Origin of the sequence: Rheinheimera lutimaris (genome assembly GCF_013283795.1) — a bacterium.
GTDB lineage: Bacteria > Pseudomonadota > Gammaproteobacteria > Enterobacterales > Alteromonadaceae > Alishewanella > Alishewanella lutimaris.
The window spans coordinates 1-56855 of sequence record NZ_JABSOD010000019.1 but is presented as its reverse complement, the minus strand read 5'-3'; the positions used below and the strand labels follow the sequence as shown (position 1 = coordinate 56855).

Annotated in this window: 58 protein-coding genes and 1 riboswitch (1 of these 59 running past the window's edge); of the genes, 39 read left to right on the top strand and 19 right to left on the bottom strand. The window is 49.9% G+C overall.

Annotated elements, in window-relative coordinates:
• The 3 genes from lon to HRH59_RS15480 all read left to right on the top strand — a co-directional run.
• Positions 1-1357, top strand: partial view of an endopeptidase La gene (lon, locus tag HRH59_RS15490; RefSeq protein ID WP_173502184.1) — the 3' portion only. Its footprint begins 1040 nt before the window's first position; 1357 of the gene's 2397 nt are visible here — the last part of the coding sequence; its start codon lies off the left edge, out of view; it ends in the stop codon at positions 1355-1357.
• A 210-nt stretch (positions 1358-1567) separates the two neighbouring features.
• Positions 1568-1840 (top strand): nucleoid-associated protein HU-beta, encoded by a 273-nt coding sequence (gene hupB / locus HRH59_RS15485; protein WP_008220336.1) that lies wholly within the window; start codon positions 1568-1570, stop codon positions 1838-1840.
• Between the two features lie 226 nt (positions 1841-2066).
• Positions 2067-3977, top strand: a complete 1911-nt coding sequence (locus HRH59_RS15480; protein WP_173502183.1) for a SurA N-terminal domain-containing protein — start codon at positions 2067-2069, stop codon at positions 3975-3977.
• Between the two features lie 49 nt (positions 3978-4026).
• Here the strand turns inward: HRH59_RS15480 and HRH59_RS15475 are convergent, their stop codons facing one another.
• The 6 genes from HRH59_RS15475 to pspF are packed head-to-tail and all read right to left on the bottom strand — an operon-like array spanning position 4027 to position 10431.
• On the bottom strand, positions 4027-4794 hold the full coding sequence (locus HRH59_RS15475) for an ATP-binding cassette domain-containing protein (protein WP_173502182.1): 768 nt from the start codon (positions 4792-4794) through the stop codon (positions 4027-4029).
• Positions 4791-5786: a peptide ABC transporter ATP-binding protein gene (locus tag HRH59_RS15470; RefSeq protein WP_173502181.1), complete on the bottom strand. Its 996-nt coding sequence runs from the start codon at positions 5784-5786 to the stop codon at positions 4791-4793. Before HRH59_RS15470 ends, HRH59_RS15475 begins: the two co-directional genes overlap by 4 nt.
• Positions 5786-6682, bottom strand: coding sequence for an ABC transporter permease subunit (locus HRH59_RS15465; protein ID WP_173502180.1), 897 nt, complete (start codon positions 6680-6682; stop codon positions 5786-5788). Before HRH59_RS15465 ends, HRH59_RS15470 begins: the two co-directional genes overlap by 1 nt.
• A 1-nt stretch (position 6683) precedes the next feature.
• On the bottom strand, positions 6684-7700 hold the full coding sequence (locus HRH59_RS15460) for an ABC transporter permease (protein ID WP_173502179.1): 1017 nt from the start codon (positions 7698-7700) through the stop codon (positions 6684-6686).
• Positions 7697-9346: an ABC transporter substrate-binding protein SapA gene (gene sapA, locus HRH59_RS15455; protein WP_173502178.1), complete on the bottom strand. Its 1650-nt coding sequence runs from the start codon at positions 9344-9346 to the stop codon at positions 7697-7699. The genes HRH59_RS15460 and sapA overlap by 4 nt, the downstream gene beginning before the upstream one ends.
• Complete coding sequence (gene pspF, locus HRH59_RS15450; protein ID WP_173502177.1) at positions 9343-10431, bottom strand: phage shock protein operon transcriptional activator; 1089 nt, start codon at positions 10429-10431, stop codon at positions 9343-9345. Before pspF ends, sapA begins: the two co-directional genes overlap by 4 nt.
• Positions 10432-10613: 182 nt before the next feature.
• On the opposite strand from pspF, the gene pspA reads away from it, so the two are divergent.
• The 15 genes from pspA to HRH59_RS15375 all read left to right on the top strand — a co-directional run bounded on the left by pspA (position 10614) and on the right by HRH59_RS15375 (position 24499).
• Positions 10614-11285 (top strand): phage shock protein PspA, encoded by a 672-nt coding sequence (gene pspA, locus HRH59_RS15445; protein WP_173502176.1) that lies wholly within the window; start codon positions 10614-10616, stop codon positions 11283-11285.
• 23 nt (positions 11286-11308) lie between these two features.
• Complete coding sequence (gene pspB / locus HRH59_RS15440; protein ID WP_173502175.1) at positions 11309-11545, top strand: envelope stress response membrane protein PspB; 237 nt, start codon at positions 11309-11311, stop codon at positions 11543-11545.
• Positions 11538-11954: an envelope stress response membrane protein PspC gene (pspC, locus tag HRH59_RS15435; RefSeq protein WP_173502174.1), complete on the top strand. Its 417-nt coding sequence runs from the start codon at positions 11538-11540 to the stop codon at positions 11952-11954. The genes pspB and pspC overlap by 8 nt, the downstream gene beginning before the upstream one ends.
• A gap of 16 nt (positions 11955-11970) precedes the next feature.
• Positions 11971-13350 carry a YcjX family GTP-binding protein gene (locus HRH59_RS15430; RefSeq protein ID WP_173502173.1) on the top strand — a complete coding sequence of 460 codons (1380 nt, stop codon included), beginning with the start codon at positions 11971-11973 and terminating at the stop codon, positions 13348-13350.
• Positions 13347-14369 carry a TIGR01620 family protein gene (locus HRH59_RS15425; protein ID WP_173502172.1) on the top strand — a complete coding sequence of 341 codons (1023 nt, stop codon included), beginning with the start codon at positions 13347-13349 and terminating at the stop codon, positions 14367-14369. Before HRH59_RS15430 ends, HRH59_RS15425 begins: the two co-directional genes overlap by 4 nt.
• A gap of 109 nt (positions 14370-14478) precedes the next feature.
• The gene (locus HRH59_RS15420; protein ID WP_173502171.1) at positions 14479-15675 is read left to right on the top strand and encodes a trans-sulfuration enzyme family protein; all 1197 of its coding nucleotides are present in this window, start codon (positions 14479-14481) and stop codon (positions 15673-15675) included.
• 185 nt (positions 15676-15860) lie between these two features.
• A complete protein-coding gene (gene phhA, locus HRH59_RS15415; protein WP_173502170.1) occupies positions 15861-16661 on the top strand; it encodes a phenylalanine 4-monooxygenase in 801 nt (266 codons plus the stop codon).
• Between the two features lie 9 nt (positions 16662-16670).
• On the top strand, positions 16671-17012 hold the full coding sequence (locus HRH59_RS15410) for a 4a-hydroxytetrahydrobiopterin dehydratase (RefSeq protein ID WP_173502169.1): 342 nt from the start codon (positions 16671-16673) through the stop codon (positions 17010-17012).
• 198 nt (positions 17013-17210) lie between these two features.
• Positions 17211-18773 carry a transcriptional regulator TyrR gene (gene tyrR, locus HRH59_RS15405; RefSeq protein WP_173502168.1) on the top strand — a complete coding sequence of 521 codons (1563 nt, stop codon included), beginning with the start codon at positions 17211-17213 and terminating at the stop codon, positions 18771-18773.
• A gap of 212 nt (positions 18774-18985) precedes the next feature.
• Positions 18986-20059, top strand: a complete 1074-nt coding sequence (hppD, locus tag HRH59_RS15400) for a 4-hydroxyphenylpyruvate dioxygenase (protein WP_173502167.1) — start codon at positions 18986-18988, stop codon at positions 20057-20059.
• Positions 20052-21200, top strand: a complete 1149-nt coding sequence (locus tag HRH59_RS15395; protein ID WP_173502166.1) for a homogentisate 1,2-dioxygenase — start codon at positions 20052-20054, stop codon at positions 21198-21200. Before hppD ends, HRH59_RS15395 begins: the two co-directional genes overlap by 8 nt.
• A 2-nt stretch (positions 21201-21202) precedes the next feature.
• On the top strand, positions 21203-22219 hold the full coding sequence (locus tag HRH59_RS15390) for a fumarylacetoacetate hydrolase family protein (RefSeq protein WP_173502165.1): 1017 nt from the start codon (positions 21203-21205) through the stop codon (positions 22217-22219).
• 216 nt (positions 22220-22435) lie between these two features.
• A complete protein-coding gene (maiA, locus tag HRH59_RS15385) occupies positions 22436-23080 on the top strand; it encodes a maleylacetoacetate isomerase (protein WP_456239050.1) in 645 nt (214 codons plus the stop codon).
• A 204-nt stretch (positions 23081-23284) separates the two neighbouring features.
• Positions 23285-24211, top strand: a complete 927-nt coding sequence (locus tag HRH59_RS15380; RefSeq protein WP_173502164.1) for a chemotaxis protein CheV — start codon at positions 23285-23287, stop codon at positions 24209-24211.
• A 72-nt stretch (positions 24212-24283) separates the two neighbouring features.
• On the top strand, positions 24284-24499 hold the full coding sequence (locus tag HRH59_RS15375) for a hypothetical protein (protein ID WP_173502163.1): 216 nt from the start codon (positions 24284-24286) through the stop codon (positions 24497-24499).
• Positions 24500-24503: 4 nt separating this feature from the next.
• Here the strand turns inward: HRH59_RS15375 and HRH59_RS15370 are convergent, their stop codons facing one another.
• The 3 genes from HRH59_RS15370 to gloB are packed head-to-tail and all read right to left on the bottom strand — an operon-like array spanning position 24504 to position 27459.
• Complete coding sequence (locus HRH59_RS15370; protein WP_231702524.1) at positions 24504-24995, bottom strand: hypothetical protein; 492 nt, start codon at positions 24993-24995, stop codon at positions 24504-24506.
• Between the two features lie 31 nt (positions 24996-25026).
• The gene (locus HRH59_RS15365) at positions 25027-26634 is read right to left on the bottom strand and encodes a lytic transglycosylase (RefSeq protein WP_173502162.1); all 1608 of its coding nucleotides are present in this window, start codon (positions 26632-26634) and stop codon (positions 25027-25029) included.
• A 57-nt stretch (positions 26635-26691) separates the two neighbouring features.
• A complete protein-coding gene (gene gloB, locus HRH59_RS15360; protein ID WP_173502161.1) occupies positions 26692-27459 on the bottom strand; it encodes a hydroxyacylglutathione hydrolase in 768 nt (255 codons plus the stop codon).
• A gap of 39 nt (positions 27460-27498) precedes the next feature.
• On the opposite strand from gloB, the gene HRH59_RS15355 reads away from it, so the two are divergent.
• Entirely contained in the window at positions 27499-28233 is a 735-nt protein-coding gene (locus HRH59_RS15355; protein ID WP_173502160.1) for a class I SAM-dependent methyltransferase, read from the top strand.
• On the opposite strand, the gene HRH59_RS15350 is transcribed toward HRH59_RS15355, so the two are convergent.
• Both HRH59_RS15350 and HRH59_RS15345 read right to left on the bottom strand, forming a co-directional pair.
• A complete protein-coding gene (locus tag HRH59_RS15350) occupies positions 28230-28736 on the bottom strand; it encodes a GNAT family N-acetyltransferase (RefSeq protein ID WP_173502159.1) in 507 nt (168 codons plus the stop codon). The genes HRH59_RS15355 and HRH59_RS15350 overlap by 4 nt on opposite strands.
• 33 nt (positions 28737-28769) lie before the next feature.
• A complete protein-coding gene (locus tag HRH59_RS15345) occupies positions 28770-29303 on the bottom strand; it encodes a DUF2058 domain-containing protein (RefSeq protein WP_173502158.1) in 534 nt (177 codons plus the stop codon).
• Between the two features lie 146 nt (positions 29304-29449).
• Here HRH59_RS15345 and HRH59_RS15340 point away from each other — a divergent pair, with 146 nt between their 5' ends.
• The 3 genes from HRH59_RS15340 to HRH59_RS15330 all read left to right on the top strand — a co-directional run bounded on the left by HRH59_RS15340 (position 29450) and on the right by HRH59_RS15330 (position 31243).
• Positions 29450-30760 carry a DEAD/DEAH box helicase gene (locus HRH59_RS15340; RefSeq protein WP_173502157.1) on the top strand — a complete coding sequence of 437 codons (1311 nt, stop codon included), beginning with the start codon at positions 29450-29452 and terminating at the stop codon, positions 30758-30760.
• An 89-nt stretch (positions 30761-30849) separates the two neighbouring features.
• Positions 30850-30987, top strand: a complete 138-nt coding sequence (locus HRH59_RS15335; RefSeq protein WP_173502156.1) for a hypothetical protein — start codon at positions 30850-30852, stop codon at positions 30985-30987.
• Between the two features lie 43 nt (positions 30988-31030).
• Positions 31031-31243 carry a cold-shock protein gene (locus HRH59_RS15330; RefSeq protein ID WP_068230058.1) on the top strand — a complete coding sequence of 71 codons (213 nt, stop codon included), beginning with the start codon at positions 31031-31033 and terminating at the stop codon, positions 31241-31243.
• A 165-nt stretch (positions 31244-31408) separates the two neighbouring features.
• Here the strand turns inward: HRH59_RS15330 and dinB are convergent, their stop codons facing one another.
• Positions 31409-32473: a DNA polymerase IV gene (gene dinB, locus HRH59_RS15325; protein WP_173502155.1), complete on the bottom strand. Its 1065-nt coding sequence runs from the start codon at positions 32471-32473 to the stop codon at positions 31409-31411.
• 271 nt (positions 32474-32744) lie between these two features.
• Between dinB and glyA the strand changes: the two genes are divergently transcribed.
• The 10 genes from glyA to HRH59_RS15275 all read left to right on the top strand — a co-directional run bounded on the left by glyA (position 32745) and on the right by HRH59_RS15275 (position 43002).
• Positions 32745-33998 carry a serine hydroxymethyltransferase gene (gene glyA / locus HRH59_RS15320; protein ID WP_173502154.1) on the top strand — a complete coding sequence of 418 codons (1254 nt, stop codon included), beginning with the start codon at positions 32745-32747 and terminating at the stop codon, positions 33996-33998.
• 96 nt (positions 33999-34094) lie between these two features.
• Entirely contained in the window at positions 34095-34550 is a 456-nt protein-coding gene (gene nrdR, locus HRH59_RS15315; RefSeq protein WP_068231240.1) for a transcriptional regulator NrdR, read from the top strand.
• Positions 34550-35668, top strand: a complete 1119-nt coding sequence (ribD, locus tag HRH59_RS15310) for a bifunctional diaminohydroxyphosphoribosylaminopyrimidine deaminase/5-amino-6-(5-phosphoribosylamino)uracil reductase RibD (protein ID WP_173502153.1) — start codon at positions 34550-34552, stop codon at positions 35666-35668. The genes nrdR and ribD overlap by 1 nt, the downstream gene beginning before the upstream one ends.
• Before the next feature lie 24 nt (positions 35669-35692).
• Entirely contained in the window at positions 35693-36343 is a 651-nt protein-coding gene (locus HRH59_RS15305) for a riboflavin synthase (protein WP_173502152.1), read from the top strand.
• A 12-nt stretch (positions 36344-36355) separates the two neighbouring features.
• On the top strand, positions 36356-37465 hold the full coding sequence (gene ribBA, locus HRH59_RS15300; protein WP_173502151.1) for a bifunctional 3,4-dihydroxy-2-butanone-4-phosphate synthase/GTP cyclohydrolase II: 1110 nt from the start codon (positions 36356-36358) through the stop codon (positions 37463-37465).
• A gap of 110 nt (positions 37466-37575) precedes the next feature.
• Positions 37576-38040 (top strand): 6,7-dimethyl-8-ribityllumazine synthase, encoded by a 465-nt coding sequence (gene ribH / locus HRH59_RS15295; RefSeq protein WP_173502150.1) that lies wholly within the window; start codon positions 37576-37578, stop codon positions 38038-38040.
• Positions 38041-38057: 17 nt separating this feature from the next.
• A complete protein-coding gene (gene nusB / locus HRH59_RS15290; protein WP_173502149.1) occupies positions 38058-38471 on the top strand; it encodes a transcription antitermination factor NusB in 414 nt (137 codons plus the stop codon).
• Between the two features lie 33 nt (positions 38472-38504).
• The gene (gene thiL / locus HRH59_RS15285; RefSeq protein WP_173502148.1) at positions 38505-39467 is read left to right on the top strand and encodes a thiamine-phosphate kinase; all 963 of its coding nucleotides are present in this window, start codon (positions 38505-38507) and stop codon (positions 39465-39467) included.
• Entirely contained in the window at positions 39464-39943 is a 480-nt protein-coding gene (locus tag HRH59_RS15280; RefSeq protein ID WP_173502147.1) for a phosphatidylglycerophosphatase A family protein, read from the top strand. Before thiL ends, HRH59_RS15280 begins: the two co-directional genes overlap by 4 nt.
• Before the next feature lie 26 nt (positions 39944-39969).
• Positions 39970-43002: a ligand-binding sensor domain-containing protein gene (locus HRH59_RS15275; protein ID WP_173502146.1), complete on the top strand. Its 3033-nt coding sequence runs from the start codon at positions 39970-39972 to the stop codon at positions 43000-43002.
• Between the two features lie 38 nt (positions 43003-43040).
• Here the strand turns inward: HRH59_RS15275 and dxs are convergent, their stop codons facing one another.
• From dxs to xseB, 3 genes are read right to left on the bottom strand one after another with little or no spacing between them, the layout of a single operon-like run.
• Positions 43041-44900, bottom strand: a complete 1860-nt coding sequence (dxs, locus tag HRH59_RS15270; protein WP_173502145.1) for a 1-deoxy-D-xylulose-5-phosphate synthase — start codon at positions 44898-44900, stop codon at positions 43041-43043.
• 14 nt (positions 44901-44914) lie between these two features.
• Positions 44915-45814, bottom strand: a complete 900-nt coding sequence (gene ispA / locus HRH59_RS15265; RefSeq protein ID WP_331460191.1) for a (2E,6E)-farnesyl diphosphate synthase — start codon at positions 45812-45814, stop codon at positions 44915-44917.
• Positions 45807-46052, bottom strand: coding sequence for an exodeoxyribonuclease VII small subunit (gene xseB / locus HRH59_RS15260; protein WP_173502144.1), 246 nt, complete (start codon positions 46050-46052; stop codon positions 45807-45809). Before xseB ends, ispA begins: the two co-directional genes overlap by 8 nt.
• 199 nt (positions 46053-46251) lie before the next feature.
• On the opposite strand from xseB, the gene pomA reads away from it, so the two are divergent.
• From pomA to thiI, 3 genes are all read left to right on the top strand, one after another.
• Positions 46252-47019 (top strand): flagellar motor protein PomA, encoded by a 768-nt coding sequence (gene pomA / locus HRH59_RS15255; RefSeq protein ID WP_173502143.1) that lies wholly within the window; start codon positions 46252-46254, stop codon positions 47017-47019.
• A 3-nt stretch (positions 47020-47022) separates the two neighbouring features.
• Positions 47023-47985 carry a flagellar motor protein MotB gene (locus HRH59_RS15250; protein WP_173502142.1) on the top strand — a complete coding sequence of 321 codons (963 nt, stop codon included), beginning with the start codon at positions 47023-47025 and terminating at the stop codon, positions 47983-47985.
• Positions 47986-48105: 120 nt separating this feature from the next.
• Complete coding sequence (thiI, locus tag HRH59_RS15245) at positions 48106-49563, top strand: tRNA uracil 4-sulfurtransferase ThiI (protein ID WP_173502141.1); 1458 nt, start codon at positions 48106-48108, stop codon at positions 49561-49563.
• Here the strand turns inward: thiI and HRH59_RS15240 are convergent.
• Together HRH59_RS15240 and HRH59_RS15235 are read right to left on the bottom strand one after the other, a co-directional pair.
• Complete coding sequence (locus tag HRH59_RS15240) at positions 49551-50453, bottom strand: ketopantoate reductase family protein (RefSeq protein WP_331460190.1); 903 nt, start codon at positions 50451-50453, stop codon at positions 49551-49553. The two genes, thiI and HRH59_RS15240, sit on opposite strands and share 13 nt — an antisense overlap.
• Entirely contained in the window at positions 50420-50776 is a 357-nt protein-coding gene (locus HRH59_RS15235; protein WP_173502139.1) for a VanZ family protein, read from the bottom strand. Before HRH59_RS15235 ends, HRH59_RS15240 begins: the two co-directional genes overlap by 34 nt.
• Before the next feature lie 94 nt (positions 50777-50870).
• Between HRH59_RS15235 and HRH59_RS15230 the strand changes: the two genes are divergently transcribed.
• Together HRH59_RS15230 and HRH59_RS15225 are read left to right on the top strand one after the other, a co-directional pair.
• On the top strand, positions 50871-51353 hold the full coding sequence (locus tag HRH59_RS15230) for a YajQ family cyclic di-GMP-binding protein (protein ID WP_173502138.1): 483 nt from the start codon (positions 50871-50873) through the stop codon (positions 51351-51353).
• 82 nt (positions 51354-51435) lie between these two features.
• Positions 51436-51621: riboswitch (cobalamin riboswitch) on the top strand.
• 37 nt (positions 51622-51658) lie between these two features.
• Positions 51659-53419 carry a TonB-dependent receptor domain-containing protein gene (locus HRH59_RS15225; protein WP_173502137.1) on the top strand — a complete coding sequence of 587 codons (1761 nt, stop codon included), beginning with the start codon at positions 51659-51661 and terminating at the stop codon, positions 53417-53419.
• Positions 53420-53502: 83 nt separating this feature from the next.
• Here the strand turns inward: HRH59_RS15225 and HRH59_RS15220 are convergent, their stop codons facing one another.
• The gene (locus tag HRH59_RS15220) at positions 53503-54294 is read right to left on the bottom strand and encodes a substrate-binding periplasmic protein (RefSeq protein ID WP_173502136.1); all 792 of its coding nucleotides are present in this window, start codon (positions 54292-54294) and stop codon (positions 53503-53505) included.
• A 49-nt stretch (positions 54295-54343) separates the two neighbouring features.
• On the bottom strand, positions 54344-54895 hold the full coding sequence (gene msrA / locus HRH59_RS15215) for a peptide-methionine (S)-S-oxide reductase MsrA (protein WP_173502135.1): 552 nt from the start codon (positions 54893-54895) through the stop codon (positions 54344-54346).
• 164 nt (positions 54896-55059) lie between these two features.
• On the opposite strand from msrA, the gene HRH59_RS15210 reads away from it, so the two are divergent.
• A complete protein-coding gene (locus HRH59_RS15210; protein ID WP_173502134.1) occupies positions 55060-56055 on the top strand; it encodes an NAD(P)/FAD-dependent oxidoreductase in 996 nt (331 codons plus the stop codon).
• Positions 56052-56780 carry an SDR family NAD(P)-dependent oxidoreductase gene (locus tag HRH59_RS15205; protein WP_173502133.1) on the top strand — a complete coding sequence of 243 codons (729 nt, stop codon included), beginning with the start codon at positions 56052-56054 and terminating at the stop codon, positions 56778-56780. Before HRH59_RS15210 ends, HRH59_RS15205 begins: the two co-directional genes overlap by 4 nt.
• Positions 56781-56855 lie beyond the last annotated feature (75 nt).

Below are 56855 nucleotides of genomic sequence, written 5' to 3'. Positions count from 1 at the left end.
TAAAGGCCCGATTTTATGTTTGGTTGGCCCGCCGGGTGTGGGTAAAACCTCATTAGGGCAGTCGGTTGCTAAAGCGACCGGACGTAAATATGTACGTATGGCGCTGGGCGGCGTGCGCGACGAAGCTGAAATTCGCGGCCATCGTCGTACTTACATCGGCTCTATGCCTGGCAAAATTATCCAGAAAATGGCCAAAGTAGGCGTGCGTAACCCGCTGTTCCTGCTTGATGAAATTGACAAGATGGCATCAGATTTTCGGGGTGATCCGGCGGCAGCTTTATTGGAAGTGTTAGATCCGGAGCAAAACACCGCTTTTAGTGATCACTATCTGGAAGTGGATTACGATTTATCCGATGTGATGTTTTTTGCTACCTCTAACAGCTTGAATATTCCGGCGGCATTGTTAGATCGGATGGAAGTGATCCGTCTGGCCGGCTATACCGAAGATGAAAAGCTGAATATCGCCAGGCAGCATCTTATCACCAAGCAAGTGGGCCGTAACGGCTTAAAAGCCAGTGAAATCGTGATCGAAGACAGTGCCATTATCGGCATTATCCGCTATTACACCCGTGAAGCCGGGGTGCGCAGTTTAGAGCGCGAAATCTCTAAATTATGCCGTAAAGCGGTGAAGCAAATTCTGCTGACGAAAGGCTTAACCCAGGTGGTGATTAACCAGCAAAATCTGGAAGAGTACCTTGGGGTACAGCGCTATGATTACGGCAAAGCCGAAGACAGCAACCGTATTGGCCAGGTTACCGGCTTAGCCTGGACAGAAGTGGGCGGTGATTTACTGACCATTGAAGCTGCCTCTGTGATGGGTAAAGGCAAGCTGACCTTTACCGGCTCGCTGGGTGATGTGATGAAAGAGTCAATTCAGGCCGCGATGACAGTGGTGCGTAGCCGCGCTGCCGGCCTGCGTATTAATGAAGACTTTTACGAGAAGCGTGATATTCACGTGCATGTGCCGGAAGGTGCCACACCAAAAGATGGCCCCAGTGCCGGTATCGGTATGGTAACGGCGTTGGTATCGAGCTTAACCGGTAACCCGGTGCGGGCTGATGTCGCCATGACCGGTGAAATTACCCTACGTGGTGAAGTATTGCCGATTGGCGGCTTAAAAGAAAAGCTGTTGGCAGCACACCGCGGTGGCATTAAGCGGGTACTTATTCCGCACGACAACGTGCGTGATCTAAAAGATATCCCTGATAATGTTAAAGGTGACATCGAAATTTGCGCGGTAAAATGGATAGATGAAGTGCTGGAATTGGCATTACAAGAGCCTTTAGAGCGTGTTTCTGTGGGTGAAACGGTAAAAAATCCAGCAAAAAGCAAAAAAACGGAAAAAAATCCTGCATAGGGGCTTTTCATTCCCGTTGGCTGTGCTAAGTTATGGAAAGTTTCGACCAAGCCCTTGTTATACAAGGGCTGCAGTCAAAGCAAGAATTGTTAGTTTTGTTGCTTCTTTTGCTTGCAAGCCCCAAAAATGCTTGTTATAACGATGAGGCTCACTTACAGGACTAATGAAGTGTAGTTGTTGAAAATAATAACAATTGAAGGGGATGATATTGTGAACAAGTCTCAACTTATCGACAAAATTGCTGCTGGTGCAGACATTTCTAAAGCGGCAGCAGGTCGTGCTTTAGATTCGTTCATTGATGCTGTTACCGAAGCACTGAAAGAAGGCGACTCTGTAGCGTTGGTTGGTTTTGGTACTTACAGCGTACGTGAGCGTGCAGCCCGTACCGGCCGTAACCCACAAACCGGTGCTACTATTCAAATCGCTTCTGCGAAAATTCCTTCTTTCAAGCCTGGTAAAGCGTTAAAAGACGCTTGTAACTAATCTGCCGTTTTGTCTTACGACAAGCGTCAGTTTGGAAGCGTAATGATAAACCGATACCTGAACAGGGTATAGTGTGCATCAGGGTTACGCAAAGTAGTAACCGCAGGCTTCCAAGGCTTCTCTAAAAAAAGCGCATCTGTTAAGATGCGTTTTTTTTTACGGTAACGCCAATGTTGCGTGCGTTGCCTTTTGGCCGCTTAACGTTGAATAGAGAGATAGCACTAAGATGTTAGAAAAAATCAGAGAAGGCTCTCAGGGAGTTGTTGCCAAGTCTATTTTAGGCTTAGTGATCCTGACATTCGCCCTTGCGGGTGTTGGCAGTTATTTAAGTACTCCGGCTGAGACCAACGTAGCTGAAGTTAACGGCGAAAAAATCAGTCGCGCAGATTTTGATCAGGCGTTTCAGAATGAACGTGCCCGCATGCAACAGCAGTTTGGCGAAATGTATGCTGTGATGGCTGCCGATACGACTTATATGAATAATTTTCGCAGTGAAGTGCTGGAGCGCTTGATTGACGAAACCTTACAAAAACAATTTGCGGCAGAGCTTGGCTTGCGCGTTAGCGACGACCAGGTGCGTGACGCTATACGTGAAATGACAGAATTTCAGGTAGACGGCCAATTTAACAATGAGCGTTATATCGCGTTGTTACGTCAGGCCGGTTATCAGCCGGAGCAGTTTCGTGAATATATGCGTGAGCAGATGTCACGTAATCAGCTGTTAATTGGTTTACTGGGAAGCGAGTTTGCTACCGCCAAAGAAATGCAGTTGTTGTTAAAGCTGCAACAGCAACAGCGCGATGTAGCCTTTGTGCGTTTTGCCGCGACAGATTTTGCCGGCAAGGTTGAGCTGACTGAGCAAATGCTACAGGACTACTACACTACCAACCTGGCTGAGTTTGAAACTGAGCAGAAAGTGGCTGTGGAATATATCGAAATTTCAGCTGACAACTTAAGCGCCGCTGTTGATGTTACTGACGCAGAAATAGCGCAGTACTACGAAGCCAATAAAGCCCGTTTTAGTCGCGAAGAGCGCCGCCAGGTTGCGCATATTATGCTGGAGTCTGAACAGGACGACAGCGATGTGAAAGCGCAGGCTGAGGCCTTGTTGGCACAGTTAAAAGCCGGTGCGGATTTCGCTGAGTTAGCGAAGGCTGAGTCTGCAGATACCTTTTCAGCAGAAAACGGCGGTGTGTTGGACTGGCTGGCGGCCGGCGATATGGACGCAGAGTTCGAACGCGTGGCATTTGGTATGACTGAGGTTGGCGCTTTAAGCCCGGTGGTAAAAAGTGCCTATGGCTACCACATTATTAAGCTGGTGGAGTTAGAGCCGGCGCAACAACAGCCGTTAGCTGAAGTGTCGGCAGAGATCGCTCAGCGTATTTCGCAGGAACGAGCCAGCGCTGCGTTTTATGAGTTACAGCAGCGTTTAGCTGAAGTAAGCTTTGAAGTGCCTGACACTCTGGAAGACGCTGCAGCGGCGGTAGATATGAAAGTAGTATCTACACCCTTGTTCAGCCGTTCTGAAGCAACAGAGCCGCTGTCAGAGCCACTGGTAATGAACAAACTGTTTGACGCCGGTTTTATTCAGGAAGGTTTGAACAGTGAGTTGATTGAACTGGGCAGAGAGCGCGCTATTGTGGTTCGGGTAAAAGAGTATCAACCTGCACGCACTCAGACGCTGGAGGAAGTAACAGCACAGGTTGAAATGGCGGTGCGGGCAGAGCAAAGTGCTCTGTTAGCAAAACAGCAGGCACAAGCAATGCTGGCGCAACTTACAGACAGTAGCCTGGCGGAACAAGCTACAGCCTCAGGTGTTGAGCTGCAGCAGGCAATGAATACGCCGCGCTTTGGCGGTACCTTAGATGCTGAAATCCGTGCTAAAGCCTTTGCTATGCCGCGGCCGCAAGATAAACCGGCTGTAGAAATAGTTAGTCTTGCCAACGGTGATGCGGCTTTGGTATCAGTATTGGCGGTAAAAGACACTGACGTAACAGCTGTACCGGAGCCGGCGCAATTAGAGCGTTTGGCAGAGCAGCAAGCCGATCAGGCTTATCGGGCGGTTATTGCAGCGTTAAAAGCTGACGCTAAAATCAGCCGTAACCTGCGTGCGACACAAACTGAAGAACAGCTGTAAGGCTTTCGTCTAAACGACGTTTAAAAAACCGTGGCTTACCACGGTTTTTTTATGTCAGTGCGCTGTTAATCAGTTTGCGGGTGTAATCGTGTGCGGGGTTGGCAAACACGCTGGCGGTTGTGCCATAGTCCAGCGGCTTGCCCTGATGCAGCACCAGCAAGTCGTCGGCAATGTGTTTTACCAGCCGCAGGTGGTTGGTGATTAATAAATACGCCAGCCCGGAGCTTTGTTGCAGTTGCAGTAACAGGTTAACCATTTGTGCCCGCAGTGTCGGATCCAGCGCGGTTAACGCTTCATCCAGGATCAGCAGTTTCGGATCAAGAATAAGGGCGCGGGCTAAAGCAACACGCTGCAGCTGGCCACCGGAAAACATATGCGGATAGTAATCCGCGTGCTCGTCTAACAAGCCCAATTGCTTTAACGTGTGCTTAATTTTCTGTTTGCGCTGCTGTGGGTCCAAAATAGTGCTGAAGTGTAATACATCGTCCAGCATTTGGCCGATTTTCTGGTGTGGGTTAAGCGATTTTGCTGCATCCTGAAAAATAAACCGGATCACGTGATTATATTGGCGGTAATTACTGATCTTCACCGCTGTACCACCCAAAAATATATCGCCCTGGTCCGGCTTTTCGATACCCACCAACAACTTTGCCAGGGTACTTTTACCGGAGCCGGTTTCGCCGACAATGGCGAGCGTTTTTCCTGCCGCCAGGCTAAAACTGATGTTGTCCAATGCGGTGACACTGCGTTGGCGAAACAAGCCGGTTTGCTTACGGTAGGTTTTGCTTAAATGTTTAACTTCAAGCAGCAGGCTCATGATTCTGTTTTTCCGGTTAGTGGGAAATGGCAGCTGAAATAGTGGTTTTGCAAACGCTCCAGCGCAGGGGTTTTTACACATTCTTTGCGCGCATTAGGGCATCGCGGTCCTAACCGGCAACCTATCGGCAGATGTTGCAGCACCGGAATGCTGCCGGGCAGCGCATACAATGGCGTTTTGGCCAACAGATCCGGTTGAAATTCCGGCACGCTTTTGATTAATGCATGGGTATAAGGATGAAATGGCTGCTTCAGAATAGCGGCGGTTTCGCCGGCTTCAACCAACTGGCCGCAATACAGCACACTCAGGCTTTGGGTATAGCGGGCGATGCTTTCCAACTCATGACTGATCAGCAGCACCGACATGCCTTTTAACTGATTGAAACTGGCCAGCAGACGAAATAATTGCGCCTGAGTGGTACTTTCCAGTGCTGTGGTGGGTTCATCTGCAATCAACAGCTTAGGATTCTTGGCAATGGCCATGGCAATCATGATTTTCTGGCAAATACCCTCAGACAGCTGGTAAGGGTAGCTTTGCAATACGGCCTGATGATCACGAATACCTACTTTATGCAGCAGCGCTATGGCTTTACGCCGGCGCAGGTAACTGCGCTTCCACCAGGGGCCGTCCAACAAATTATCCGGTATCGCCTCTTCCAACTGATCGAGGATGGCGGCGGTTGGGTCGAGGCTGCGGCTGGGTTCCTGATAAATCATCGCGATATCGCGGCCGATGATTTTTCGTTGTTGCTCGTACGGCAGGTTCATCAAGTCCTGACCGCGCCAACTGAACCGATCAGCGGTTACCTGCCAGCGTTTATTTAATACGCCGACGATGGCTTTGGCTATCAGGCTTTTGCCGGAGCCTGACTCGCCGACCAGACCGCGCGTTTCGCCTTCGCGCAAGCTCAGGCTCACCCGATCAACGGCACGGATCATGCCATCCGGTGTCTTGAGCTCTATGGTCAGATTTTTAATGTCGAGTAACAGCATTAGTTTTCCCGCCGTTTTTTCACTGCGGTGCGCAGACCATCACCCACCAGGTTTACCGATAACACGGCTAAAAAAATTAACAACCCCGGCAAAGCCACGCCGATGGGGGCGACATAGATCAGGTCCAGTGAATCGGCAATAATCGCGCCCCATTCTGCCGTGGGCGCCTGGGCACCCAGGCCGAGAAAGCCCAGCGCCGCGATATCCAAAATAGCGGTAGATAACGCCATAGTGGCTGTTACGGTAAGCCGCTCCCAGATATTCGGCAGAATAATACGGCGAAATACCTGCAGGTTATTGGCGCCATCCAGCCGGTAGGCAATAACATAATCCTGGTTCAGCTGTTCGGCAATGGCATTACGCACGCCGTGCACAAATTGCGGTAGTAACGCTAACATAATCGCCCAGATGGTGTTTAGCAGGCCCGGGCCAAGGATGGCGACAATAATAATTGCCAGCAGTAACGAAGGAATCGTCAGAGCTAAATCAAGGATATGGTTAAATACACTGGATTTTACGCCTCTACTCATACCGGCAAGCGTACCGAGCAACAAGCCGGCAATCAGTGCGCCCAGTACGGTAATTACGGCTATGCCAAAGGTATAACGCGTACCAACCAGAAACCGCGAAAACATATCACGGCCTAAATCATCGGTACCAAACGGATATTGCACCAGGCCCAGCTCAGACCAGGACGGTGGCAACAGCAGCAGGTTGTCATTTTGCAGATAAGGCGCGTGCGGCGTGAGTAATGGCGCTATGATTGCCAGTACAAAGAAAGCCGAAAACAATGCCAGGCCAGCCACAGCACTGTGCTGTCGGGCAAATTCGCGCCACAACTGCCTGAGTGGCGAGCGGGCCTGATGTTCATCAGCTAATAAACGAAATCGTGCCATTTCAGCGCTTCCTTGCCAACGGGTTAAATAACGTATGCAAGATTTCTGTCAGCATGTTTACACTGATCACCAGGGTGGAAATTACCAGCAGTCCGGCCTGGATAGCCGGATAATTACGCTGATAAATACTGTCGATTAACCAGCGGCCAATGCCGGGCCAGGAGAAAATCACTTCGGTAATCATCGCCAGCGTAATAAGGGTACTGAATTGCAAGCCAATCTGGCGTATCACCGGCAGCAGTGCATTGCGCAAACCATGACGGTACAGCACTTGCAGGCGGTTTAAGCCTTTAGCGCGGGCGGTTTTTATATAACTTTGCTCCCACACCTCCAGCATCGAGTCTTTGGTAAAACGTATCATCACCGTTGTAGGGTAGGTTGCCAGCACCAGGGTCGGCAGCAGCATATGGCGCAGCGCATTAAGCAGGGCATCGTTACGGTGTGCGCTGTCTGACAATAAAATATCCATTAACATAAAACCGGTAACGTGTTTTACCTCGTACAGCACTCCGATTCTGCCGGCGGTTGGCAGCCAACCTAAACCAAGCGAAAACAGCATAATAAGCAACAATGCCCACCAGAATACCGGCATCGAGTAGCCGGTTATTGCCAGCGCAGAAATACCTTTGCTGATCACGCCCTCCGGCTTTACCGCTGCAATAATGCCCAGCGGAATACCGGCAAAAAATGAAATAAGCAGGGCGTATGCAGCCAGTTCCAGTGTGGCCGGCAACAGTAAGCCTATTTCCTGCAATAGTGGCTGTTGGCTGGCAAATGATAAACCCCAATTACCGCTAAGAATACGCTGTAAATAGGCGATGTATTGTGCCAGATAGCCTTGATCCAGCCGGTACTCTGCGGTTAGCACCGCAACTTGCTCCGGAGCGATATAGCGCAACCCGGTCAGGTTTTGCAGCATATCGCCGGGAAACATATAGGCCAGACTGAACGCCAGTAAACTCAGTGCCAGCAACACAAAAGCCAGCAAAAATAAGCGGCGCAGTAAATATAACGTCATTTAATGTCCTTTATCGCACCAGCCAGCGCGATACCGCCATACGGGTTAATCTGCACGCCCTTAATATCACTGTTAATGGCCTGAAAACGTTGCGAGTGGGCAATACTCAATAACGGCATTTGCTCCGCCAAATACTGTTGCGCCGCCATATAGTAACTGCGGCGCTGTTTTTGATCTGCGGTGAGCAAGGCCTGGCTTATCAGACGGTCGAAATTTTCGTCACACCAGTTGGCACGGTTGGTACCGGTTTGCGCCGCGCTGCAGCTTAGCAGCGGGCGGAAAAAGTTATCCGGGTCGGCATTGTCGGCCGACCAACCAATTAACACTGAGTCGTGTTCGTTATCACTTAACTTACGGCGAAAGCTGTTCCACTCGTAGGACACTATACTGGCTCTGACGCCGATTTGGGCTAAATCGGCTTGCATCAGCTCCGCCATTTTCAGGGCGTTAGGGTTGTACAGCCGTTGCACCGGCATAGCCCAAATATCCATGCTAAAGCCATTCGGGTAACCGGCTTCTTGCAACAGGGCTTTGGCAATAGCCGGGTCATATTGCTGCACCGTTAGATCCGGGTTGTAGGCCCAGGAGGTGGGCGGTAACACTGAGTTTGCCGCAGTGGCATGGCCAAAGTATACGGCTTGTAAAATGGCCTCACGGTTTATCGCATAGGCCAGCGCCCGGCGTACTTTGGCGTTGTCAAACGGTGCTTTGCTGGTGTTAAAAGCCCAAAAGCCGACATTCATGCTGGTGCTTTCCTGTACATCGACGTCAGGACGCTGGCTAATCAGCTTTAGCTCGGCTACGCGGGGGAAGGCGACCACATCACATTCATGGGTAAATAATTTCGCCATCCGTCTGGCATTGTTCGGCACTATATCAATTACCAGTTGGTCAGGTTTGGCCGGTTCGCGCCAGTAGTTCTTATGCCGGTAATAACGGATTAGCACATCTTTTTGGTACTCTTTGAAGCGAAAAGGTCCGGTACCTACCGGGTGACTGTCCATGCGCGATAAGGTGTTGGCAGCCAGTAATTGTTCAGCATATTCGGCTGATAAAATAGCAGCAAAATCGGTAGCCAGGTTGGATAAAAATGAACTGTCCGGCCGGCTTAGTTCAAAGCGCACGCTGTCTGTGCTTTCAGCGACAACCTTCTCGACCAGAGAGGCCCAGGCAACGCTCTGAAAAAACGGATAGTTGCCGCCACCCTGATAATGAAAAGGATGACCGGTTTGCATAATACGGTTAAAGGTAAACAGCACATCCTGCGCATTCAGTGGCCGGCTGGGGGTGAAATATTCAGTTTGATGAAACTGCACATCGCTGCGTAACCTGAAGCGGTATGTTTTGCCGTCTTCACTGACTTGCCAGCTTTTTGCCAGGCTGGGGATCAGTTCGCCATTTTCAGGGTTAATATCCAGCAAGCGGTCATACAGTTGCTGGCTGATAGCATCAATAGTGGTGCCGGATGTTACCAATTGCGGATTAAATGACTCGGGCGAGCCTTCCGAGCAATATACCAGGCCACTGCGCACCGTTTCGGGTAAGTTGGGTTGACAGCCTGCCAGAGTTGTAACGCCGGCCAGCAGGAATGTCAAAGTACTGCGGCTATGCCCCGACGGTGACAGCCAACCCCATTGCAGTTTCATGCTTGCTGGCTTTCCAGTAATTGATACTTTTTCATATAGCCACGTAATTGATGATAGGTCAGGTTGAGCAATTCAGCGGTCTTTTTCTGGTTAAACTGGCTGGCAGCCAATGCTTGTTTAATTAAGTTAACTTCAAAATCCTGCGACAGGGTTTTAAAGTCCTGCACCTGGCTAAAATCGACCTGCTGCGCTTTGTTGTCATCATCTGCTATGGCAGCTTTTGCGGCAGGGCTAACGGCTGCTGTGCCGTCGGCAGCGGCATGCTGTTGTGGCCTGGCCGCTTTAATGCGCTGTTTCGGTCGGAACGGCGACTCAAACGGGTCCAGCTGAATATCGTGTACCGGCACATAGGCGTTGTTGGTACGATATACGCTGCGCTCTACCACATTTTTCAGCTCGCGCACGTTGCCCGGCCAATGATAGTCTAATAATGTCCGTTTGGCTTTCTCACTAAAGCCACTGAACAGTTCAAAGCCTAACTCGCGGGCCATATTAATGGCGAAGTGCTCTGCCAGCTGCAAAATATCTTCGCGCCGCTCACGCATCGGCGGCAGGGTAATTACATCAAACGCCAGCCGGTCGAGTAAGTCAGCACGGAACTCGCCCTGATCTGCCAGTAGCGGTAAGTCTTCATTGGTGGCACAAATTAGCCGCACATCGGTTTTAATCGAGCGGCTGCCGCCAACCCGTTCAAATTCGCCATATTCAATTACCCGCAGCAGCTTTTCCTGCACCAGACCCGGCGTATTGGCCAGCTCGTCTAAAAATAAGGTGCCGCCATGAGCCCGTTCAAAGCGGCCTTCGTGCCGTTTTGCCGCACCGGTAAAAGCGCCGGCTTCGTGGCCGAACAGCTCACTTTCCAGCAAGTTTTCATTCAATGAGGCGCAGTTCAGCGTAATGTATTGCTGATCCCAGCGTTGCGACAGAAAATGCAGCCGCGCTGCAATCAGTTCTTTGCCGGTACCGCGTTCGCCGATAATTAATACCGGTTTGTCTAACGGTGCTATTTGTGACACCTGATCCAGCACGTTTAGAAAACTGTTAGACTGGCCCACCAGATTATCTTGTTGGTATTTTCTGCTCATGGCGTACTATTTATTGGTTAATTTGGCTAATTAATAGTGTATTTCATAATGCTGTTTAGCAGAAGCTTTAACGCTAAATAAATAAAATAGCTTATATTCAGCATCTTACGGCATTTAAAAAAGTTGGCAAGGAAACTGAATAGCTTAGAGCGTACTAATACAGTCATTCAGAGGTAAATATTATGGGTATTTTTTCACGCTTCTCCGATATTGTGAATTCAAACATCAACGCCTTACTGGATAAAGCAGAAGATCCGGAAAAAATGGTTCGGCTGATTATTCAGGAAATGGAAGATACCTTAGTTGAGGTGCGGTCATCTTCAGCTAAAACTATTGCAGAGAAGAAAGAGCTGCAACGCGTAGTTAACCGGTTACAGGAAGAAGTGACCGACTGGCAGGCAAAAGCTGAGTTGGCACTGAGTAAGGAGCGCGACGATTTAGCACGTTCGGCGTTAATCGAACGGCAAAAAGCGGCCGAGCAAGCAGAGTCAGTGGCGGCGGATATTGCCAATCTGGATGAGCATATCGGCAAGCTGCAGGACGAAGTAGGTCAGCTGCAGGAAAAACTGGCTGATGCTAAAGCGCGGCAAAAATCGATGTTAATGCGCCAAAAAACGGTAGCGTCACGGCTGGAAGTGAAGAAAACCCTGGACAGCAACCGTATTAACGACGCGATGTATAAATTTGAGCGTTACGAGCAGAAAATTGATACGCTGGAAGCTCAGGTTGAAGCCTATGATTTAGGTAAGAAAACCTTAAAAGACGAATTTGCTGAGCTGGCTGCTCAGGACAAAATTGACAATGAGCTGGCGGCATTAAAAGCTAAAGTAACACAAAAAGATAAAAACGCCTGATTATCAGGCGTTCAGGAGTCGACATGGAAATTTCAGAAGTCATTGGTATCCCGTTTATTTTGTTTATGATTTTTGTGGCGCCAATCTGGGTCATCATGCATTACCGTAGCAAAAATAAAATGGGGCAAGGCTTGTCGGATCAGGAGTTGTTGCAGTTAAACGATCTGGCGCACAGGGCCGAGAAAATGGCCGATCGCATAAAAACGCTGGAAGCGATTTTAGATGCAGAAAGTCCGAAGTGGAGGTCGCAACATGACTAAGCCTAAACGCGAGCTGTTACGTGACGATGCCAATGGCAAGATAGCCGGGGTTTGTGCCGGTATCGCCGATTACTTCGGCTGGGAATTATGGCTGGTGCGTATTATCACCGTATCAGCTTTCTTTCTCGGTGCCGGCGGCCTGGTGTTAGTGTTATATATTGCAGCTTGGGTGGTACTGGAAAAAAAGTCCAAAGCCGCCTTCAAAACTACCGCAACGGCTGATTTAAGCCCGGCGACGGAGAAGGTGGTAGAGGTAAAAACCAGGCTGTGGCAACGTGGCGAAGCGCCAAAAGATGCGCTGCAGCATCTCACCACGCAGTTTAATGGTCTGGAGCTGCGGTTAAGGGAGTTGGAACGCCATGTTACATCGGCGAAATTTCAGTTAAACCGCGAGTTTAACAGCCTGTAGGGTAATTTATAACCTGATGAGTTTATTGCAGAAAATTCAACAACAACGGCACGATCTCACCCATCGTGCCTTTGATCGTCATATCCGCCTCGGCGTTACCGGTCTTAGCGGCTCGGGTAAAACCGCCTTTATTACCTCGCTGGTGCACCAATTAACGCAGGGCGACGAGCCGGCTAATCTGCCATTTTTCGATGTAGTGCGTGAACAGCGCTATCTGGGCGGTAAGCTGGCGGCACAATTGCCGGATATGCCGCGTTTTCCGTTGGAGCAAAATCTGCAGTACCTGCAACAACAGCCGCCACAGTGGCCGCCATCTACCGTTGGCAGCAGCCGGTTGGGATTGCAACTGCGGTATAAAGCTGCCGCAGGGTTACGCGCGCGGCTTCAATCACACAGTGAGCTGGCGCTGGATATTATAGATTACCCCGGTGAGTGGTTACTGGACTTACCGTTGCTGGAAATGAGCTACCGGCAATGGTGTGAGTTTAGCTGGCAATTGTTCAACCGTGAGCACCGTACCACACTGGCGCAGCCTTTTTTACAGCAGTTGCAAGATGTGGATTTAACCAACGACGGCGAGCTGTACGTGCAGCAGCTGACCGACAGTTATAAGCAGTTGTTGCAGCAATATCATGATTTGCCGGGCGCTTATTTAAACCAGCCCGGCCGTTTATTGGTGCCGGGCCAGCTGGCCGGTGCGCCTATGTTGCAGTTGTTTCCGCTGTTGCCGCAGCAGGCAGAGCAAAACACGGCGTTAGTCGCTAAATTAACGCAACACTACGACAGCTACCGCAAACACGTGATTAAGCCGTTTTACCGGCGCTACTTTGCTGCGCTGGACCGTCAGGTGATCTTAGTGGATTGTTTGTCGGCGTTAAATGCCGGCTACGCAGCCACACAAGAGTTGCAGCAGGCGCTGCGGCTGATATTACAGAGCTTTAATTATGGCCCGTCCAGCCTGCTAAGCCGGTTGTTTAAACCGCAAATCAGCAAAGTATTGTTTGCTGCCAGTAAGGCTGATCATGCTACGCCGGAGCAGCACAAAGCCTTAACCTTGTTGCTACAGCAATTATTGCAGCAACCACTGAAGCACAGCCAATATCAGGCTGCCACCACAGAAGCGATGGCCATTGCCGCCATACGTGCCAGTGACAGCGGTTTTGTCCGTGTTGATGGTTTGGCGCAACCCTGCATCAGCGGTACCGGACTGGCGCAGCAAGCGCTGACGTATTTCCCGGGGGAAGTGCCGGCCACAGTGCCTGACCGTGCGCTGTTTGCTGCGCACAAATTTGATTTTATACCGCTGCGGCCATTGCCGTGGCAGGATGGGCAAGCGCTGCGGCATGTGCGGATGGATCATGTATTGCAGTTTTTGCTGGGAGATAAACTACGATGAGCGAATTAAAATCGGCGCAGCATTTTGACCGCCAAAGTCTGGCAGCAGAAGCTCAGCAGGAGCCGGTAAGGTTAAAAGCCGCAGGTTTCTATCATGAAAACGATTTTGTCGCGGTAAATAAAGCGGAGCCGCCGGTAGCGCTGCGCCAGACAAACAACTGGTGGTGGCGCCTGGCAGGCTTCACGTTGCTGACGATAGTTCTGCTATCTGTTTGGCAATGGGTTGTACTGCTGCAACAAAGCTGGCAAAACAGCGTGCTGCACGGTGCTTTGTTAAGTGTGATCAGTGCGGCAGTGGTAGTGCTGCTTACGACAGTATTATGGCGCGAGTTTAAGCTGTGGCGCCGGTTAGCACGTAACCGGCAGTGGCAACAGAGTGCACAGCGTATTCGTCATAGTGTGCAGTTTGGCGAGGCGGAGCCGTTATGCCGTCAGGTCGCTGCCAGTTTGCCGTCAAGCCCTGCCATCAGCGCAGCGCTGCAGCAATGGCAAGATGCACTGCAACCGCAACATAGCGACGAAGAGCAACTGCAACTGTTTGAACATTTTGTGCTGGCAGAGCTGGATAAACAGGCGCAGCAACTGGTGTACCGCGCGGCAACTGATACCAGCCTGGCGGTGGCTATCAGCCCGTTTGCCCTTGCCGATATGTTGCTGGTGCTGTGGCGCAGCAGCCGTTTACTGCGTGAACTGGCGCAGTTGTATGGCGGCGCTATAGGTCAGCTGCGTAGTCTGGTGTTGCTAAAACGTCTGCTGGCGGCGCTGTTGTGGGCCGGCGGCTCAGAGTTGGCGCTGGATATGGCATCGGACGTTATCGGCAGTGAGCTGACAGCAAAACTGTCTGCCCGTGCCGGCCAGGGCGTGATTGCCGGGTTACTGGTCGCCAGGTTGGGTAATTTGGCACAGCAGCAATTGCGGCCATTACCGGCCGGAAAAACAGCAAAAGTGAGTATTAAAGCGCTGAGCAGCGCGTTATTACAGCGTTTTAACGGCGCAGTGCAAACTAAAGCTGACAGTTAAGTGTATTGCTTTGAAGCCACGCCGGACTGCAAGATGTCTGGCGTGCTTCCATTACTATGTGTTTCTGCTATTTGTTACAGCGACTTTAACTTTCAGTAGCAGTAACTTTATGCATGACAATAATAAAAAAACCGAAACCCTGTGTATTCATGCCGGTAAAGAAAAGAATCAACACGGTACTTTAGCCACACCGCTGTACCAAACCTCGACCTTTATCTTCGATAACGCTGAGCAGGGCGCAGCCCGATTTGCCGGTGAAGCTGAGGGCTATATTTACACCAGGTTGGGTAACCCGACCACCCGCGAGCTGGAGCTGAAAATTGCTGCGCTGGAAGGCATGGCCGATGCTGCGGCCACGGCAACCGGCATGGGCGCTGTAGCAGCCAGTACGATGGCATTTTTGCAACAGGGCGATCATCTTATTGCCAGTAAAGCCATTTATGGTTGCAGCTTTGCGCTGTTTAACCATATGTTTGCCCGTTATGGTATCGATGTCAGCTTTGTTGATATGACAAACCATGCGGCGGTGGAGCAGGCTGTTAAACCGAATACCAAAATGCTGTTTGCCGAGACGCCGATCAACCCGAATATGGTAGTGTTGGATCTAACCTTTTTGGCTGATTTTTGCCGCCGGCACCGGCTGATTTCTGTTATCGACAACACCTTTATGACGCCATTGCTGCAAAAGCCGGCAGACTATGGCATCGATATTGTGATCCACAGTGCAACCAAATACCTCAATGGTCATGGCGATGTTGTTGCCGGCCTTATCGTGTCTGATGCGGACACCATAAAAACCATTAAACTCACTACGCTAAAAGATATGGGGGCGACCATTAGCCCGCACGACGCGTGGCTGATTATCCGCGGCTTAAAAACGCTGTCGGTGCGGCTGGAACGCCATTGTAGTAACGCACAGAAAGTGGCGGAGTTTTTAGAAAACCACCCGGCAGTGCGCGAAGTGTATTACCCGGGCTTACCGTCACACCCGGGCTTTAAGTTTATTGGCACTCAGATGAAGGCAGCCGGCGGTGTGTTGGCATTTGAGCTTAACGCCAGCCTGGATGACAGCCGTTATTTTATTAACCAATGTCAGTTACTTAGCCTGGCGGTAAGTCTGGGCGATGCCGAGTCGCTTATTCAGCATCCCGCATCGATGACGCACAGCCCGTACACGGCAGAAGAGCGGCAAATGGCCGGTATCAGTGACGGTTTAATACGGGTATCTGTCGGGCTGGAACATGTCGATGATATTATCGCCGACCTGGCGCAGGCACTGGAGAAAATGCAGCAACGTCAGCGCTGATGTATTGGTTTGTTGTAAGCTAATCTTTACGAAGCGAGTGGCAACTTTAGGCGGCAATGAGATTAACTCTTGCCGTGCTATCGCTTAGTATCGGCATTAACTAATTATCTGCCGCTAAAGCCATAATAACGAAACAGCAGATAAGCGGGATACTCCCGTACCACCAATTTTTCAACAGGTTGTTTATGAGTAAGTCGAGTAAGTATGTATCCCGCCAGTCTGACGAGCACGGCGTTATTGCCTGGTCAGACGAAGAAAACCAAATTTGGCATGAGCTTATTACCCGCCAGCTGAGCGTTATTGAAGGCAAAGCGTGTGATGAATATATGGCGGGGCTGCAGAAGCTGCAGTTACCTACCGACCGTATTCCGCAATTGGAAGAAGTCAGCAAGGTATTGCGTGCCACCACCGGCTGGGAATGCGCTGAAGTACCGGCGTTGATCAGCTTTGATAAGTTCTTTGAACTGCTGGCGAATAAGCGCTTTCCGGTGGCCACCTTTATCCGTAGCCGCGAAGAGTTTGATTATCTGCAGGAGCCGGACGTATTTCATGAGATTTTCGGCCACTGCGCCATGCTCACCAATCCGGCTTTTGCTGAGTTTACCCATACTTACGGCAAGCTGGGCCTGGCAGCCAACAAACAAGATAGGGTGTACCTGGCACGGTTATATTGGTTTACCATCGAATTTGGTTTACTGAATACCGACAACGGCCTGCGTATTTATGGCGGCGGTATTTTATCGTCACCGGGTGAAACGACTTATGCACTGAAGTCTGATGTGCCACAGCGTAAAGTCTTTGATGCGGTAGATGTACTGCGCACGCCTTACCGCATCGATATTATGCAGCCGATTTACTTTATGATAGAGCGCATTGATCAGCTGTTCGATATTGCCCATCTGGATATGATGGCGTTGGTTGAACAAGCCAAAGCGCTGGGGCTGCATGCACCGCAATTTCCGCCGAAAGAAAAACAAGCAAGTTAGGATTACAGAATGTCTGAATTAAAAGCAATGCAATGTGAAGCCTGTCGAGCCGATGCACCTAAAGTGTCTGATGCCGAGTTACCCGAATTAATGCGGCAGATCCCCGATTGGACGCCGGTAGTCCGCGACGGTATTTTGCAACTGGAGCGCGAGTTTAAGTTTAAAAACTTTAAACTGGCGTGGGCATTTCATAATAAAGTTGCAGAATTGGCCGAGGCTGAAGGCCATCACCCGGCATTGCTGCTGGAGTGGGGTAAATTAACCGTTACCTGGTGGTCGCATTCTATTAAAGGCCTGCACAAGAACGATTTTATTTGTGCCGCGAAAACTGATAGCCTGCTGTCTGCGTGATAGTGCTCTGTGAGTAGCGCACCGGCGCTACTCATCGTTTCCCCCGTATCAATTTCTGTAGCCTCATACGCCTTACTGCTTGTCGCATTAATCACGTCAATTGTCTTTTGTTCACATTTCTTTACAAAACTACTGGTCTCTTGCTGAGGTTATACCGTATTATGCGCTTAATTACTTGGGTTTGGGACACGTTGCGGTATGCGTTTAGAAATTCAATGCCAGAACCGGCTGGGGCTGGCGCAGGAAGTATTAAATGTATTGGTAAGTTATCAGCTGGATTTACGCGGCATTGAAGTTGATCCGGGTTTAAGCCGGATGTATGTATCATTTCCAACGGTAAACTTTGAGAAGTTTCAGGAGTTAATGAGCAAAATGCGCCGCATTACCGGTGTAGAGGACGTTAAAACCACCGCCTTTATGCCCTCCGAGCGCGAACATAATGAATTGTCTACTTTGCTGCGTACCTTACCCGATGGCTTAATTGCGATAGATATTAAAGCTAATGTAACCGTGATTAACGACGCTGCGCTTGAAGCCTTAGCCGTTGAGCGCGACGCAGTAGCCGGTCAGTCGTTGCAGGGCATGGTCCGTGGTTTTAATTTTCAGCGCTGGTTAGAAGGCGATGACGTACTGGCGCAGACACGAAGGTTGGAAATACACGGCAAGCGCTTTGTGGCCGACATTTTGCCGGTAATGGTACCGGATGAAACCGGGCATGAAATTCTGGCCGGCGCGGTTATCAACTTAAAATCGGAAAGCCGGCTGGGCCAGCATATGGTGGCATTTAAAAAAGGCGATCAGGAAAGCTTTAATACGCTGCAGGCACACAGCAACCTAATGCGTAAAGTTGTGCGTGAGGCGAAAAAAATGTCACAACTGGATGCGCCTATTTTAATTATGGGCGAAACCGGCACCGGCAAAGAATTACTGGCGCGGGCCTGTCATGCGGCCAGCAGCCGTTCTGGCAAACCTTTTTTAGCCTTAAACTGTGCGTCGTTGCCGGACAATGTGGCCGAGTCTGAACTGTTTGGTTATGGCAGCAATGCCTTTCCCGGCAGCACTGAAGGCAAAAAGGGCATTTTCGAGCAAGCCAATGGCGGCACGGTATTTCTTGATGAAGTCGGGGAGATGTCGCATTCATTGCAAACCAAGTTGATCCGCTTTTTGCAGGACGGCAGTTTTCGCCGTGTCGCCGATGAGAATGAAGTAAAGGTGGATGTGCGGGTGATATGCACCACGCAAAAAGACTTGCCCGGCATGGTGCAGGAAGGCAAATTCCGCGAAGACTTATTCTACCGGCTAAATGTGCTGACGCTGGCGTTGCCGGCGCTGCGCGAGCGCAAGCAGGATGTATTGCCGCTGGCTGAATTTTTTATTGCCCGTTTCGCTGCACGGCTGGGCCGCAAAGCGCCGAAACTGACCGACAACTGTGCGAACTTTTTACAAAATTACCCCTGGCCGGGCAATGTGCGCCAGTTAGAAAATGCACTGTACCGCGCCATTACCTTGCTTGAAGGCTTTGAGCTGGATAAAGAGCATTTGCAATTACCAAGCTACAACAATGATTTCGGTTATTTAGAGCAGGACTTTGACGGCACCCTGGACGAAGCGGTAAAACGCTTTGAAGCTAACCTGTTGCGTAAGTTATTTCCGGCTTACCCCAGCTCGCGTCAGTTGGCGAAAAAACTGGGCTTAAGCCATACCGCTATTGCCAATAAACTGCGTGATTACGGTATTAATCGTAAGAGTGTAAAAATATAACTACACTTTGTGCGTAAATCTTTACTTCTGCAGGGCCGCCAAAGCGATTTGGCGGCCCTTTTTGATCGTATTTGCGCCAAAGCTGATTTTCGTAGCGCCAACTTTACAAAACCAGCTGTTAGCTGTGTCAGCGCCGTAGTATGCCGCCCTCTTCCTTTTTTTTGCCGCTGGCGCATCATAGCGCCATCGAAGACGTAGCAGGGAACAAACAGATGTTAGATAAAATAAACCCACTGGGTACTGATGGTTTTGAATTTGTTGAATATACCGCCGCAGATGCAGAGGGTATTCAGAAATTAAAAGATTTATTTCATTCGCTTGGCTTTACTGAAGTCGCACAGCACCGTTCTAAGCAAGCCTGGTTATATAAACAAGGCGATATCAACTTTATTGTTAACGCTGAGCCAAACTCGCAAGCGGAAGAATTTGCCCGTGAGCACGGCCCCAGCGTATGTGCCATGGCCTTTCGGGTAAAAGATGCTGCCCATGCGTTAAAGCATGCTGTGGCTAACGGCGCTAAAGAATATAAAAACCAGATTGGCCCGATGGAGCTGAATATTCCGGCCGTATACGGTATTGGCAGCAGCTTGCTGTACTTTGTTGACCGTTATGGTGCCAGCAGCGTATATGACATCGATTTTAAATATTATGATAACTGGCAGCTCGACATGGCCAAACACGGTGTTGGCCTGGAAGTGTTAGACCACTTAACCCACAACGTGATGCGCGGCAATATGAATGTTTGGGCCGGCTTCTATGAGAACATCGGTAACTTCCGCGAAATTCGTTATTTTGATATCGAAGGCAAGTTAACCGGGTTGGTGTCTAAGGCGATGACAGCGCCGTGCGGTAAAATCCGTATTCCGATTAATGAATCATCTGATGATAAATCTCAGATTGAAGAATTTATCCGTGAATATAAAGGCGAAGGTATTCAGCATATAGCGCTGACCACAGAAAATATCTATGAAACGGTGCGCACGCTGCGTCAGCGCGGTATGGATTTTATGCCAACACCGGAAACCTACTACAACAAGGTCAACGAGCGGGTAGTGGGTCACGACGAAGACTTAGAGCAACTGCGCGAACTGCGTATTCTGATCGACGGTGCACCGATGAAAGACGGTATCTTGCTGCAAATCTTTACCAAAACAGTAATAGGCCCGGTGTTCTTTGAAATTATCCAGCGTAAAGGCAATGAAGGTTTTGGCGAGGGTAACTTTAAGGCGTTGTTTGAGTCTATTGAAGAAGATCAAATCCAGCGCGGAGTGCTGAGCAATGCGTAAATGGGCATCGTTTCCGTTAAAGGAAGGGGATGTATCAAGACAGGCGCACGCAGATTTTCCTGAGCAGGCGATATATGAGCGCGAGACCGGCCGCAGTGGCTTTTTCGGCCCGGCCACGCACTTTCATCACCGTCATGCGCCAACCGGCTGGACCGACTGGCAGGGGCCGCTTCGGCCGCACCTGTTTAACTTTAATGAGATTGGTGTTGACAACAGTAACTCGCCGTGGGCAGTGCCTGATTTACTGTTTAATGCGCATTGCAAAATGCGCACCTGGCGGCTTAAAGACAATATGAGCAAGTTGGTGCGCAATGCCGACGGCGATGAGCTGTTGTTTATCCATGAAGGCAGCGCTGATTTATATTGCGACTACGGCCATATGACAGTGCGCGATGGCGATTACATCGTGATCCCTCGCTCGACTATGTGGCGCTTAGAGCCAAAAGAGCCGATGTTTATCCTGCTGATAGAAGCCACCAACGACAGCTATCAGCTACCGGAGAAAGGCCTGGTAGGTAACCATGCTATTTTTGACCCGGCTATGCTGGATACGCCAAAAATTGATGCTGCTTTTAAAGCACAATACAGCGAAAGCCAATGGCAGGTCGAAGTAAAACGGCATGGTCAGGTATCGGTGATTACCTATCCGTATAATCCGCTGGATGCCATCGGTTGGCACGGTGATTTAGCGGTAATGCGCATTAACTGGCGAGATATACGGCCGCTGATGAGCCATCGTTATCATTTACCACCCTCGGCGCACACTACTTTTGTCGCGCAGCGTTTTGTGGTGTGTACCTTTGTGCCCAGGCCAATAGAAAGCGATCCGGGTGCATTAAAAGTACCGTTTTATCATAACAATGACGATTATGATGAAGTGCTGTTTTACCATGCCGGTGATTTTTTCAGCCGCGATAATATTGAAAAGGGTATGGTGACCTTCCACCCGGCTGGTTTTACCCATGGCCCGCATCCGAAAGCGTTTGCAGCCGGACGTGAGTACAAAAAGAAATTTACCGATGAAGTAGCGGTAATGCTGGATACCCGCGATGCGCTGGAAATGGGCACGGCGGCACTGGCAACTGAAAACCCGCAATATGTGAATAGCTGGAAAGTAGCACCACAGCAGGCAAAGGAATAACCATGAAGTTAGCAAGTTTAAAAAATGGCAGCCGCGATGGCTTGCTGGTAGTCGTTAGCCGTGATTTAAGCCGCTGTGTAGCCGTACCGGCAATAGCCAGCACTATGCAACAGTTACTGGATAACTGGGCGCAGTTAAGCCCTAAGCTTAATGAAGTGTACCAGGCGCTGAACAGCGGCAACGCAGATGGCGAAATGGCGTTTGAGCAAAGCCAGTGTGAATCACCTCTGCCACGGGCGTATCAATGGGCCGACGGCAGCGCTTATGTGAATCACGTCGAGCTGGTGCGCAAAGCGCGTAACGCCGAAATGCCACCAAGCTTCTGGACCGATCCGCTGATGTATCAGGGCGGCTCAGACGACTTTATCGGTCCGCGTGATAATGTCGAAGTGGTCAGCGAAGACTATGGCATCGACTTTGAAGGTGAAGTCGCGGTAATTACCGATGATGTCGCAATGGCGTGCAGCGCCGACGAAGCGCGCAGCAAAATCCGCTTACTGATGTTGGTAAACGACGTGTCACTGCGCGGCCTTATCCCGAACGAGCTGGCCAAAGGCTTCGGTTTTTTCCAGTCTAAACCGGCATCGGCATTCAGCCCGGTAGCGGTGACACCGGATGAACTGGGCGAGCATTGGCGTGATGGCCGCGTGCATCTGCCGTTGTTATCTACCTATAACGGTAAGCTGTTTGGTAAGCCCAATGCCGGTATCGACATGACGTTTGATTTCGGCCAACTGGTTGCCCATGCGGCTAAAACCCGCAATTTAGGCGCCGGTGCGGTTATCGGCTCCGGTACGGTATCGAATAAGCAGGGCACTGCACACGGTACTGCGGTTGATGAAGGCGGCGTAGGCTACAGCTGTATTGCTGAAATCCGCATGATAGAAACCATTCGGGACGGTAAGCCGTCTACTGCCTTTATGAAGTTTGGCGATACTATCCGGATGGAAATGCTGGACGCACAGGGCAACAGCATCTTTGGTGCCATTGACCAGCAAGTGGTGCAATATAAAGCTTAAGCGATAGTAAGCGGATGCGGATGTACTTTTTTCTGCGACCGTTGAAGGCCCGGATGGCCTGACAAATTCGCCGGGAGCGAATTTGAACAGCGTCGCTGGCCGGAACGGTGAATTTCATGGACGAAATTCATAAACGAGCCCCCAGGGATGGGTTTACGGCGTGTCGCAGAAAAAATGTACGCAGCAGCTGCGAATTCAAAGCAGGGTATCTTAAGGATGACAATGAAACTCTACGGTTACTGGCGCTCATCTGCGGCTTATCGGGTGCGTATAGCGCTGAATTTAAAACAGCTGAGTTTTGAAAATCTGCCGGTGCATCTGATTAAAAACGGCGGCGAACAACACAGCATTAGCTACAAAGCATTGAACCCGGCAGAGCTGGTACCAACATTTACCGATGGCGATATCAGCCTGAATCAATCACTGGCGATTATTGAATATCTGGAAGAGATGTACCCGGAACCGGCGTTACTGCCACAGGACCCGGCTGCCAAAGCCAAAGTACGGGCATTGGCACTGGATATCGCCTGTGATATTCATCCGCTGAACAACCTGCGCGTACTGCAGTACCTTAGCGGTACGCTGGCGCTGACGGATGAGGCAAAAACCGCCTGGATCCAGCATTGGTTGCATACCGGCTTTAACGCGCTGGAACAACGCTTAAGGCGCAGTGCAGGGCAGTATTGCTTTGCTGATACGCTAACCCTGGCCGATATCTGCCTGGTTCCACAGGTATATAATGCGCAGCGCTTCGCATTGGATATGACGGCTTACCCCATCATTTCTGCTATTCACCACCATTGTCAGCAGCTGGCAGCTTTCGCACTGGCAGCACCTGAGCAGCAACCCGATGCACAATAATGTGCTGTAACTGATGCCGGGATACAGCGCCGGTGTCAGCATTTATTGCCCGGCACTAGACGATTAGCTATAGTCGCCTATGATTAACTCTGTAGAGGCATTTCTTAATGCTTCGCGGTGAAAAAGCCGCTGAGTAAAAATAACAGAGACGTTCGTATCTGCTTCGGACATAATAGTCAGCACATTGGCAAGAGGTTGAGAGTAATGAGTAATTTAATGGCATCAGTCAACCAGCGTACCAATCTGGTTGGGCAAAACAGGTTAGAGTTATTGTTGTTTCGCCTGAATGGCTCTCAGCGCTTTGGTATTAACGTGTTTAAAGTTCGTGAAGTGATCCAATGTCCGGACTTAACCGAAATGCCGGGATCACATCCTTGTGTTCGGGGTATAGCTCACTTGCGCGGCGTGCCGGTGATGGTTATTGATATGAGCCAGGCCACCGGCGGTAAACGCCTTGAAGACTTGTCCGCGGCCTATATTCTGGTAACAGAATACAACCGTAATACTCAGGGCTTTTTGGTCGCTGGTGTTGACCGTATTGTTAACCTGAATTGGGAGCAAATAATGTCGCCGCCGCAAGGCTCCGGCAAGGCGCATTATTTAACTGCGGTAACCGAGATCGACAATAAGCTGGTGCAGATACTGGATGTGGAAAAAGTATTTGCTGAAATTTGTCCGATGAACGAAGAGGTCAGCGAAAGCGTTAAGTCCAAGCCATCAGCTGTAGATTTGACGCAAATTACCGTATTGGTAGCAGATGATTCGGCCGTAGCACGTAATCAGGTGAAACGGGCACTGGGCGCTATTGGCGTTAAAGTCGAGTTAGCTAATGATGGTAATGAAGCGCTGCAATGGTTGATGAAAAAAGCAGAAGAGTTAGGTGATAACTTTGTGCGTGAAATACCCTTGCTGATTTCTGATATTGAAATGCCGAAAATGGATGGCTATACCCTGTGCAGCGAGATTAAAGCCAATGAAAACCTGCGTAAAATCCATATTATTTTGCATTCTTCGTTAAGCGGGGTTTTTAACGAAGCTATGGTAACTAAAGTCGGTGCCGATCAGTTTATTGCCAAATTTCACCCTGATGAGTTAACGTCAGCAGTACAAAAGTGGTTAAATGCCGGTTAAGTGTAATTGCCCGGGTGTTGTCTGCACAGCAGATATCCCCGGGCTGGTAAGATACTGTAAGTGTGAGTTGATATGACGCGACAATACAAGTTACCGAAAAGATGGTTTAACAAAGGCCTGGTGTATGCTGGTCTGTTTGGTGTGGTGTTTCAGCTGTGTGCTTTTGTTTTTTCCTGGTGGCACGGTTTTGCTTTGCATGGCGGCTGGTGGCTGATGCTGTTGGCTCCGGGCTTGTGTATCGCCTCAGGTATGCTGCCATCGTTGCAGTTACAACAAGAGCAGGAATAACCCTTTATCGTTTGGGTTTGAACATGCCCTCTACCCGCACCTCTTTGATGCCTTGCTCGTTAAAATAGAAATTAACCTGGCCCGGGCCGCGGCTGAATTGAAAGTTTTCATCATTGAATTGCAGAATAAATACACCCGGCTGATTATCAACAGCAGGTTGTTGGTACAGCTTTAGCTTGTAGTCTTCTATTTGCAGTTCAAAGCCGGTGAGCGGCTCATTGACAAAGTCGGGAACCCAGACGTGTTTATCATCTTGCAGGATCAGCGCCAGCGAGTATTTTTGCGGTACAGTATGGACTGAAACGCTGTGCCGGCCAACGATAAAGCGGTAACTGCCATCCTGACGAAAATAGCTGAAGCCGAAATCGAATTCCTGCTCGCCACCTTTTGCCAACTGCACCTTGCCTTCTCCTGCTATGTCAAATTGCGCATAACAGGGCAGGGTACAGAGCATAGTGCTGGCCAGTAACAAGCTTGACAAGATGCCGGCTTTCATTGCAATGTTCCTTTTAAATGGCCGTGCAGAGTTATACCTGCGTTAAACCTACCACCAATTTTAACTGCTGGCCAGGCTGCAGGTAATTGCCGCTGTTAATATTGTTCCACTTTACTATGTCTGCCACGGTAACACTGAAACGTTGTGCTATGCGGGCCAAAGAATCGCCTTTGCGTACTTTATAGGTAACGGTGCGGGAGATGCCGGCGCTGCGGTTGTCTGATGCTGCTTGCTGCCAGATCACCAGCTGTTGGCCTAACTTTAACGATGCACGTTGTGCTATACCATTCCATTTAGCCAATTGCTCCACCGTAACTTTGTGCTCGCGGCTGATGTCCCATAAGGTATCGCCTTGTTTGACAGTATATGCCAGTTTATTGCCGCTGGCAGATTGTTGCTGTGCTTTGGCAATACGGTTAGGTTGGCTCAGGCTGTAGTCGGCGTTTTCAGCGTTTGCCATCGGGATCAACAGGTGTTGGCCGATACGAATGGTATTGCCGGATAACTTATTAATACGTTGGATGGCGCCAACAGCGGTGCTGTGTTGCTGGGCAATTTTGCCCAGTGTATCGCCTTTAACGACGGTGTAGCGCTGCCAGCGTAGCCAGTTTTGCACCGGAGTTTGTGCCAATTTTTCTGAGAAAGCGATGGTGGTATGTTTAGGTAACACCAGATAATGCGGGCCGTCCGGGTCGGTAGCCCATTGATTAAAGCCCGGGTTAAGTGCCTGAATGTCAGACACGTTTAAGCCGGCCATTTCAGCTGCTATTGCCAGGTCTATCTGGCCGCCTACATCGACGATATCGATTTTTGGTTCGTTAGCAATAAATTTCCAGACAATATCAAAGTCGTCCGGGCGCTTCAAAATATCAACTAACGCCAACAGTTTCGGCACATAGGCTGTAGTTTCTGCCGGTAAATCTAAAGACCAAAAATCTGTGGGCAAGCGCCGTTGCTTGTTACGTTTGATAGCTGCAAGTATGCGGCCTTCTCCGGAATTGTAGGCGGCAATCGCGTTTAACCAGTCACCTTCCAGCCTGTCGTGTAAATACTGCAGATATTCAAGCGCCGCCCGGGTAGAGGCGATAACATCGCGCCGGCCGTCGTACCAGAAGTTTTGTTTCAGGCCAAAGCGTTTGCCGGTAGCCGGCATAAATTGCCACATACCGGATGCGGCGGCATGTGAGTAAGCAAAGGGGTCAAAAGCACTTTCTACAATCGGCAGTAGTGCTAATTCCAGCGGCATATTACGCTTTTCGATTTCCTGCACTATATAGTGTAAAAAGGGTTGCGCACGGTTGGCAATACGGTCGAGGTAAGCCTGATGACCGCTGTAGTAATTACGTTGTTCAATAATCGGCCGGGTTTGCGGTACATTAAATGTCAGTTGAAACTGGATACGTTGCCACAAGTCTTCCAGCTCTGCTGCGTCGGGTGTAACGACCTCCGGTTCTGCAGGTTCGCCTTGATTCCACAAACGGTTGGCAATTTGTTCTGCAGAGGCGACATGTTTATGAAAGTCCGCCGGCTGCACTTGGGGGGCAGTTGTCGCGGCTGTGCTGATCTCGTCGGAGTTGTTGGTACTGACGCATCCTGCGAGTAGAACGGCACTTGCCAGGGCAGAGATTCTTTTAAACATTACTTCATCCCAAAGGTAAAAAATACGAATGTTACCTGTTCGACAGCGTATTGCAAGTCAGGCCTTGAACTGGTCTTTAGCTGCTCTTAGCATAGTAAATAAGGCAAGGGCAGAGTCTTTTTGCCATTTTTTCTGCAACAGTTTGTTATTGCTGCGTAAAAATGGATTAATTTTTTTCTCATTTGCCAGTGTTACCGGTAAGGTTGGCTGATTTTTTAAACGTAAATCACGGCAATGCTGGCTATATTCACTTAACGCAGCATTATCGCTATCGACATGCAGGGCAAACTGTAAGTTCGCCACAGTGTATTCGTGCGTGCAGAAAATTTGTGTGTTGTCCGGTAAAGCCAGCAGCTTTTGCAGAGAGTGCCACATTTGCGCCGCACTGCCTTCAAATAAACGACCACAACCGGCGCTAAATAAAGTATCACCACAAAACAGAACCGGTGCTGAATAAAAAGCAATATGATCAAGGGTATGGCCGGGCAGCGCTATTACATCAAATGTCAGGTTAAATTCGGTCAGCGACACGGCATCGCCCTGTTTAACTTGCTCGGTTAACTGTGGGATACGCTGCTGCCCTGCAGCAGGGCCTATCACCCGCACATCCGGAAACAGTTGCCGCAGTTTGGCAATGCCGCCGGTATGATCTGCGTGGTGGTGGGTGACTAAAATACTGTGTAATTGCTTTTGTTGTTGCGCTAAAAACTGTAGCACCGGTTCTGCATCGCCCGGGTCTACCACCATACAGTGCGAATGCCCGGGCTGACACAGCGCCCAAATATAGTTATCCTCAAAAGCAGGTATAGGTGTAATCTGGCTCATAATGGCAACAACAATAGTTTATCCGGATAGCAATTTAACATGAAACCGGCGTTAAGCGAAAAAGACAGGGCTATTCCTTCACAGTGGCAGCAGCTGCCGCAAGGCGGAGCGCTGGCGGCTGCAATATCAGTAAAGCTGCAACCGTGGTGGCAGCGTATTTTTGGTTACTACCTGTTAAAGGTAGGCGATCTCAGCTGTCAGGTAGATACCAGCGGTTGCAAAATTCTGCAGCATATTACCGTTGGCCGCCACAGCGATAATCTGATGTTGCAGGCTGAGGCTGACGCATTACCGGTAACTGACAGCACTGTTGATGCTGTGCTGCTGAGCCACAGCCTGGAATATACGCCCGATCCGCACCATGTAGTGCGTGAAGCGCATCGTGTGTTGGTAGCTGACGGATATTTGTTACTTACCGGTATTAACCCCTACAGTATGGTTGGTTTACTAAAGTGCTGGCCGGGGTTGGCACAGCAGTACCCGTGGCAAGGGCGGTTTTTCAGTCCGGCACGGATTAAAGACTGGTTGCATCTGGTTGGCTTTGAGGTGCTGGCTGAGCAGCGCTTTTTTTGTTCAGCAATGTTGGCAAAGCAATATGATAACGGACGCTGGCAGCAGTGGCAGGAGCAGTATCTGCATTATTTCGGCGCAAGTTATTTGTTGGTGGCCCGCAAACGTGAGTTGCCGTTAACACCTATCCGGCCAAAGTGGCAGCTAAATCCTGCATTTGCCGGACAGGTTAAAGGCGTCAGTGCCAGACAAGGCAGTAGTTAGCTCTGAGCAAGGTAGTCATTGGCTCTGTTAATCGCGTCCGCAGCGCTTAGTGTCATAAAGTACAAACGCGGGTTTTCCTGCTCCGGTGGCCTGTCGGGAATAAACCCTAAGCTGCTGTAACATTGCACAGCAACCTTATTATGCCGGTGCACATACAAGGATATATCGCGTTGCTGTTGGCTTAAAGCCTGAATAATCAGCTCGAAAATCAGCTGTCTGGCGAGGCCTTTGCCGCGGTGCTGCGGGTGGATCACTAATCTGGCCAGATGATGGCGCTCAAAACGGTCACAAAGTTGGCCAAACCCTAACAATAGACCACTGTCTGTATCTGATAAGCTGTAACTTTGCGTCGCCGGACGACAGAGTAATTCAAGAAAGCGCAGCTCGTTACAGGGATAATCAAAATTATCCCCGCCCCAGCTTTGTTGTTGCTCTGCGGATTGAAACCAGCTTTGTAATTGCACCATCTCAGCAATATTGGCCAGCGCCAGTTGTGTTGGCATATCAGGTTCCCTGTATGGCTGCTTAGCGGATAGTTACCACATTAAATCGTCAGGGATCTTAAAGTCAGCATAAGGGTCGTCTTCATCTACCTGTTGCTGTTTTACATTAAGCACAATAATGCTGTCGCTTTGGCGTTGCTGAATTTTTTCTGCCACTGCTGCCGGCACTAAATAGTATTGCTCATCTTGTTTGGCAATGGCCAGCAAGCCGCGGCTGAGTTCGTCATGCAGTTTGTTATTTACATACAGTCGTTTTACCAGTTTGCCGTCGGTAAAGTTGTAGGCCACCTCGCCTTTTGCCGTTATCGTATTGTTGCTGATCAGCTGTTTTACCTGAGCTGCAATGGCTTTTTGCTGCAACACAGCTTGTTTTTGCTGGTTTAACCGGCGGTCTCGTTCAATTTGTTGCTCACGGCTTTGCTGTGCCAATACACTGGCTTCGTTTACCACCGCTTGCTTTTTACCGGCTTGTACTTTTTGTTGATGTTTCTCTTTTTTCACCGCTTTTAACTTTTTTGCATCGGCCAGGCCGGCTTTTAACAGTTGTTCTTTTAATGCATTACTCATGATAAACCTTGTTTATTACTTACTAAAAGGCACTAAGCTTAATGCGCTTATAGTAGCGCAAAGCATGCGCTTGTAGAAATCAAACTAACTCAATTTGTCAGCTTCGGTTATCATATAGCGGTAATTTAAGGTTGAAGAGGTTCACTTTGCCATTTAATGATTTGTCGCTCGACCCGCGCCTGATGCGCTCGGTACAGCACTTGGGGTTTGTTAAGCCAACTGAAATTCAGCATGAAGCTATTCCGGCTGTCATGGTTGGCCGTGATCTGATTGTGTCATCGCAAACCGGCTCCGGTAAAACGCTGGCCTATTTGCTGCCGATGATGCAGCGTCTGTTAAAAAGCCGGCCATTATCAAAACGTGATGCCAGGGCATTAATTCTGGCGCCGACACGTGAGTTAGCCAAACAGGTTTATGCCCAGCTACGGCTGTTTGTGTCTAACACGCCGCTGACGTCAGCGTTGATTGTTGGCGGAGAGAATTTTAACGATCAGGAAAAGCTGCTGAAACGCCAGCCGAATATTATCGTAGCGACCCCCGGCCGTTTTGTTGATCATCTGGAGCATAAGTCAGTATTTATTAATGGCCTGGAAATGTTGATCCTTGATGAAGCCGATCGCATGCTGGATTTGGGCTTTATGCCGCAACTAACCGTTATCAATAAAGCCGCCGACCACCGTTTACGTCAGACGTTGCTGTTTTCTGCCACTTTGGATCACGCTGAAGTAGATGAACTGGCCCTGGCGTTGTTGAAAACCCCGCACCGTGTTGCGGTAGGTGCCTCACATCAACAGCATCAGGATATCAGTCAGCAGTTTTATCTGGCCGATCATCTGACCCACAAAGAGGCACTGTTACGGCATTTTTTACAGCAAAGTGATATTAAACAGCTGATTATTTTTACCGCCACCCGTGAAGATGCTGAGCGATTGGCATTATTGTGTGAGCAATTGGGTCGCAGTGCCGTGGGGTTAAGCGGTAAATTAAGCCAAAGCAGCCGCAATGCGGTAATGCAGGCTTTTGCTACCGGCAAACATCAGGTGCTGGTGACTACAGACCTGGCCTCGCGCGGGCTGGACTTACTGCAGGTATCGCACGTTATTAACTTCGATTTACCCAAGCATGCAGAAGAGTATGTGCATCGTATCGGTCGGACCGGTCGCGCCGGTGCTAAAGGTCAGGCTATTTCGCTAGTTGGGCCAAAAGATATTGCCGCACTGGAGCGGATTGAAGCTTTTTTACGCCAACCTACCGGTTTTAGTGTGGTTGATGGCTTAGCGGCGAAATTTGATGGTAAGCCTAAAGTCGCAAAAGCCGTTGCCAAGGCAGTGGCGGGCAAAAAAGCGGTGCAGGGCAAGGCTAAAGCAAAACCGGTTAAAGCAGTGGCAAAAAATAAACCGCAGTTTTTCGAAGGTGGCGACGATGGTTTAGCACCGGTAAGGCGTAAGCAAAAATAAATTCCAGGCTGGTTATTTTTTCGGCAGTATTGCTGCTACACTAAATTTGTTGCTGTTGCTTTACTGACAACAACAGGGTTATCAGTAACGTGGCACACGTTGCTGGTGCGGCCGGAGCAGAAAATATTTTCTGTGCAGCAGGCAAGGTTATTGACCCCTTATTTGGCTTCACTGATAATGAGGGCGAAAATATGTACTGGCCGGCGGTAATGGCCGCTACTATTTAAGTCGCCAGCGAGCTGGCAAATTTAGTTAAAGTAAGAGAGTGTTATGTCACAGTTAATTTCCGGTTCAGTTAAGTGGTTCAACGAAGAGAAAGGTTACGGTTTCCTGGAGCGTGATGGTGGTAAGGATGTGTTTGTTCACTTCCGTGCTATCAACGGTACCGGTCGTAAAACTTTAGTTGAAGGTCAGAAAGTTACTTTTGAAGTAACTGAAGGCCAAAAAGGCCCACAAGCTGAGAACGTAACTGTTATCGGATAATTCCGGCCAGGCTTGCATAAAACCGGCAACAGCCGGTTTTCTGTTATCTGCAACCCGCTAATTCGCCAACACACCATCTTGCTACCCATATAGTACAGATAAAAACAGCTGTTGCGCAGCCCCAGCATACCTACAGTTCGGTTGCAGTTTCAGCCATGGCATAAGTTAAAATGGCAGCGGCAATTGTTGTAACGCCGCCGTTTTAAAGCCTATTTGCAAACCAATTAATCTTACTCCCTGTTGCTGGCGACGTTGCCAGGCTTCATCCAATAGCGGCAGCAGTTTGTCCAGTTGCAGCGGTTGGCCCTGTTTTTCCACTGTGGTTTGGCGAAAGTCGCTGAACTTTAGTTTAATGCCGACTTTTTGAATCGGCGTCATACGCCCTGCGGCAGTATTGCTGTAGTTATCCAGCCGCCGCTGTAATTGCGGTAACAGCTGGCTTAATGCCTCTACACAGTCGTTATATTGCAGCAGATCCTGCTCCAGGGTGCGCTCCACACCGAGTGATTTACGTTGCTCGTTGCTGCATACCGGCCGCTCATCAATGCCGTTACTGCGCTTTAACAGGCTGTCGGCAAGGCCGCCAAAATGCTTTACCAATAGCGGTAAGGGTGCCGTGACGATATCAGCGCAATGATGCAGTCCCAGCAGGCTCAGGCGTTCTGCCGTTTTACTGCCAACGCCCGGTATGCGCTTCAGCGGTAATGTTTTGACAAATTCGCTGACTTTATCCGGCGTTAATACAAATAAACCGTCGGGTTTATTCTCGTCGCTGGCAATTTTGGCGAGAAACTTATTCGGTGCCACACCTGCTGAGGCTGTTAGGCCGGTTTCAGTATAAATACAGCGGCGGATATCTTCGGCAATGCGGGTGGCGCTGCCCTGAAATAAGTTGCAGTCTGTCACATCCAAATAGGCTTCATCTAACGATAAAGGCTCTATCTGGTCGGTATAACGGGCAAATATGGCGCGAATTTGCCGGCTTGCTGCAACGTACTTATCCATATTGCCACTAAGTAAAGTCAGTTGCGGACAGAGCTTTAATGCTTGTCCGGTTGGCATGGCAGAGCGCACACCATAGGCGCGGGCTGGGTAGTTACAGGTGGATATCACGCCACGACTTTGTCTGGAGCCGCCAATAGCCAAAGGCAGATGTTTTAGTGCGGGGTTATCACGCATTTCCACGGCGGCAAAAAAGCAATCCATATCAATATGTATTATTTTGCGCATGGGGTTGCCCTGGCTGTTTATATATACAGTATATTAGGCGGTGTCAGACCGGTTGTAAAGTCTGCGTCACGCTGCGGCGACAAGTGCTGCAAGGGTATTTTATATTCAGACGTTTAGATGGCTAAATTCTAAGTGCATAAATGTGGATTTAGCGGTAGAATAGCGGCCAATTTTATCAGCCTGTTTTGCTGTGCTGCATTTTTATCAGAAACTGTTTTTGTAACACCCGACTTTATTAAGACTAAGCGTGTAAGCCGCGCCAGGAGAGAGCATGTTAAAGCGTGATATGAATATTGCCGATTTTGATCCGCAATTATGGCAAGCCATAACAAATGAAACTGACCGTCAGGAAGCACATATTGAGCTTATCGCGTCAGAAAACTACGCCAGCCCACGCGTACTGCAGGCACAAGGCTCTCAACTGACCAATAAATATGCCGAAGGTTATCCGCACAAACGTTATTACGGCGGTTGTGAATATGTTGATGTTGCAGAAGATTTAGCCATCGCCCGTGCTAAAGAGCTGTTTGGTGCCGATTATGCCAACGTGCAGCCGCACTCGGGTTCGCAAGCCAACTCGGCAGTATTTCTGGCGCTGTTAAACGCCGGTGACACTATTTTAGGTATGAGCCTGGCACACGGTGGCCACTTAACGCACGGTGCCCATGTCAGCTCATCCGGCAAACTGTATAACGCAGTGCAATATGGCCTGCACCCTGAAACGGGCGTAATTGATTATGATCAGGCGGAAGCACTGGCGCTGGAGCATAAACCAAAGCTGATTATCGCCGGTTTCTCTGCCTATTCAGGTATTGTTGATTGGCAGCGCTTTCGTGATATCGCCGATAAAGTCGGCGCCTATCTGATGGTGGATATGGCCCACGTTGCCGGTTTAGTTGCGGCAGGCCTGTACCCTAACCCGGTAGCGGTGGCGGATGTGGTAACTACTACGACCCACAAAACGCTGGCAGGTCCGCGTGGTGGTTTAATTTTGGCGCGTAAAAACGAAGAGATTGAGAAAAAGCTGAATTCTGCGGTATTCCCTGGTGGCCAGGGCGGCCCGTTAATGCATGTTATTGCCGCTAAGGCTGTGGCCTTCAAAGAAGCGCTGCAACCGGAATTTAAAACCTACCAGCAACAAGTGCTGAAAAACGCCGTTGCGATGTGCGATGCGATGATAGCGCGTGGTTATAAGATTGTGTCCGGTGGCACGCAAAACCACCTGTTCCTGATGGATTTAATCGATAAAGATATCACCGGTAAAGAGGCGGATGCGTGGTTAGGCCAGGCGCACATTACCGTGAATAAAAACTCGGTACCAAATGATCCGCGTTCACCTTTTGTTACCTCAGGCTTGCGCATTGGTACGCCGGCAATTACCCGTCGTGGCTTTAACGAGGCAGAAGCCCGCACCGTGGCAAACTTCATTTGCGATGTGTTGGACAGCCGTGGCGATGCCGCTGTAATCGATAAAGTACGTAGCCAGGTATCTGAGCTGTGTGGCCGTTTCCCTGTTTATGCCTAAGTACTGATTAAGTGCTATGATGGCCGCTATTGCGGCCATTTCTTTATCCGGCCTTTTCTTTATCGCGCTTTTTGACGGTTTAGCAGGATTTTTATTATGTACTGTCCGTTTTGTAATGCTGATGATACCAAAGTAATCGACTCCCGATTGGTGGCCGATGGCCATCAGGTGCGCCGTCGTCGCGAATGTCTGGCCTGCCATGAACGTTTTACTACCTTTGAATCAGCCGAGCTGGTGATGCCGCGTATTATTAAACGTGATGGCTCGCGCGAGCCGTTTAATGAAGACAAATTACGCAGTGGTTTGTTACGTTCTCTGGAAAAGCGGCCGGTATCAACCGAACAAATTGAACAGCTGATCAATAAAATTAAATCGCAGTTGCGTGCTACCGGTGAACGTGAAGTCGGCAGTCAGTTACTGGGTAATCTGATTATGGATGAGCTGGTTAAAGTGGATAAAGTCGCTTATGTGCGCTTTGCTTCGGTGTATCGCTCATTTAAAGATATCCGCGAATTTGGCGAAGAAATTGCCCGTTTAGGGGAAAAAGCCTGATGTTCAGTGCTGCAGATACGGCCTTTATGGCACAAGCTATCCGGCAGGCTGAGCTTGGCCGTTATACCACCAGCCCGAATCCGAATGTTGGTGCTGTGCTGGTTAAAGATGGCGCGGTGATTGGTTGCGGCTATCATAAACAAGCCGGCGGGCCGCATGCTGAAGTGTTTGCGCTGCGCGAGGCTGGCACGGCGGCCAAAGGCGCCACCTGTTATGTTACCCTGGAGCCGTGCAGCCACTTTGGCCGCACGCCACCTTGTGCCGAAGCGCTTATTGCTGCCGGTGTCGCCCGTGTTGTGGTGGCGATGCAAGATCCCAATCCGCAGGTAGCCGGGCGTGGCGTGGCCATGTTACGCGCTGCCGGTATTACGGTAGAGATTGGCTTGCTGGAAACTCAGGCGAGGGCAGTAAACCCGGGCTTTTTGAGCCGGATGGAACGTCAGCGCCCGTATGTACAATTAAAACTGGCTGCCAGTCTGGACGGACGCACTGCGCTGGCCAACGGCGACAGTAAATGGCTAACCGGCGATGCCGCGCGGGCCGATGTTCAGCATTACCGCGCGCAAAGCTGCGCTGTGTTATCTACTGCCACCACGGTTATGGCTGACAATGCGCGGTTAAACCTGCGCGCAGAGCAATTATTGCGTAACGTTACGACGCTTGAAAACGGCGTGCTGCGCCAACCCAAACGGGTAATCCTCGACCGCAATGGTACTTTGGATGGCAAAATGGCGATATTTGATGACGGCGGTGAAGTGTTGTTATGTGTCAGCAAGCTTGAAAACAGCCGCCAGTTGCCCAATATCGCCAGACAAATTCATTGTCCGCTGGATAACAATGCCCAATTTGATTTACCGGTGTTGCTGGAACATCTGGCGGTACGGGAAAATATTAATACATTGTGGGTAGAAGCCGGCGCTACCCTGGCCGGTACCTTGCTGCAATTACAATTGGTTGATGAGCTGATAGTGTATATCGCACCCAAATTACTCGGTAATACGGCGCAGCCTTTGGCTGTATTGCCACAGTTTAGCGCTTTGGCCGCAGTGCCGCAGCTCAGCTGGACAGATGTGCGGATGGTGGGGCAGGATTTACGTCTTACCGCCTTGCTTACCTGAATGAACGGCTAAACAGGATAACGTATGTTTACAGGTATTATTGAAGCCACAGGTAAGCTGAGTGCTGTAAAGCGGCGCGATGCGGATATCAGTGTAACCATTTACAGCGACAGCCTGGATTTCAGCGATGTTAAGCTTGGTGACAGCATAGCGTCTAATGGTGTGTGCTTAACGGTAACGGCGTTAGCCAAGCAGAGTTTTACTGCTGATGTGTCATCTGAAACGCTGGCGCATACGCTGTTTGGTCAATATCAGACCGGACAGGTAATTAATCTGGAAAAAGCACTGTTGCCTACTACAAGGATGGGCGGACATATGGTCAGCGGCCATGTTGATGGCATTACCCACGTAACAAAAATCGAGGCCAGTGGCCGTGCCTGGCATATCTGGTTGGCGTTGCCCAAAACACTGGCACATTATATTGCCGCTAAAGGCTCCGTTACGATAGACGGCGTCAGCCTGACGGTTAATGAGTTAAGCGCAGACGCATTTCGTTTGACCATAGTGCCGCACACCGCGGCCTATACTACCATTTCGCAACTTAAAGCCGGTAGCAAGGTGCACCTTGAAGTGGATTTGATTGCCCGGTATCTCGAACGTTTACTGCACAAAGACAGCGACAGCGCAGTTGGCGGTGTCAATATGGCGCTGCTGGCACAGCGCGGCTTTTTATAAATAAGGTTTGTTATGCAACTGAATACTCCGGCTGAAATTATTGAAGATATTCGTCAGGGCAAGATGGTCGTACTGATGGATGATGAAGATCGCGAAAACGAAGGCGATCTGGTCATGGCGGCAGACTATGTTACACCTGAAGCGATTAATTTTATGGCAACCCATGGCCGCGGTTTAATATGCTTAACATTGAGCAAACAGCGTTGTAAACAGCTGGCGCTACCGTTGATGGTTGATGCAAATAAGTCGCCGTTTTCCACCAATTTCACGGTGTCGATTGAGGCTGCTGAAGGCGTAACCACCGGTATTTCTGCTGCCGACCGCGCCCGCACCGTTAAGGCTGCAGTAGCACGTGATGCCAGGCCTGATGATATTGTGCAGCCCGGACACATTTTCCCGCTGATGGCGCAAGACGGTGGCGTGTTGGTACGGGCCGGCCACACTGAAGCAGGCTGTGATCTGGCGCGTTTAGCCGGGCTTGAGCCGGCTGCTGTAATAGTGGAGATTTTAAATGATGACGGTACCATGGCACGGCGGCCGGATTTAGAGATATTTGCTAAAAAGCACGGTATTAAGATCGGCACTATCGCCGATTTAATTGAATACCGTAACTTAAATGAAACCACCATTGAGCAGGTTGCCAGTTGTCAATTGCCTACTGAAGTTGGCGAGTTTAAGTTAGTCACCTTTAAAGACACCATTGATAACCAAATTCATTTTGCTCTGGTTAAAGGCGATATCAGCGCCGATGAGCCGACATTGGTGCGGGTGCATTTACATGACACTTTCAGTGACCTGCTGATGGCCGACCGGGCCGCTAACCGCAGTTTTCCGTTACATACCGCTATGGAGCGTATTGCCCGTGATGGTGGGGTGTTGGTATTGCTGGGTAAGCATGAGTCGACCGAAGAGCTTATTCGTACTGTGCAGGCGTTTGAAGCCGAAGATAAAGGCGAGAAGCCGCGCAGCACACCATGGAAAGGTACTTCACGTAATGTCGGCGTTGGCTCGCAAATTCTGGCCAGTTTAGGCGTTAAAAAAATGCGTTTACTCAGTCAGCCGAAAAAATACCATGCCTTGTCCGGTTTTGGCCTGGAAGTGGTGGATTACGTTAGCGAGTAGGCACTGCGCCAACAAAGCGCGGCATGGCATAACAAAGTCTATGCCGGTTTATCTAGTGTTGTGCTATTATGCACGGCTAATTTTCAGCGGTCAGATTTTAAGGGCAACTTATGCAGGTAATTGAAGCAGGGTTTTCTGCCAAGGGTAAGAAGTTTGCAATAGTAGTAGCACGCTTTAACAGCTTTATTGTTGAGAGCTTATTAAGCGGCGCGACAGATACATTGCAGCGTATTGGTAATGTGGCCGAACAGGATATTACCGTGATCCGTGTACCAGGCGCCTTTGAATTGCCGCTGGCCGTGCAACGCGTTGCAGCCGGTAAAAAGTACGATGGTATTATTGCGCTGGGTGCCGTGATCCGTGGCGGTACGCCGCATTTTGAATATGTATCCGGCGAATGTACCAAAGGTATTGCTCAGGTGATGATGCAACATGACATTCCGGTAGCCTTTGGTGTGCTTACCGTAGACAGCATTGAGCAAGCCATTGAGCGTGCCGGCACTAAAGCCGGTAACAAGGGCAGCGAAGCCGCCATGTCGACGCTGGAAATGGTTAATTTACTGGCCAAGCTGTAACAGGAAGAGACACACAGATGAAACCTAATGCCCGTCGTCAGTCACGGTCACTTGCAGTTCAGGGAATTTACAGCTGGCATGTCAGCCAGAACCCTATTGCAGATATTGAGCAACAATTATTGCTGGAAGCCAACGTTAAACACCTTGATGTCGGTTATTTCCAGGATTTACTGCGCGGTGTGGTAAAAAACCACGCTGTACTGGACGAAGCACTAAAGCCCTATTTAGATCGTCCGTTTGATGAAATTGATTTTGTTGAAAAAGCCGTGTTACGGGTGTCAGCCTATGAGCTGAAGTACCGGCTTGATGTACCTTACAAGGTTATTATCAACGAAGCTATTGAGTTGGCCAAAGCGTTCGCTGCTGACGATAGCCATAAGTTCGTGAACGGCATTTTGGATAAAGCCGTACGCGTGCTGCGACCAAGTTAAAGGAGAGCCGGCAATAGCCGGCTTCTTAGTTTTATGGGTGAATTCGAACTCATTTCCCGTCATTTTGCCGCTTGTGGTGTTAAACGCAGCGACACCGCCATCGGTGTTGGTGATGATGGCGCTGTCTTGCAAGTGCGCGACGGCTACGACCTGGTTGTCACCACCGATACTATGGTTGTGGGTACGCACTTTTTCCCTGACGACAATCCCCGCGCATTAGGCCACAAGCTGGTAGCGGTAAATGTCAGTGATTTAGCTGCCATGGGTGCTGAGCCGGCATGGTTGTCGTTAGCGTTAACCTTACCTGCGGTGGATGAACCCTGGGTGGCTGCCTTTGCCGCCGGGTTGCATGAAACGGCGGAATATTATAACTGCCAGCTGATTGGCGGTGACACAACCCGCGGCCCGTTAAGCCTTACCATGATAGCCAAAGGCATAGTGCCCCGTGGTAAAGCGTTGACACGCAGCGGGGCTAAAGTGGGTGACTATATTTATGTTACCGGCACTTTGGGTGATGCGGCGTTGGGCCTCAAACTCTGCCAGGGCTTGCATGAAGTCAGTAAAAAACACCAAACCCATATATTGCAGCGTTTTCACTATCCATCCGCTCGCGTTGCATTAGGCCAGGCGCTGCGTAATATTGCCAGCAGTGCGATGGATTTATCTGACGGTTTATACGGCGATATTCAGCATATTTTAAAACGCTCCGCTGTCGGTGCCAGTATTGATGTTGCCCGTTTACCGTTGTCACAGGCACTGAAAGACAGCTGCGATAATGCCACTGCTATGCAATTGGCATTATCCGGCGGTGAAGATTATGAGCTGCTGTTTACGGTGCCTGAAGCACGACGCGGTTCACTTGATGTATTGCTGTCACCTTATGGTGTACCTGTCAGTTGTATCGGCCGTATTACCGGGGTAGCCGGTAAGCTGGAGCTGAAGCAGGGCGAGCAGTTGTTTAATTATCAACACCGGGGTTTTTCGCATTTCGTATGATAAAACCGCAATTTAATCTGAAAAAATGGTACCAGTTTCTGGCCCTCGGCTTTGGCAGTGGCCTCGCAGCAAAAGCGCCCGGCACTTTCGGTACCCTGGCCGCAGTGCCTTTAGTGGCTTTGTTGTTGTGGTTGGGCAATGCTTATTTGCTGGCCTTTGTGCTGTTTGGCAGTGTACTGGGGATTTACCTGTGTGGCCAAACCGCAGCTGATGTTGGTGAGCATGATCATGGCGCTATTGTCTGGGATGAAATTATCGGCTTTGGCATAACCATGTTGTGGCTGCCGTTGCATTGGCAAACCTTGTTAGCCGGCTTTGTATTATTTCGTCTGTTTGATATTGTAAAGCCCTGGCCAATCAGTTGGCTGGACAAAAAAGTACACGGCGGCATTGGTATAATGCTGGATGATATATTAGCCGGTATTGCAGCGTTGCTGCTGATGCACCTGCTGCTGCCGTTTTTTCCCCTGGGTTAATCCACGCTACGTAAGAGACGACATCAATGAAAAACACCTTACTGTTGCTTTTATTGTTGTGTTCTTGCTCTGCGTTTAGTTACAACCAGCAATCTGTATACGACTTTGACATTAAACACTGGGGCAGCACTGAAGGCCTGTCCAGCAATTCTGTGCGGTCCGTAAGCCAGGATTCTCAGGGCTATATCTGGTTGGCAACTCAATTTGGTCTGAATCGTTTTGACGGAGTGCAGTTTGAGCACTTCAGCAAAGAAACACACCGCCAATTGGCCAGTAATGTCTTAACCAAGCTGTTGCACGACAGCCGTGGCTACATGTGGGTGGGCACTAAAGCAGGTTTATCCGGTTTTGATCCCCTGACATTAAAATTTGATCGCTACCAGGTTTTGGCTGAAGTTACCGCCATTCTCGAAGTACGGCCCGGAGAGATCTGGGTGGCGGCAGACAACTTGTTTCGCATCAGTAACGGTAAGGTTAGCCGCGTAGAGCAAATACGCTCTCAGGTCAGCCAATTGGAGCTGGTGGGGGATCAGGTATGGGTCAGTAGTGCTGAACAGCTGTACCGCATTGATCTTGATGGCAATACGGAGAGCTTTGCTTTGCCGGCAGGGCTGATGCAAACGCCGGTGTATGATCTCTATCACACCGAAAGCGGCTTACATATTGCCGGAGAATCCGGTTTTTATCATCTGGACGCGTCAGCAACAGTAAAAAAATGCGAATTGCCGGATCACAGCAACACTGCCGTGTATAAATTGTTACGCGACAGCAGGGGCAACAGCTGGATTTCAGCGCACCGCAAGTTATTCCACCGTCACCCGAATCAACCCTGGCAGCATATTACCGGTGACGAACTGGGAAGCTATCCCTGGTTCAGTGATATTTTTGAAGATAAAGATCAGAATATTTGGCTGGCCAGTTTCAGCGATGGCATCTACCGCGCATCAACCAGCAATATCCGCCGTGTGCTGCCGCCAGACGCGGATCTTATAGTACGTAGCGTGTCTGTAACGCCGGATGACACTTTGCTTGTCGCCGGCCAATCTAATGTTGGTGAAATGCGGGCCGACGGCAGTTATCACGAGTTGGTCAATGCACAAAGCCTTGGTGCTGCTACCGTGTATGACATTTACTGGCCGCAAGCCGATGTTATGTGGCTGGCGCTGGACAAAGGTGTTATGGCATACCGTCGGGGCAATGAAGGACTTAAACCGGCGTTTGAAGCGTTAAAAGGCTTTACTGTCAGAGTATTACAACCTGACCGGCAAGGCGGCGTTTGGTTGGGCGGAGTGATGGGGTTATACCGCTATGATCAACAGCAGCTGACGCCCTTTGCCTTAAATGATGAACTGGAATCACGCAATATTACTGTGCTGCAGCAACAGCAACAACGGTTGGTGTTCGGTACTACCAGGGGCTTATATCAATATCAGCAGCAACAACTTAGCCGGCTGGGTGTCGGCACTGCTTTGTTTAACAGCTATATCACCGCGTTGCAGTTGTTACCCGACAACACCGTGTTAGCCGCCACGCTGGATGATGGTATTTTTGTGCTGCTGCCAGCTCAGCAACAGTGGTTACAGTTACATGCCGGTAACGGTTTACCGCACAGTCCGGTAGTAAGCCTGCAATTCGATGCCGCTTCAGATTATATTTGGGTTAGTAGCCACAAAGGTATTTTCCGGTTGCGCGCGGCAGATTTGCCTCAGCTTGCTACAGGTAACGTAAAGGTTGAAGAGGTGCTGGGGCCATATGACAGGCAGCTTGGCACTGTACCCGGACGCTGTTGTAATGGTGCCGGCCACGCTAAGGTAGCGTTGTGGCAGCAGCAATATTGGTACCCTACGCTCAAAGGTTTGGTAGCGGTGCCGGCAGATCTGAATCAGGGGCTTGAACGTGCACCAACACCTGTTATAAAAAGCGTGCTCGGACAGCAGGACTATGTTGTTGATAATGAGCAAGCCAGGTTGGTGCTGGAGCTGGACGACCGCAACCTGAGTATTCAGTATTCAGCACTGGAGTTCGTTAAGCCGGCTGCATTGAAGTTTCGTTATCGCTTGCGTGGTTTCGATCAGCATTGGCATGACGTAGGAGAGCGGCGCGAGGCGGTGTATACCAATCTTACGCCAGGTAGTTTTGTGTTTCAGTTGCAAAGCCGTTTCGATAACGAAGCCTGGCATGACAGCCAGGGCGTGGAGCTGGAGCTGGTTATCCCGAAACGTTTTGATGAAACCCTGATCTATCGTGCCTTATGGTTGTTGTTAGTATTATTTTGTTTATATGGTTTGCTGTGGTTGCTGCGCCGTAATACCCAGCATCAGCAGCAACAGATGACCCGGCTGGTGCGTCAACGTACGCAGGAACTGGAAAACAGTAACCTGAAACTGAATGAGCTGAACGAGCAGTTAGCGCTGCTGACACACAAAGACAGCTTAACCGGGTTGCGTAACCGGCGCTTTATGTTTGAGCAGTTACCGAAAGATATTGAGCATTTTCAGCGCAATCGTGAATCGATGCAGCTGCAGGGTAAATGCGTGGCATTGATCCACTTAGATCTGGATAACTTCAAGCAGGTAAATGACCAGTTTGGTAACAGTGCCGGCGACAGCTGTATTCAGCAGGTAGCGGGTATTTTAATTCGCGAAACCCGCGGCTCTGACTATGTCGTTCGTTTTGCTGGTGAAGAGTTTGTGCTGGTACTGCGTGATATTCAGCTGGAGCTGGTTGCACAGTTTTGCTACCGGCTGAATGAGCTGATTGCTAAAACGGTATTCAGCTTACCGGATGGCCATCGCACGCGGTTAACCTGTTCGGTGGGTTACGCGGTATATCCGCTGGCGTTGCTGGGCGGACAATTAATTAACTGGGAAATATCGTTACAATTAGCTGAAATGTCGTTGTATCAGGTAAAGCATACCGGTAAAAACGGCGTGGCGACTATCCATTTTGATCAGCAGGTTGATGCGTTTGAGTTTGAAGATTCGTCTCATATCGAGGCGCAAGTCGAGCGCCTGCTGGCGGCCGGCCTGGCAAGATTTGAAGTGAAGAACCAGCCATAAAAAAACCGCCGGCCGGCGGTTTTTTTATGGCTTTGCTGTTATGTCAAAGCTGTTAGCGCTGCCAGAATGCCGGCGCTGTCCAGCCCCAGTTCGGCGTATATCTCTTGCTGGCTGCCATGTTTAATAAAGTGATCCGGTAAGCCCAGGTGCGTCATGCTGACGTTAAGCTGTGCCTCTGCAACAAACTCACTTACCGCCGAGCCGGCACCACCCATAATGGCGTTGTCTTCCACGGTAACAAAGCGACTGTGGCTGGCGGCTAATTGTTGCAGTAAGTCGCGATCTAAAGGTTTAACAAATCGCATATCTACCAGCGTAGCATTTAACTGCTCTGCAGCTTCAATACAGGCGCTCAACAGCGGGCCAAAGGCCAGAATAGCCAGCTTTTCGCCCTGACGTACTACTTTGGCTTTGCCGGTAGGTAACAACTGCATTTGTGACTGTACGGCAATACCGGTTGCGGAGCCGCGCGGATAACGCACTGCAGCCGGGCCCTGATATTGATAACCGGTGTACAGCATTTGCCGGCATTCATCCTCGTCCGAGGGCACCATAATCAGCATATTAGGAATGCAACGCATAAAGCTTAAGTCAAAGGCGCCCTGGTGGGTTGGGCCGTCCGCACCCACTACCCCGGCGCGGTCAACTGCGAACAGTACGTCCAAATCCTGTAAGGCAACGTCATGGATCAACTGGTCGTAACCCCGCTGCAAGAAGCTGGAGTAAATAGCCACTACCGGCTTCAGCCCTTCAATCGCCATACCTGCAGCCAGGGTTACCGCATGTTGCTCCGCAATGGCGACATCGAAGTAACGTTTAGGGTAGGTTTTGGAGAACCGCACTAAATCAGAGCCTTCGCGCATGGCCGGAGTAATGGCTTGCAGCCGCTCATCCTGTGCTGCCATATCGCAAATCCAGTTACCGAAAATGTTAGAAAAGCTTGGCAGGCCGGCTTTTTTTGCCGGTTGCTTGCTGTCTTCCGGGTTAAACTTCGCCACTGCATGGTAGCCGATAGGGTCGGCTTCTGCCGGAGCATAACCTTTACCCTTTTTGGTGACGATATGCAGCAGCTGCGGGCCTTTTAAATTGCGCATATTACGGATGGTATCAACCAGCCCTAATACATCATGGCCGTCAATCGGGCCTATATAGTTAAAGCCCAGCTCTTCAAAAAAGGTACCAGGCGTTACCATACCTTTAAAATGTTCTTCTGCACGGCTGGCCAGCTCATGCAAAGGTGGTACGCCACTTAAGATTTTCTTGCCGCCCTCGCGCAGGCTGGTGTAAAAGCTGCCGGATAAAATACGGGCAAAATAACGGTTTAAGGCGCCAACGTTTTCTGAAATCGACATTTCGTTGTCATTCAGAATAACCAGCATATCAGGGCGCACTTCGCCGGCGTGATTCAGTGCTTCAAATGCCATACCGGCAGTAATGGCACCATCACCTATGACGGCAACAACTTTACGGTTATTCCGTGCCTGCTGCGCGGCGATAGCCATGCCCAGCGCAGCGCTTATTGAGGTGCTGGAGTGACCAACCGACAACACATCGTACTCACTTTCTTCGCGGTACGGAAAAGGGTGTAAACCGTCTTTCTGACGAATAGTGTGCATACGCTCAGCACGACCGGTAAGGATTTTATGCGGATAAGCCTGATGACCGACATCCCATATGACACGGTCAAACGGCGTGTTATACACGTAGTGCAGCGCTACTGTCAGTTCAACAGTGCCCAAGCCAGAGGCAAAGTGGCCGCTACTTTGGCTAACGCTTTGTAATAAATAGCTACGCAGCTCGTCACTGAGTGCGGGCAGCTTATCTTGCGCCAGCTGACGCAGCTGCGCGGGTAAATTAGCCTGGGCTAATAACGGGTAATCGTTAATATCTAACGCCATAATCCATGCCTGTGTTAAAACCTGCGTTCGATAATGTACTGCGCAAAAGCGCGTAATTCATCAGTGTTATACGGTAACGTCGCCAGAGCGTTCAGTGCATCGTGATAAAGTTGCTGTGCTTTCGCTTTGGCATTGTCCAGCCCAAGTAGCGCCGGGTATGTTGATTTGTTCGCCCGGGTATCAGAGCCCTGCGGCTTGCCCAAGGTTGCAGTATCACTTTCGATATCGAGAATATCATCCTGCACCTGAAATGCCAGTCCTAATGCACGGGCAAAGTCGAGCAATGCATTCAGCTCGGTTGTATCGCGTTTCGGGCTGCATAGCCACGCCAGTTGAACGGCACTTTCAATTAAAGCGCCGGTTTTTAGCCGGTGCATACGCTCGAGCTGCGCCAGTGTACTATTTTGGTTGGTCTGAGCTAAGTCTATAGCCTGGCCGCCGCACATGCCGCTGTAACCTGCGGCAACAGCAAGCTGTTGTACCATTTGCAATATCTGTACAGTATCAACCTGCCTGTAGGGGTGGCTGCTGATAAGCTCAAACGCCAGCGTTTGTAAGGCATCACCGGCCAGTATCGCGATAGCTTCGTCAAATGCCTTGTGGCAGGTAGCTTTACCGCGGCGCAGGTCGTCATCGTCCATTGCCGGTAAATCGTCATGAATTAATGAGTAGCTGTGTATGGCTTCCAAAGCAGCGGCAGGACCATCCAGGTCATGTAATGCAGCGCCGAGCATGGTGCCGCAACTGTATACCAAAAAAGGTCTTACCCGCTTGCCCCCCAGCAACAAACTGTAAGACATGGCCTCAAGTAAGCGCTTGTCGGTTGTACTGCGGTTAGCCAGCAATTGCTGTAAATGCTGCTCTACCCGCTGTTGGTATAGCGGTAAGTTTTGCGGTAACACCTTATTATTCACCTGCTTCAGGTTCAAACGGCAACAGGCTTTCCTGCTGTTGTTGCTGCATTAGCATTTGTACTTTTTGCTCTGCGGTTTGCAATAACTGTTGGCTTTGTCTGGCCAGGGTAATACCGCGTTCAAACTGCTGTAATGACTGATCAAGCGACAGCTCGCCTTGTTCCAGTTGTTGTACTATCTGTTCAAGTTCAGAAAGTGTTTGCTCAAACTGGCTGAGATCGGCTTTTTTCTTGCTCATACTACCCCCGGAAAAAGTGTGCGCAAAGGTACCTTAGCAGGCTATTATGGTCAATCAGAAAGCGGATGGGAAAGGCTAAATTGATAATTTTACGCAATTTATACTTAATCATTCAGCGCATTTGTCGATAAACAGCTATCGTCTAAGATAAACTGGTAGAAATAGCCGGTATAGCAGTGGCTCAGTTGAGGAGAAAACAGTGGATTTAGCTACCCTGGTTGGTATGTTGGGCGCAATTGGCTTTATTATTATGGCGATGGTGCTGGGTAGTAGCGGCAATGTTGGTATGTTTGCCGACACCGTGTCTGTCTTGATCGTGTTTGGCGGCTCTATCTTTGTGGTTATTTCCAAGTTTACGCTGAGTCAGTTTTTTGGCTCCGGTAAAGCTGCCGCTAAAGCCTTTATGTTTAAAATTGAAGCACCGGAAGAGTTAATCGAAAAAGCGGTACAACTGGCAGACTCCGCCCGTAAAGGTGGTTTTTTAGCATTGGAGGAAGCTGAGATCCCCAATGCTTTTATGCAAAAGGGCGTGAATATGCTGGTAGATGGTCATGATGCTGATGTCGTGCGCGCTACCTTGCTAAAAGATATCAGCCTGACCGAGAAACGCCACGAAACCGCTATTGCCATTTTTAAAAGCCTGGGTGACGTGGCTCCGGCAATGGGTATGATAGGTACCCTGGTCGGATTAGTGGCAATGTTATCTAATATGGATGACCCTAAAGCCATAGGACCTGCAATGGCGGTGGCGTTGCTTACCACCTTATACGGAGCCTTTATTGCCAACGTTGTAGCTATACCTCTGGCAGACAAGCTGGCAATCCGAAACCAGCAGGAAAAGCAAAACAATCAGCTTATTCTTGATGCCATACTGGGTATTCAGGATGGCCAGAACCCGAAAGTTATTGAAGGCATACTGCGCAATTATTTGGCTCAGGGCAAACGTGAAGTCGTGCCGGCGGAGTAAGTTATGAGTGATGAAGCAGAAGAATGTAAATGTCCACCGCCGGGTCTACCGGCTTATATGGGCACTTTTGCCGACTTAATGGCACTGTTAATGTGCTTTTTTGTCTTGCTGCTGGCATTTTCTGAAATGGACGTGCTGAAATTTAAGCAAATTGCCGGTTCGATGAAGTTTGCTTTTGGCGTACAAAACAAAATTGAAGTGGAAGATATTCCTAAAGGCACCAGCGTGATTGCGATGGAGTTTCGTCCCGGCCGGCCGGACCCAACGCCGATTGAAACCCTGCAGCAGCAAACCATCGATATTACCCAGCAAGTTATCGAGTTTCAGGCCGGAGAAGAGGACTCCGCCGGCGGGCGGCAGGAGCAGCGCGAAGATTTAAGTGGTGGTCAGTCGATCAGCAATGCTGAGGAGATCATGGACGGCGAGCAGGCCTCTGCTGAAGCCGAAGCCCAGGCGCAGCAAGAGCAAACCAATGAAATGGTAAAAAAACTGGCTGAGCAGTTAGAGCAACAAATTGTCGATGGTGCTATTGAGCTGGAATCTTTAGGGCAGCAAATTATTATTCGTATCCGCGAGAACGGCTCTTTTCCGTCCGGCTCGTCGTTTTTACAGCCACGGTTTAAACCTATTATTCAGCGTATAGGTGGTTTGTTAAATGACGTACCGGGGCAAATCACTGTAACCGGCCATACCGACGATATTCAGGTATCGGACGAATTGCACAGCAATAACTGGGATTTATCGGCCAAACGCGCGGTATCGGTAGCCACTGAGATGGTTAAAGCTGATGGTTTTGACCGCACACGTCTGGTGGTGGTGGGGCATGCTGATACCAAGCCGTTGGTACCGAACGAAGATGAGCTGAGCCGGCGGCGCAACCGCAGGGTAGAAATTGCTATTATGCAGGGTAAAGCGAAAGAGTCTGATCCCATCAGCCTTGAACCCCCTCCTGCGCCAGAAAGCTAAGTTGCTACAAAACCAGACTGTCATAAAGTTAGTTTGGCACAAAGCGCAGATTAGGTCTTTAGCTACAGATCCGCTATAATCTGCGCCACTTTTTTTCCTGCTTAACTATGCTGCTACCCGATGATTGAATTCCTTATCAAATTACACCCTGAAATCGCCATTAAAAGTAAATCGGTGCGTAAACGCCAAACCTTGCTGCTGGAGCGCAATCTGAAGACTATTCTGCTGCAGGTAGATGCTACTGTGGTGGTAAGTAACAATTTCGATCATCTTACCGTGCGCTGTGACAGTAATGATGCTGGTTTGCGTCAGCGCTTAATTGAGCGGCTGGAATGTATTCCGGGTGTGGTGGCTTTTGCTGAAATGCAATCCAGCACTTTTACCAACCTGCATGATATTTTTGAACAGGTATTGGCGGTATACGCGTCGCAGCTGGAAAATAAAACCTTTAGCGTACGGGTGCGTCGCACCGGCAATCACGACTTCAGCTCAATTGAAGCTGAGCGTTACATCGGTGGTGGTTTAAATCAGCATGTTGCCAGTGCCAAAGTGCAACTTAAAATGCCTGATCTGGTGGTGACACTGGAGATTAAAAAAGACCTGCTGATTATGGTGCGCAAGATGCATCAGGGCATGGGCGGTTTTCCGTTGCCGTCGCAGTCTGATGTGTTGTCTTTGATTTCCGGCGGCTATGACTCCGCGGTAGCCAGCTACCTGATGATCCGCAAGGGCCTGCGCACTCACTACCTGTTTTTTAACCTGGGTGGTGCCGCGCATGAAGCCGGTGTGCGCGAAATGGCGTTTCTTATCTGGCAAAAATACAGCTTGTCGCACAAGGTGAAGTTTGTCAGTGTTAACTTTGCGCCGGTGGTTGACCAAATTCTGGAGAAAATCGATAACGGCTTAATGGGCGTGGTGCTGAAGCGTATGATGATGCGTGCAGCCAGTGAAGTAGCCGAAAGCCTTGGCATTAAGGCGATTGTCACCGGTGAGAGCATCGGCCAGGTGTCAAGCCAAACCATTGCAAACTTAAGTGTGATAGACCGGGTAACCGAAACGTTGATACTGCGGCCTCTGATTTATCAGGATAAGCAAGAGATCATCAATTTAGCGATTAAAATCGGTGCTGAAGATATTGCTAAAAGCATGCCGGAGTACTGCGGTGTTATTTCGAAAAAACCCACAGTAAATGCCGTATTGGCAGACGTGTTGGCGAACGAGCAACAATTCGATTTCAGCGTGCTGCAGCAGGCGGTGCAATCGGCCAAAGTGTTAGACATCCGCACTGTGGACTACCAGGCAGAGCAACAGGCGCATGTAGTTAGCGAGCTGGCACTACTGCCGGCAGATGCCATAGTGCTGGATATCCGCAGCCCGGAAGAGACTGATATTAAACCGCTGAGCGTTGATGGTCATCAGGTTATTGAGCTGCCGTTTTTCCGCTTAGCATCGCAGTTTGCCGCTTTGGACCAAACGAAGCAGTATTACTGTTACTGCGAGCGTGGTGTTATGAGCCGTTTGCAGGCTGTGGTGTTGCAGGAACAGGGCTTTGCCAACGTAGCCGTTTACCGGCAGTAACGCTGTTGCAGTTGCAGCAGCTGTTGCTGCAACTGTGAATTGTGCGGTACGGCAATATTAAAGCGTGCCGCTTGTGCCACGATAAAACCACTGATAGCGTTAGTTTCGGTGCGCCGCTGATGCACCACATCTTGTTGCATCGAAGAAAAGTTCTCTGCAGTGCGCTCAATCACCTGCATAACGTTTTGTTGCACTAAAGCCGGTTGCAGCGGGTAACCGGCAGCGGTTGCTACCTGGCATACCTCGTGTAAAATCGCCTTGATCTGCTGTTGATACTGCGGCTGCGCTAAAGCGCCGTTTTTGCAGTTATGCAGCGCTGTCAGCGGGTTAATTACGGCATTAATCGCCAGCTTTTGCCATAAAAATGGTTCAATGTCTGCTGCTACCGCTAAAGGCCCGAGCGCAATGTCCATTGCCTGTGCCACGGCGGTTGTATGCCGGCTGGCCGCGGCGTTAAGTGGCGCCAGTACGCTGTGGCCGTTACCGGTATGCAGTATTGCATCCTGCTGTTTTAATGCGCCGTGCGTAGTGGTTAAAAACCATAAACCCTGAGTTGGCAGCAGCAGCGGCAGTACCTCTGGTATTGTACCCATACCATTGTGGCTCAGCACCAGTTGCGCGTCCTCCGTTAGAAAGGGTTGCAGGGTCTTAACGGCATCGAACACAGCATAACTTTTTACCGGTATAAGTACGGCTTGCAGTGGCGGTGTGGCGCTTAAAAACTGCAGAGGCTGTTGCTGAAACTGAATATCGACAATGGCGGGCTGGTGTAGCCACAGTCCGGGCTTGTAGCCGGCCAGTTGCAAGCGGCTGGCAGCCAACAAACCAATGGCACCGCGGCCAACTATGTTCCAGCTTAACGCTGGCTGCGTGGACGTATTTTGTGCCACAGGGCGCGAACCAGGTAAAAACATACAATGCCGCCGATATCGGCCAGCCAGTCCCACCAATCACCGTTACGGCGGGTAAAGTGGTGCTGGACTAACTCTACTGCGCCGCCATACATACCCAACAATAAAAAAGCCAGCCAAGGGTTAAGTTTAAAACCCTTCCAAAGCAAAGCGGTAAGAATAGTAAAAATACCGAAATGGGCAATTTTGTCCATATGGGCAAAGCCGCCGCCAATACGATGTCCGCTTAGCTCAGCCAAAAAGCCGGCAGTGGCCAGCATAAAACACAATATACATATCCAACGATAAAAAACCTGCGACACAGCTTACCCCTGTATAAAACGGCGCTCGGATTGTAGCAGTTTTCTGGTTATAATCACCAGCAGACAGAATGGCTTATGCTAAAGGAGATTTTTAATGCCCTCATTCGATATCGTTTCAGAAATTGATTTGAACCAGGCTAACAACGCGGTGGAGAACGCTAAGCGGGAACTGGAAACCCGCTTTGATTTTCGCGGCGTGAACGCCAAAATTGAGCTAAAAAAAGAACAGATTGAACTGACCGCTGAAGCGGATCAACAAGTTATGCAGCTGTTCGATATTTTTGCCATTAAAGCCAGCAAGCTGCAGCTTGATGTCAATAGTTTCAAAATTGAGAAAGAAGAACGCCATGGTAAATTCGTCACCCGCTATGTCAGCATTAAGCAAGGTATTGATAAAGACATAGCGAAGAAAATCATCAAACTGATTAAAGACAGCAATATTAAAGTGCAGGTGGCTATTCAGGGCGAAGAGTTGCGGGTAACAGGTAAAAAACGTGACGATTTGCAAGCCGCAATGCAACTGGTCCGTACATCTGATCTGGGCCAGCCTTTCCAGTTTAAAAACTTCCGTGACTAAACTGCATAGCGCTTGACTGTTTTAGCCATCCGGAGCGCTGTTGACTTTTAACTTCGCCACGTTAAACTGCACGCGGCTCCGTCAGGGAGCCGCTTTTTCTGGTGCTGCAGGCAACTGCAGTTAAACGGGAATCTGGTGTAAATCCAGAGCTGCCCCCGCAACGGTAAACAACTGAACTGCATTCACAGCCACTGTCGCAAGATGGGAAGGCGAGTGCAGGCGCAAGCAGGTTGTCAGCCCGGAGACCGGCCGGAAAAATCCTTTAACCATACTAAATGTGCGGCGGGCACGTTTTCGGAGCTTACATGTTTAAACCTGCTTTGGCGGCCGTGTTGGTCGCATCTTGTTTTTCGGCTACTGCTGAGGACATCGAACATATCAGTATTTACGCTAACCGCACCGCCACGCCGCAACAAGACGTGCTGGCCAGTGTCACGGTATTGGAACGCGATGATATCGTCGCCCGCCAGGCCAACGACTTACCAGCCTTATTGGCGCAACTGCCGGGCATTAATTTGTCGCGCGACGGTGGCCGCGGGCAAAATAGTGGTCTTTACATCCGTGGCGGTAATACCGGCCACACCCTGGTCGTAATTGACGGCGTGCGCAGTGGCTCTGCTACTCTGGGTTATAAAACACTGTCGATGCTGCCGCTGGAATTGATTGAACGTATTGAAGTAGTACGCGGCCCACGTGCGGCCTTGTACGGCTCTGACGCTTTATCCGGTGTTATCGCCATTACCACAAGACGCGCCGGCGCAGTAGAGCTGAACGCAAATATTGGTAGTTACGGCCAGGCCGGGACTGATATCAGTGTGCGTCATACGGCAGATCAACTGATCTTGCGTGCTACTGCAGGTGTGAGCCGCGCCGATGGTTTTAATGTGCGCAAAGATTTAGACCCCGACCGTGACGGCTATAACCAAAAGTTTATTAAAGTAGCGGCAGATTACCAAACCAGGTTGGGGTTATGGACAGCCCAGGCTGATGTCAACTCGGGCTTTTATCAATTTGATACTGCCTGGGGGACAGAGGATGAAGCGGATACGTTAAATCGTGCTTATTTAGTCGGTTGGCAACAGCAATTGGGGCAGTGGCACCATCAAGCTCAGTTAAGCCACACCCTGGACAGCGATGCCACCTTTGGCCCGGACTCGCGCAGCCCTTTTGTAACAGGCCGTGACGAGTTTAGCTATCAGGCTGCTACTGATCTGACGGATAAGCTAGCTTTTGTAGGTGGGGTAAACTGGTATCAGGAACAGGTGGATAAATCGGCTACGGCTTATGAGCAAACCAGCCGTATAAATCGGGCGGCTTTTGCCGGCCTGAATTATCAACACGACGCTTTGCAGCTTGAAGCGGCGGCACGGCGTGATGTGATTAACCAGTATGGTGGCCAGAATACCTGGCAAATAGCAGCCGGTTATCAGTTGACAGAGCATTGGCTGATAAGAGCAAGCCGGGGCTCGGCGTTTAAAGCGCCGACTTTTAATGCGCTTTATTATCCTGGTTTTGCTAATCCGGAGCTTAAACCGGAAGAGTCGCTATCGGATGAAATTGCTGTGGTTTATCAAACTGATGTACTGACAGCACAATTGGCATGGTTTGACCGTGATGTTACCAACCTGATCCAGGGGGTTGAGCAAGCAGAAAATGTGCTGTTGGCCACTATTCAGGGGGTTGAGTTCAGTCTTACGCAGCAATGGCAGCAGTTCAGCAGCCGGTTTAGTTACAGCTGGCTTGAAACGGAAAACGGTACTACCGGAGAAAAGCTGGAGCGACGGCCGGAAAATACTATCAACTGGCGTGGTAGCTATGATGCAGATCTGTGGTCGGTATTTATTACCTCAGATTATCAAAGCTCTACTTATCAGGGCGCTTTTGCCAGTGTAGCGAATTTAGGCGGCTATACGTTGTGGGGGCTGGGTGGCAGTTATCAGCTTACACCGCAATTGGCTGTCCGTGCCAATATTAACAATTTGTTTGATAAGCAATACCAGAGCAGCGCCGGCTATACCACTGCCGGTACTAACTTTGGTATCAGTGTCAGCTATACGCCGCAGTAACTGCGTTTAGTGTAAAAAAAGCGTGCTTTAAGCACGCTTTTTTGTATTCCGGCGCTGCTGCCGGTAAGTTATGACAGTCTGTGTTATTGCGCGGCCATATCAGGGTAATGCAGATAATCGTAATAGCGCTGCGGTTGAATAGTGCTGCCAAGTACCTGCCATAATTGCTCCGCCAGTGCAGGATGACGCTGATAAAAGGCTTTGCTGAACACCAGATAACCGGTGGTCTCATATAAGGGCGGATACACCACAACCAGTGGTTTACGCTGGCTAAGCCGGTCAGCACCGGCAACATCATTTACTTTGCATAACGTGGTAGTGGCATCTACGCGGCCGGATAAGACTAAATCCAACGCTTGCTGCTGTGAATGCACCGGCACAACACTGATACCGGCCGGATAATCCGGATTAGAATAACCCAGTGGGCGTGATACTACTAAGCTGCCATGTTGGCGGGTAATTTTGTCTTCAATATTATTGTCCGCACGGTGTACGAGGCAGGTAGCATGGCTGCTCATGGCGCGATTTCGATCCGGGTTGCCATCGGCCGTGGTGGGATAAACCGCAAAATCGCTGCGCTGTGGTAAATAAGTGGCTACTAACGCATCTACTTCATTTTGTTCCAGTTTTTGCAGGCAGCGCCGCCACGGAAAGCGCACAAAAGCCAGTTTAATATTACCGGCGGCGGCTGCGCTGGCGTGCAGGTGTTCAATAGTCACTCCCGGCAGATAGGGCGCAGTATGGCCTTCGCCGGTATAATAGGGCAGCAGTTGTTTGTCTTCGTAGCAAAATGTAAGCGTTGCAATGTGTTCTGCACGGGTGATAAATGATAGTAACGGGCTCAGGCAAAGCAGCAACACAATAGGGTAAGTCATAGTGTTCTCAATTATCACCACACCGTCAGGTTGTTGTACGGCAACTTTCTCAGGACGTTAATACGGCCGATTTTAGCAGCTCAGCATAGCTTTGTCTGAACTTTGCCATTTTCGGTGCTACCACCACCTGACAATAACCTTGCTCCGGGTGCTGCAAAAAATAGCCCTGGTGATACTCCTCGGCCAGGTAAAACGCCGACACCGGACTAAGCTGTGTCACAATGGCATTATCGAATACCTGTTTTTCGCTTAATTGCGCCATCATTTGCTCTGCGCTTTGTTGTTGCTGTGCGTTGTGATAAAAAATTACCGAACGGTACTGCGTGCCAACATCATTGCCCTGGCGGTTTAGTTGTGTCGGGTCATGCAGGCTGAAAAACACCAGACATAACTGCTGATAACTGACAATGCTGTCATCAAACTCTACCTGTACCACTTCGGCATGGCCGGTATCACCATCACAAACGCGGCGATAGTTGGCGCTGGCGGCATCGCCGCCCATATAGCCGCTTAACGCCTGAATAACACCGTTAAGCTGATTCATCGCGGCTTCTAAACACCAAAAACAGCCAGCACCAAAAGTTGCTGTTTGTATCGCCATTGTCATTCTCCTGTTGTAATACATTGAATGTATCTTAATCAGCACTGTGGCGCCAGTATCGATAATGCAGTGTGCCGGGCTATATTAAGACCCCGCAGCTGATTGATCCCGCGCCTTGCCGCGGGCGTACACAGCCAACAATACATGTTAAACAGGACCGTATTTTGACAATAGCAATTATCGGCGCCGGCATCGCAGGGGCAGCGTGTGCCCAGGCACTGGCGCAGCAAGGCAAGCAGGTTGTGGTGTTTGATAAAGGTCGCACCGCAGGCGGGCGGATGAGCAGTAAGCGAACTGCCGCCGGTTATCTGGATTTAGGTGCGCAGTATTTTACTGCCCGCAGCAGTGCTTTTCGTTTGCAGTGTCAACAGTGGCTGGTAAATGGCGTTATTGCCCCCTGGCATGCCGCAACTGCGCAATATGAAGACGGCAGCCTTATTGCCTCGCCCGATAATACGCTGCGCTACATCGGTATCCCGTCAATGCAGGCACCGGTACAGCAGTTATTGGCCGGTATGGATTTGCGCAGTAATTGCCGTATAGACAGCATTCATTTTGACGGCAGTCACTGGCAGCTGTACAGCGAAGATCAGCTTCAGGGCAGTTTTGCACAATTGGTTCTGGCACTGCCGCAGCAGCAAGCCGCGCAGCTGCTGCTACCCTATGTTACACAGCAGCCTTTAACTGATACAGTATTGGCAGACTTACTATACGGTGATACTGCATTGCAGCCGTGCCTGGCGGCAAATATTGAACTTATGCAAGCGGTATCCGTGCCGTTTGATGCTGTGTTTGTCAAAAACGACGCCGCGGTGAGTTGGTTGGCGCGACAAGCCTCCAAAAGCGGGCGCGCCGCTGCAGAGCATTGGTTAGTCCATTTTAATTCTGACTTCTCACAACAGCACCTGGAAGCACAGCCTGAACAAATAGCGCCGCTGGCAGCAGCTGAGTTACAACGAATATTAGGGCAGCCCATCGCTGTGAAAGAAGCGCTGTGTCATCGCTGGCGCTATGCGCAGCAAGCTCCTGGCTTTGCGGTGCCGGGGTTTACTTATCAGGCTGGATTAGGGTTGGGCTTATGTGGTGATTGGCTTAACGGCGGCAGAGTAGAAAACGCCTTTTTAAGTGGTATGTCGTTAGCCGCGGCGGTAGCAGTATGAACCTGGCGGTATTGATTATCGGTGCGGGTAGCGGCATCGGCCAGGCGCTGGTGCAGCATTATCTGCAACAGCATTATGTGGTGCATGCGCTAAGCCGCAGCGCGTCGCCGTTACCTGTAGCTAATGATAAGCTGCACTGGCATATCGACAACACGGCTGATACGACAGCAGATAATGCGCACAGGGCCGGGCTGTTGGCGCAGATATTTAGTTCGGATGTCAGCTGTATATTTATTTGCAACGGCGTTTTGCATGACGACACAGCAATGCCGGAAAAAACCATCCGCCAGCTTGAATCTCAGGTACTGCAGGCACGGTTACACAGCAATGTTGTCGTGCCGGCGATGTATCTGCAACAGTTGTTTCCGTATTTGTGTAAGAGTAAAGATGTGCGCGTACTGGTGCTGAGCGCTAAAGTCGGCAGCATTACCGACAACCGCCTTGGCGGTTGGTACAGTTACCGCATCAGTAAAGCTGCGCTGAATATGTTGGTAAAGAATATCAGTATCGAAGTAGGGCGGTTAAATAAAACGGCGGCGGTGGTAAGTGTGCACCCGGGCACCACCGATACCGCATTATCACAACCGTTTCAGGCAAATTTACCTGCCGGCCAATTACAAAGCACGGCAGCAACAGCGCTGCGCCTGGCACAGGTAGCGGCCGGTTTACAGCCGGAGCAAAGTGGTGCCTTGTTGAATTGGGATGGTACAGAGTTGCCATTTTAACGGCGATAACATAATAAAGGCGCCGTTTGGCGCCTTTATTTATTGTCGGCCTTAAACCACCTCCTATGGAGGTGG

What these genes read in the sequence shown, in the direction of transcription:
- HRH59_RS15480 (WP_173502183.1), top strand. Translation starts at nt 2,067, where the DNA reads ATGTTAGAAAAAATCAGAGAAGGCTCTCAGGGAGTTGTTGCCAAGTCT.
- HRH59_RS15475 (WP_173502182.1), bottom strand. Translation starts at nt 4,794, where the DNA reads ATGAGCCTGCTGCTTGAAGTTAAACATTTAAGCAAAACCTACCGTAAG.
- HRH59_RS15470 (WP_173502181.1), bottom strand. Translation starts at nt 5,786, where the DNA reads ATGCTGTTACTCGACATTAAAAATCTGACCATAGAGCTCAAGACACCG.
- HRH59_RS15465 (WP_173502180.1), bottom strand. Translation starts at nt 6,682, where the DNA reads ATGGCACGATTTCGTTTATTAGCTGATGAACATCAGGCCCGCTCGCCA.
- HRH59_RS15460 (WP_173502179.1), bottom strand. Translation starts at nt 7,700, where the DNA reads ATGACGTTATATTTACTGCGCCGCTTATTTTTGCTGGCTTTTGTGTTG.
- sapA (WP_173502178.1), bottom strand. Translation starts at nt 9,346, where the DNA reads ATGAAACTGCAATGGGGTTGGCTGTCACCGTCGGGGCATAGCCGCAGT.
- pspF (WP_173502177.1), bottom strand. Translation starts at nt 10,431, where the DNA reads ATGAGCAGAAAATACCAACAAGATAATCTGGTGGGCCAGTCTAACAGT.
- pspA (WP_173502176.1), top strand. Translation starts at nt 10,614, where the DNA reads ATGGGTATTTTTTCACGCTTCTCCGATATTGTGAATTCAAACATCAAC.
- pspB (WP_173502175.1), top strand. Translation starts at nt 11,309, where the DNA reads ATGGAAATTTCAGAAGTCATTGGTATCCCGTTTATTTTGTTTATGATT.
- pspC (WP_173502174.1), top strand. Translation starts at nt 11,538, where the DNA reads ATGACTAAGCCTAAACGCGAGCTGTTACGTGACGATGCCAATGGCAAG.
- HRH59_RS15430 (WP_173502173.1), top strand. Translation starts at nt 11,971, where the DNA reads ATGAGTTTATTGCAGAAAATTCAACAACAACGGCACGATCTCACCCAT.
- HRH59_RS15425 (WP_173502172.1), top strand. Translation starts at nt 13,347, where the DNA reads ATGAGCGAATTAAAATCGGCGCAGCATTTTGACCGCCAAAGTCTGGCA.
- HRH59_RS15420 (WP_173502171.1), top strand. Translation starts at nt 14,479, where the DNA reads ATGCATGACAATAATAAAAAAACCGAAACCCTGTGTATTCATGCCGGT.
- phhA (WP_173502170.1), top strand. Translation starts at nt 15,861, where the DNA reads ATGAGTAAGTCGAGTAAGTATGTATCCCGCCAGTCTGACGAGCACGGC.
- HRH59_RS15410 (WP_173502169.1), top strand. Translation starts at nt 16,671, where the DNA reads ATGTCTGAATTAAAAGCAATGCAATGTGAAGCCTGTCGAGCCGATGCA.
- tyrR (WP_173502168.1), top strand. Translation starts at nt 17,211, where the DNA reads ATGCGTTTAGAAATTCAATGCCAGAACCGGCTGGGGCTGGCGCAGGAA.
- hppD (WP_173502167.1), top strand. Translation starts at nt 18,986, where the DNA reads ATGTTAGATAAAATAAACCCACTGGGTACTGATGGTTTTGAATTTGTT.
- HRH59_RS15395 (WP_173502166.1), top strand. Translation starts at nt 20,052, where the DNA reads ATGCGTAAATGGGCATCGTTTCCGTTAAAGGAAGGGGATGTATCAAGA.
- HRH59_RS15390 (WP_173502165.1), top strand. Translation starts at nt 21,203, where the DNA reads ATGAAGTTAGCAAGTTTAAAAAATGGCAGCCGCGATGGCTTGCTGGTA.
- maiA (WP_456239050.1), top strand. Translation starts at nt 22,436, where the DNA reads ATGACAATGAAACTCTACGGTTACTGGCGCTCATCTGCGGCTTATCGG.
- HRH59_RS15380 (WP_173502164.1), top strand. Translation starts at nt 23,285, where the DNA reads ATGAGTAATTTAATGGCATCAGTCAACCAGCGTACCAATCTGGTTGGG.
- HRH59_RS15375 (WP_173502163.1), top strand. Translation starts at nt 24,284, where the DNA reads ATGACGCGACAATACAAGTTACCGAAAAGATGGTTTAACAAAGGCCTG.
- HRH59_RS15370 (WP_231702524.1), bottom strand. Translation starts at nt 24,995, where the DNA reads ATGAAAGCCGGCATCTTGTCAAGCTTGTTACTGGCCAGCACTATGCTC.
- HRH59_RS15365 (WP_173502162.1), bottom strand. Translation starts at nt 26,634, where the DNA reads ATGTTTAAAAGAATCTCTGCCCTGGCAAGTGCCGTTCTACTCGCAGGA.
- gloB (WP_173502161.1), bottom strand. Translation starts at nt 27,459, where the DNA reads ATGAGCCAGATTACACCTATACCTGCTTTTGAGGATAACTATATTTGG.
- HRH59_RS15355 (WP_173502160.1), top strand. Translation starts at nt 27,499, where the DNA reads ATGAAACCGGCGTTAAGCGAAAAAGACAGGGCTATTCCTTCACAGTGG.
- HRH59_RS15350 (WP_173502159.1), bottom strand. Translation starts at nt 28,736, where the DNA reads ATGCCAACACAACTGGCGCTGGCCAATATTGCTGAGATGGTGCAATTA.
- HRH59_RS15345 (WP_173502158.1), bottom strand. Translation starts at nt 29,303, where the DNA reads ATGAGTAATGCATTAAAAGAACAACTGTTAAAAGCCGGCCTGGCCGAT.
- HRH59_RS15330 (WP_068230058.1), top strand. Translation starts at nt 31,031, where the DNA reads ATGTCACAGTTAATTTCCGGTTCAGTTAAGTGGTTCAACGAAGAGAAA.
- dinB (WP_173502155.1), bottom strand. Translation starts at nt 32,473, where the DNA reads ATGCGCAAAATAATACATATTGATATGGATTGCTTTTTTGCCGCCGTG.
- glyA (WP_173502154.1), top strand. Translation starts at nt 32,745, where the DNA reads ATGTTAAAGCGTGATATGAATATTGCCGATTTTGATCCGCAATTATGG.
- nrdR (WP_068231240.1), top strand. Translation starts at nt 34,095, where the DNA reads ATGTACTGTCCGTTTTGTAATGCTGATGATACCAAAGTAATCGACTCC.
- ribD (WP_173502153.1), top strand. Translation starts at nt 34,550, where the DNA reads ATGTTCAGTGCTGCAGATACGGCCTTTATGGCACAAGCTATCCGGCAG.
- HRH59_RS15305 (WP_173502152.1), top strand. Translation starts at nt 35,693, where the DNA reads ATGTTTACAGGTATTATTGAAGCCACAGGTAAGCTGAGTGCTGTAAAG.
- ribBA (WP_173502151.1), top strand. Translation starts at nt 36,356, where the DNA reads ATGCAACTGAATACTCCGGCTGAAATTATTGAAGATATTCGTCAGGGC.
- ribH (WP_173502150.1), top strand. Translation starts at nt 37,576, where the DNA reads ATGCAGGTAATTGAAGCAGGGTTTTCTGCCAAGGGTAAGAAGTTTGCA.
- nusB (WP_173502149.1), top strand. Translation starts at nt 38,058, where the DNA reads ATGAAACCTAATGCCCGTCGTCAGTCACGGTCACTTGCAGTTCAGGGA.
- thiL (WP_173502148.1), top strand. Translation starts at nt 38,505, where the DNA reads ATGGGTGAATTCGAACTCATTTCCCGTCATTTTGCCGCTTGTGGTGTT.
- HRH59_RS15280 (WP_173502147.1), top strand. Translation starts at nt 39,464, where the DNA reads ATGATAAAACCGCAATTTAATCTGAAAAAATGGTACCAGTTTCTGGCC.
- HRH59_RS15275 (WP_173502146.1), top strand. Translation starts at nt 39,970, where the DNA reads ATGAAAAACACCTTACTGTTGCTTTTATTGTTGTGTTCTTGCTCTGCG.
- dxs (WP_173502145.1), bottom strand. Translation starts at nt 44,900, where the DNA reads ATGGCGTTAGATATTAACGATTACCCGTTATTAGCCCAGGCTAATTTA.
- xseB (WP_173502144.1), bottom strand. Translation starts at nt 46,052, where the DNA reads ATGAGCAAGAAAAAAGCCGATCTCAGCCAGTTTGAGCAAACACTTTCT.
- HRH59_RS15250 (WP_173502142.1), top strand. Translation starts at nt 47,023, where the DNA reads ATGAGTGATGAAGCAGAAGAATGTAAATGTCCACCGCCGGGTCTACCG.
- thiI (WP_173502141.1), top strand. Translation starts at nt 48,106, where the DNA reads ATGATTGAATTCCTTATCAAATTACACCCTGAAATCGCCATTAAAAGT.
- HRH59_RS15230 (WP_173502138.1), top strand. Translation starts at nt 50,871, where the DNA reads ATGCCCTCATTCGATATCGTTTCAGAAATTGATTTGAACCAGGCTAAC.
- HRH59_RS15225 (WP_173502137.1), top strand. Translation starts at nt 51,659, where the DNA reads ATGTTTAAACCTGCTTTGGCGGCCGTGTTGGTCGCATCTTGTTTTTCG.
- HRH59_RS15220 (WP_173502136.1), bottom strand. Translation starts at nt 54,294, where the DNA reads ATGACTTACCCTATTGTGTTGCTGCTTTGCCTGAGCCCGTTACTATCA.
- msrA (WP_173502135.1), bottom strand. Translation starts at nt 54,895, where the DNA reads ATGGCGATACAAACAGCAACTTTTGGTGCTGGCTGTTTTTGGTGTTTA.
- HRH59_RS15205 (WP_173502133.1), top strand. Translation starts at nt 56,052, where the DNA reads ATGAACCTGGCGGTATTGATTATCGGTGCGGGTAGCGGCATCGGCCAG.